General features: G+C 63.2%; 55 protein-coding genes (2 of these 55 cut by a window edge). 21 read left to right on the forward strand and 34 right to left on the reverse strand.

What is annotated here, in order from left to right; genetic code table 11:
- The 3 genes in view from AB0N82_RS08655 to AB0N82_RS08665 are tightly spaced (at most 22 nt apart) and all read right to left on the reverse strand, a layout consistent with a single transcriptional unit that may run on beyond the window.
- Positions 1–232, reverse strand: the 5' end (the start) of a protein-coding gene (locus AB0N82_RS08655; protein WP_363390449.1) for a family 1 glycosylhydrolase. It extends 1,004 nt beyond the left edge of the window; only the first 232 of its 1,236 coding nucleotides appear in the window; its start codon is at positions 230–232; its stop codon lies beyond the left edge, outside the window.
- Between the two features lie 22 nt (positions 233–254).
- Entirely contained in the window at positions 255–2,912 is a 2,658-nt protein-coding gene (locus tag AB0N82_RS08660; protein WP_363390452.1) for a family 78 glycoside hydrolase catalytic domain, read from the reverse strand.
- Entirely contained in the window at positions 2,909–4,267 is a 1,359-nt protein-coding gene (locus AB0N82_RS08665) for an MFS transporter (protein WP_307213474.1), read from the reverse strand. The genes AB0N82_RS08660 and AB0N82_RS08665 overlap by 4 nt, the downstream gene beginning before the upstream one ends.
- Before the next feature lie 154 nt (positions 4,268–4,421).
- Between AB0N82_RS08665 and AB0N82_RS08670 the strand changes: the two genes are divergently transcribed.
- Entirely contained in the window at positions 4,422–5,078 is a 657-nt protein-coding gene (locus tag AB0N82_RS08670; RefSeq protein ID WP_307213476.1) for a TetR/AcrR family transcriptional regulator, read from the forward strand.
- A 300-nt stretch (positions 5,079–5,378) separates the two neighbouring features.
- Here the strand turns inward: AB0N82_RS08670 and AB0N82_RS08675 are convergent, their stop codons facing one another.
- From AB0N82_RS08675 to AB0N82_RS08685, 3 genes are read right to left on the reverse strand one after another with little or no spacing between them, the layout of a single operon-like run.
- Positions 5,379–5,855, reverse strand: a complete 477-nt coding sequence (locus AB0N82_RS08675) for a hotdog domain-containing protein (RefSeq protein WP_363390457.1) — start codon at positions 5,853–5,855, stop codon at positions 5,379–5,381.
- The gene (locus AB0N82_RS08680; RefSeq protein ID WP_363390460.1) at positions 5,812–6,897 is read right to left on the reverse strand and encodes a transaldolase family protein; all 1,086 of its coding nucleotides are present in this window, start codon (positions 6,895–6,897) and stop codon (positions 5,812–5,814) included. Before AB0N82_RS08680 ends, AB0N82_RS08675 begins: the two co-directional genes overlap by 44 nt.
- Positions 6,897–7,307 carry a tautomerase family protein gene (locus AB0N82_RS08685; protein WP_307213481.1) on the reverse strand — a complete coding sequence of 137 codons (411 nt, stop codon included), beginning with the start codon at positions 7,305–7,307 and terminating at the stop codon, positions 6,897–6,899. Before AB0N82_RS08685 ends, AB0N82_RS08680 begins: the two co-directional genes overlap by 1 nt.
- Positions 7,308–7,466: 159 nt before the next feature.
- Between AB0N82_RS08685 and AB0N82_RS08690 the strand changes: the two genes are divergently transcribed.
- The gene (locus AB0N82_RS08690) at positions 7,467–8,912 is read left to right on the forward strand and encodes a sugar porter family MFS transporter (protein WP_363390463.1); all 1,446 of its coding nucleotides are present in this window, start codon (positions 7,467–7,469) and stop codon (positions 8,910–8,912) included.
- Positions 8,913–9,675: 763 nt separating this feature from the next.
- Here the strand turns inward: AB0N82_RS08690 and AB0N82_RS08695 are convergent.
- The 8 genes from AB0N82_RS08695 to iolC are packed head-to-tail and all read right to left on the reverse strand — an operon-like array spanning position 9,676 to position 18,788.
- Positions 9,676–10,545, reverse strand: coding sequence for a sugar phosphate isomerase/epimerase family protein (locus tag AB0N82_RS08695; protein WP_363390466.1), 870 nt, complete (start codon positions 10,543–10,545; stop codon positions 9,676–9,678).
- Between the two features lie 10 nt (positions 10,546–10,555).
- Positions 10,556–11,569, reverse strand: coding sequence for a Gfo/Idh/MocA family oxidoreductase (locus AB0N82_RS08700; protein ID WP_363390469.1), 1,014 nt, complete (start codon positions 11,567–11,569; stop codon positions 10,556–10,558).
- A gap of 17 nt (positions 11,570–11,586) precedes the next feature.
- On the reverse strand, positions 11,587–12,537 hold the full coding sequence (locus AB0N82_RS08705; RefSeq protein WP_363390472.1) for a sugar phosphate isomerase/epimerase: 951 nt from the start codon (positions 12,535–12,537) through the stop codon (positions 11,587–11,589).
- Between the two features lie 31 nt (positions 12,538–12,568).
- Positions 12,569–14,464 (reverse strand): 3D-(3,5/4)-trihydroxycyclohexane-1,2-dione acylhydrolase (decyclizing), encoded by a 1,896-nt coding sequence (iolD, locus tag AB0N82_RS08710; protein WP_363390475.1) that lies wholly within the window; start codon positions 14,462–14,464, stop codon positions 12,569–12,571.
- Positions 14,465–14,481: 17 nt separating this feature from the next.
- Positions 14,482–15,387, reverse strand: a complete 906-nt coding sequence (gene iolB, locus AB0N82_RS08715; RefSeq protein WP_363390478.1) for a 5-deoxy-glucuronate isomerase — start codon at positions 15,385–15,387, stop codon at positions 14,482–14,484.
- A 1-nt stretch (position 15,388) separates the two neighbouring features.
- On the reverse strand, positions 15,389–16,909 hold the full coding sequence (locus tag AB0N82_RS08720; protein ID WP_363390481.1) for a CoA-acylating methylmalonate-semialdehyde dehydrogenase: 1,521 nt from the start codon (positions 16,907–16,909) through the stop codon (positions 15,389–15,391).
- A gap of 14 nt (positions 16,910–16,923) precedes the next feature.
- Positions 16,924–17,838: a deoxyribose-phosphate aldolase gene (locus AB0N82_RS08725; protein ID WP_363390484.1), complete on the reverse strand. Its 915-nt coding sequence runs from the start codon at positions 17,836–17,838 to the stop codon at positions 16,924–16,926.
- Positions 17,835–18,788 carry a 5-dehydro-2-deoxygluconokinase gene (gene iolC, locus AB0N82_RS08730; RefSeq protein WP_363390487.1) on the reverse strand — a complete coding sequence of 318 codons (954 nt, stop codon included), beginning with the start codon at positions 18,786–18,788 and terminating at the stop codon, positions 17,835–17,837. Before iolC ends, AB0N82_RS08725 begins: the two co-directional genes overlap by 4 nt.
- Positions 18,789–18,928: 140 nt before the next feature.
- Between iolC and AB0N82_RS08735 the strand changes: the two genes are divergently transcribed.
- From AB0N82_RS08735 to AB0N82_RS08755, 5 genes are all read left to right on the forward strand, one after another.
- Positions 18,929–19,687: a GntR family transcriptional regulator gene (locus tag AB0N82_RS08735; RefSeq protein ID WP_363390490.1), complete on the forward strand. Its 759-nt coding sequence runs from the start codon at positions 18,929–18,931 to the stop codon at positions 19,685–19,687.
- A 114-nt stretch (positions 19,688–19,801) separates the two neighbouring features.
- Positions 19,802–20,827 carry a substrate-binding domain-containing protein gene (locus AB0N82_RS08740; protein WP_363390493.1) on the forward strand — a complete coding sequence of 342 codons (1,026 nt, stop codon included), beginning with the start codon at positions 19,802–19,804 and terminating at the stop codon, positions 20,825–20,827.
- A 66-nt stretch (positions 20,828–20,893) separates the two neighbouring features.
- A complete protein-coding gene (locus AB0N82_RS08745; RefSeq protein ID WP_363390496.1) occupies positions 20,894–22,003 on the forward strand; it encodes an ABC transporter permease in 1,110 nt (369 codons plus the stop codon).
- Positions 22,000–22,770: an ATP-binding cassette domain-containing protein gene (locus tag AB0N82_RS08750; RefSeq protein ID WP_363390499.1), complete on the forward strand. Its 771-nt coding sequence runs from the start codon at positions 22,000–22,002 to the stop codon at positions 22,768–22,770. Before AB0N82_RS08745 ends, AB0N82_RS08750 begins: the two co-directional genes overlap by 4 nt.
- A 64-nt stretch (positions 22,771–22,834) precedes the next feature.
- Complete coding sequence (locus AB0N82_RS08755; RefSeq protein WP_363390502.1) at positions 22,835–23,290, forward strand: hypothetical protein; 456 nt, start codon at positions 22,835–22,837, stop codon at positions 23,288–23,290.
- Positions 23,291–23,828: 538 nt separating this feature from the next.
- Here AB0N82_RS08755 and AB0N82_RS08760 read toward each other — a convergent pair.
- Positions 23,829–26,201 (reverse strand): hypothetical protein, encoded by a 2,373-nt coding sequence (locus AB0N82_RS08760; protein ID WP_363390505.1) that lies wholly within the window; start codon positions 26,199–26,201, stop codon positions 23,829–23,831.
- Positions 26,202–26,384: 183 nt separating this feature from the next.
- Entirely contained in the window at positions 26,385–27,644 is a 1,260-nt protein-coding gene (locus AB0N82_RS08765) for a hypothetical protein (protein ID WP_363390508.1), read from the reverse strand.
- Between the two features lie 208 nt (positions 27,645–27,852).
- Here AB0N82_RS08765 and AB0N82_RS08770 point away from each other — a divergent pair, with 208 nt between their 5' ends.
- Together AB0N82_RS08770 and AB0N82_RS08775 are read left to right on the forward strand one after the other, a co-directional pair.
- Complete coding sequence (locus tag AB0N82_RS08770; RefSeq protein ID WP_363390511.1) at positions 27,853–28,617, forward strand: hypothetical protein; 765 nt, start codon at positions 27,853–27,855, stop codon at positions 28,615–28,617.
- A 240-nt stretch (positions 28,618–28,857) separates the two neighbouring features.
- On the forward strand, positions 28,858–29,205 hold the full coding sequence (locus AB0N82_RS08775; protein ID WP_363390514.1) for a helix-turn-helix domain-containing protein: 348 nt from the start codon (positions 28,858–28,860) through the stop codon (positions 29,203–29,205).
- A gap of 79 nt (positions 29,206–29,284) precedes the next feature.
- Here AB0N82_RS08775 and AB0N82_RS08780 read toward each other — a convergent pair whose 3' ends face one another.
- From AB0N82_RS08780 to AB0N82_RS08825, 10 genes are all read right to left on the reverse strand, one after another.
- Positions 29,285–29,545, reverse strand: a complete 261-nt coding sequence (locus AB0N82_RS08780) for a DUF3892 domain-containing protein (protein ID WP_108250005.1) — start codon at positions 29,543–29,545, stop codon at positions 29,285–29,287.
- A 75-nt stretch (positions 29,546–29,620) separates the two neighbouring features.
- Positions 29,621–29,776, reverse strand: a complete 156-nt coding sequence (locus AB0N82_RS08785; RefSeq protein WP_022894611.1) for a hypothetical protein — start codon at positions 29,774–29,776, stop codon at positions 29,621–29,623.
- A 68-nt stretch (positions 29,777–29,844) separates the two neighbouring features.
- Positions 29,845–30,858 carry an ImmA/IrrE family metallo-endopeptidase gene (locus tag AB0N82_RS08790; protein ID WP_363390518.1) on the reverse strand — a complete coding sequence of 338 codons (1,014 nt, stop codon included), beginning with the start codon at positions 30,856–30,858 and terminating at the stop codon, positions 29,845–29,847.
- Positions 30,855–31,517, reverse strand: a complete 663-nt coding sequence (locus tag AB0N82_RS08795; protein WP_363390521.1) for a helix-turn-helix transcriptional regulator — start codon at positions 31,515–31,517, stop codon at positions 30,855–30,857. Before AB0N82_RS08795 ends, AB0N82_RS08790 begins: the two co-directional genes overlap by 4 nt.
- Before the next feature lie 2 nt (positions 31,518–31,519).
- Positions 31,520–32,032, reverse strand: coding sequence for a sigma-70 family RNA polymerase sigma factor (locus tag AB0N82_RS08800; protein WP_363390524.1), 513 nt, complete (start codon positions 32,030–32,032; stop codon positions 31,520–31,522).
- Positions 32,033–32,445: 413 nt separating this feature from the next.
- Entirely contained in the window at positions 32,446–33,333 is an 888-nt protein-coding gene (locus tag AB0N82_RS08805; RefSeq protein WP_363390527.1) for a hypothetical protein, read from the reverse strand.
- A gap of 24 nt (positions 33,334–33,357) precedes the next feature.
- Positions 33,358–34,176 (reverse strand): hypothetical protein, encoded by an 819-nt coding sequence (locus AB0N82_RS08810; protein WP_363390530.1) that lies wholly within the window; start codon positions 34,174–34,176, stop codon positions 33,358–33,360.
- 158 nt (positions 34,177–34,334) lie between these two features.
- Entirely contained in the window at positions 34,335–35,132 is a 798-nt protein-coding gene (locus AB0N82_RS08815) for an IS3 family transposase (protein WP_363391195.1), read from the reverse strand.
- A gap of 10 nt (positions 35,133–35,142) precedes the next feature.
- The gene (locus AB0N82_RS08820; RefSeq protein ID WP_363390533.1) at positions 35,143–36,798 is read right to left on the reverse strand and encodes an ATP-dependent helicase; all 1,656 of its coding nucleotides are present in this window, start codon (positions 36,796–36,798) and stop codon (positions 35,143–35,145) included.
- Positions 36,795–38,699 (reverse strand): AAA family ATPase, encoded by a 1,905-nt coding sequence (locus tag AB0N82_RS08825; RefSeq protein ID WP_363390536.1) that lies wholly within the window; start codon positions 38,697–38,699, stop codon positions 36,795–36,797. Before AB0N82_RS08825 ends, AB0N82_RS08820 begins: the two co-directional genes overlap by 4 nt.
- Positions 38,700–38,835: 136 nt before the next feature.
- Between AB0N82_RS08825 and AB0N82_RS08830 the strand changes: the two genes are divergently transcribed.
- Positions 38,836–40,839: a site-specific DNA-methyltransferase gene (locus AB0N82_RS08830; protein ID WP_363390539.1), complete on the forward strand. Its 2,004-nt coding sequence runs from the start codon at positions 38,836–38,838 to the stop codon at positions 40,837–40,839.
- Positions 40,836–43,286: a DEAD/DEAH box helicase family protein gene (locus tag AB0N82_RS08835; protein ID WP_363390542.1), complete on the forward strand. Its 2,451-nt coding sequence runs from the start codon at positions 40,836–40,838 to the stop codon at positions 43,284–43,286. The genes AB0N82_RS08830 and AB0N82_RS08835 overlap by 4 nt, the downstream gene beginning before the upstream one ends.
- A gap of 59 nt (positions 43,287–43,345) precedes the next feature.
- Here AB0N82_RS08835 and AB0N82_RS08840 read toward each other — a convergent pair whose 3' ends face one another.
- From AB0N82_RS08840 to AB0N82_RS08855, 4 genes are all read right to left on the reverse strand, one after another.
- A complete protein-coding gene (locus tag AB0N82_RS08840) occupies positions 43,346–43,843 on the reverse strand; it encodes a DUF3846 domain-containing protein (protein ID WP_363390545.1) in 498 nt (165 codons plus the stop codon).
- 412 nt (positions 43,844–44,255) lie between these two features.
- On the reverse strand, positions 44,256–44,603 hold the full coding sequence (locus AB0N82_RS08845) for a hypothetical protein (protein WP_363390549.1): 348 nt from the start codon (positions 44,601–44,603) through the stop codon (positions 44,256–44,258).
- A gap of 275 nt (positions 44,604–44,878) precedes the next feature.
- Positions 44,879–45,649 (reverse strand): hypothetical protein, encoded by a 771-nt coding sequence (locus AB0N82_RS08850; RefSeq protein ID WP_363390552.1) that lies wholly within the window; start codon positions 45,647–45,649, stop codon positions 44,879–44,881.
- A 133-nt stretch (positions 45,650–45,782) separates the two neighbouring features.
- Positions 45,783–46,784, reverse strand: coding sequence for a hypothetical protein (locus AB0N82_RS08855; protein WP_363390555.1), 1,002 nt, complete (start codon positions 46,782–46,784; stop codon positions 45,783–45,785).
- 137 nt (positions 46,785–46,921) lie between these two features.
- On the opposite strand from AB0N82_RS08855, the gene AB0N82_RS08860 reads away from it, so the two are divergent.
- From AB0N82_RS08860 to AB0N82_RS08870, 3 genes are all read left to right on the forward strand, one after another.
- On the forward strand, positions 46,922–47,155 hold the full coding sequence (locus AB0N82_RS08860) for a DUF2188 domain-containing protein (protein ID WP_063256884.1): 234 nt from the start codon (positions 46,922–46,924) through the stop codon (positions 47,153–47,155).
- A 222-nt stretch (positions 47,156–47,377) separates the two neighbouring features.
- A complete protein-coding gene (locus AB0N82_RS08865; protein ID WP_363390558.1) occupies positions 47,378–48,001 on the forward strand; it encodes a uracil-DNA glycosylase in 624 nt (207 codons plus the stop codon).
- 47 nt (positions 48,002–48,048) lie between these two features.
- Complete coding sequence (locus AB0N82_RS08870; RefSeq protein ID WP_363391198.1) at positions 48,049–48,477, forward strand: GIY-YIG nuclease family protein; 429 nt, start codon at positions 48,049–48,051, stop codon at positions 48,475–48,477.
- A gap of 140 nt (positions 48,478–48,617) precedes the next feature.
- On the opposite strand, the gene AB0N82_RS08875 is transcribed toward AB0N82_RS08870, so the two are convergent.
- A complete protein-coding gene (locus AB0N82_RS08875; protein WP_363390561.1) occupies positions 48,618–49,100 on the reverse strand; it encodes a DUF3846 domain-containing protein in 483 nt (160 codons plus the stop codon).
- 382 nt (positions 49,101–49,482) lie between these two features.
- Between AB0N82_RS08875 and AB0N82_RS08880 the strand changes: the two genes are divergently transcribed.
- Entirely contained in the window at positions 49,483–49,611 is a 129-nt protein-coding gene (locus AB0N82_RS08880; RefSeq protein ID WP_363391201.1) for a suppressor of fused domain protein, read from the forward strand.
- A gap of 131 nt (positions 49,612–49,742) precedes the next feature.
- Here AB0N82_RS08880 and AB0N82_RS08885 read toward each other — a convergent pair whose 3' ends face one another.
- Together AB0N82_RS08885 and AB0N82_RS08890 are read right to left on the reverse strand one after the other, a co-directional pair.
- Complete coding sequence (locus AB0N82_RS08885) at positions 49,743–50,090, reverse strand: Lsr2 family protein (RefSeq protein WP_363390564.1); 348 nt, start codon at positions 50,088–50,090, stop codon at positions 49,743–49,745.
- A 159-nt stretch (positions 50,091–50,249) separates the two neighbouring features.
- Positions 50,250–51,791: a hypothetical protein gene (locus AB0N82_RS08890; protein WP_363390567.1), complete on the reverse strand. Its 1,542-nt coding sequence runs from the start codon at positions 51,789–51,791 to the stop codon at positions 50,250–50,252.
- Positions 51,792–52,350: 559 nt separating this feature from the next.
- Here AB0N82_RS08890 and AB0N82_RS08895 point away from each other — a divergent pair.
- Complete coding sequence (locus tag AB0N82_RS08895; protein ID WP_363390570.1) at positions 52,351–52,560, forward strand: helix-turn-helix transcriptional regulator; 210 nt, start codon at positions 52,351–52,353, stop codon at positions 52,558–52,560.
- A gap of 529 nt (positions 52,561–53,089) precedes the next feature.
- Positions 53,090–54,682, forward strand: coding sequence for a dGTP triphosphohydrolase (gene dgt / locus AB0N82_RS08900; RefSeq protein ID WP_363390573.1), 1,593 nt, complete (start codon positions 53,090–53,092; stop codon positions 54,680–54,682).
- Here the strand turns inward: dgt and AB0N82_RS08905 are convergent.
- A complete protein-coding gene (locus tag AB0N82_RS08905; RefSeq protein WP_363390576.1) occupies positions 54,679–55,512 on the reverse strand; it encodes a hypothetical protein in 834 nt (277 codons plus the stop codon). The genes dgt and AB0N82_RS08905 overlap by 4 nt on opposite strands.
- Before the next feature lie 98 nt (positions 55,513–55,610).
- Between AB0N82_RS08905 and AB0N82_RS08910 the strand changes: the two genes are divergently transcribed.
- From AB0N82_RS08910 to AB0N82_RS08925, 4 genes are all read left to right on the forward strand, one after another.
- Positions 55,611–55,922, forward strand: coding sequence for a hypothetical protein (locus tag AB0N82_RS08910; protein ID WP_363390579.1), 312 nt, complete (start codon positions 55,611–55,613; stop codon positions 55,920–55,922).
- 1 nt (position 55,923) lies between these two features.
- Entirely contained in the window at positions 55,924–56,199 is a 276-nt protein-coding gene (locus tag AB0N82_RS08915; RefSeq protein ID WP_363390582.1) for a hypothetical protein, read from the forward strand.
- Between the two features lie 268 nt (positions 56,200–56,467).
- Positions 56,468–57,091 (forward strand): MT-A70 family methyltransferase, encoded by a 624-nt coding sequence (locus tag AB0N82_RS08920; protein ID WP_363390585.1) that lies wholly within the window; start codon positions 56,468–56,470, stop codon positions 57,089–57,091.
- Positions 57,092–57,129: 38 nt separating this feature from the next.
- Positions 57,130–57,264, forward strand: partial view of a hypothetical protein gene (locus AB0N82_RS08925; protein ID WP_363390588.1) — the 5' portion only. Its footprint extends 60 nt past the window's final position; only the first 135 of its 195 coding nucleotides appear in the window; it begins with the start codon at positions 57,130–57,132; its stop codon lies off the right edge, out of view.

The raw sequence follows: 57,264 nt of genomic DNA on the forward strand, positions 1-57,264 counted from the left end.
CGGGTTCGATCCGGGCCCATTCGAGGCTGAAGCGGTAGGAGTCGAGGCCGGAGCCGGCGAGAAGGCTGATGTCCTCGCGGTACCGGTGGTAGCTGTCCACCGCGTCTCCGGAGAGCTCCATTCCGGGCATCATCTGCTCGCGGGCCCACCAGTCGCTATTGACGTTGTTGCCCTCGATCTGGTGGCCTGCGGTCGCGGCTCCCCACAAGAAGCCGTCGGGGAATTCAGTCATGTCGTCTCTTTCGTCGGGGAGGTCAGCGCGCGCTGAGCTGGAGTTCGGAAGCGGGCACCGTGCTGGCGAAGTCATGCCGACCCGCCTGGCACACGTGGGTGCGGCCGTCGGGCAAGATCACCCGGGCGATCGTTGCGGGCGGGACTTGGACGTGCAGGTGAAAGTCGGACTCGTCGCGCCGCCACTCCACCTCAATGGGACCGCGCGGACCCAGATGGCTGCCCCGCGCCCACGTGACGGTCGGACCGGGCACCGGCTGGACGACCAGGCGTTCCCACGCAGTGCTGTCGTCGTCCTGACGCAAACCGAGGGTGTGCGTGTGCAGAAACCGCACCACCGCGCCCTTGCTGTAATGGTTGAGAGAGTCGTGCGCGTCGCCGTTCTCGTCGATCCCCTCCCAGTCCTCCCAGATCGTCGTGGCGCCCTTGTCGACCATGTACAGCCAGGACGGGGCGGTGCGCTGTGCGAGAAGGGCGTAGGCGACGTCGGCACGGCCCGCATCCGCAAGCACGGGAAGCAGATCGCCCGTCGAGAGGAACCCCGTCCCGAGGTGGGTGCCGGCTTCTTCGATGAGCTCCACGAGTCGCTCGACCGCGGCATCCCGCATCTCCTCGGGGATGAGACCGAACGCCAGCGCTCGCACGTACGCGGCCTGGGTGTCTGCCACCGTCGTCGAGTCGGGACGCAGGTACGCGCGGCGCCACGCGTCGCGCACGCTGTCCGCGATCGACGCGTATCTCATCGCCTCGTCGTGACGACCGAGAATGTCGGCGACGCGCGCAAGAGTGGCCGTCGAGCGGAAGAGGTAGGCCGTTCCCACCTCGCCCTTGTCTGCCATGAACCACGCCCGGGGGTCGTGGCCGAGCGGGTCGATGAGCCGCCCCTCGGCGTCGCGCTGCTTCGGCTCCGTCCATTCCCCCCAGTGGAATGAACCGTCCCACAGGAACTGATCGAAGGGTCTGGCCTCACCCTGGGCGCGCGAGTGGTGGCGAGCGGACCGGGCGGTCTCGAGCGCCCACTCGACCCAGCGGGTCATCGCCTCGAAGTTGTCTGCGAGGAGCTTGGTGTCGCCGTACGCCGCGTACATCTCCCATGGGACGGAGACGATGGCATCGCCCCATCCCGCAGAACCCGTCATCATCGCGAACTGGTCATCGAGATGGCGCTTAATCTGACGCCCGTCCGGAGAGAAGTTGGCGATGCGTCCGTCGTCGAGCTGGTCGTCTCGCACCGATCGGAGCCACTTGGCGGTGAAGCCGCGCACGTCGTACAGGCGTGTCGCCGTCGGCGCGAAGACACCGTAATCGCCGGTCCACGCGAGTCGCTCCCGGGTGGGGCAGTCCGTCGGGACGTCGACGGCGTTACCCAGGAAGCTCCAGCGGGCGATCTCGTGGAGTCGGTTGAGATCGGGGTCGCTGCAGGCGAAGTCGCCGACCCGCACAAGGTCGGTGTGCACCACCTGCATGGTGACGGTGGTCGGGTCGAAGGCGCCGCCTGCTCGCGTGACTCTGGCGAATTGGAACCCGTGGACGGTGTGCCGTGGCTCGAAGACCTCATCGCCCCCGCCCGCGATGACCTCGTCTCGCTGAAGGAAGGGGATCGGCGCTTCCCCGGGCCGAGCGGAGTCGAGGTGCGACGTCGACAGGTCGCCGTCCGCGCCGAGGTACTCGCCGTAGTCGATGACCGTGCGGGTCCCCGGGCTCCCGAGATCGCTCATCCTGAGCCACCCCGACGCGTTCTGGCCGAAGTCGAGCACCCACGTATGATCCGCGATACGTCGCGAAGCGACGACCTCGCGCTGCGCGACGACCCGCACCGGCGGGGCGGGCGACCACTCGATGGGCGGCGCCTCGACCCGTCCCACAGCCACCAGTCGGGAGGCTGACGGCTGCTGCGTCAGATCTTCCGACTGTCCCGCCATGAGGTCCGCTCGCGTGATGCGCGACCGGACCCAGGACCACGTCCCATCGGTCACGACCACCGTCGACGCGCCGTCGGAGGCCTCCACGTGCATTTCGGCGCGCACGCCGGTGACGGTCCCCCACTGCGCGGGAAGTCGGAACGCCCCGACCTGTCCACGGAACCAGCCGTCGGAGAGTTCGACCTCGATGCGGTTCGACCCCGGTCGCAACAGGGCCGAGATGTCGTGCGCCTGCGCGTAGAGCGTGCGGTCGTACGACGTCGAGCCGGGCGCGAGCTCGTCCGAGCCCACCCGTCGACCGTTCACGGTGACGGTGTAGACCCCGAGTGCCGTGGCATATAGGCGCGCGCGCGTCACCGACTGGTCCAGTTCGAAGACCCGGGAGAGGAGGAAGGCGGGACGCGTGCCGTACTCCTCGACGGCGTCCCCCTCGGGAGAGATCCAGGATGCCGTCCAGTCGGCATTCAAGAGCCCGACCTCGAACGACGACTGCTCGGACCACTGCGAAGCCCCCACCGACCGGACCCTCCACGCGACGCGCGCACGACTGGGAAGGGACGCGAAGGGCCAGGGCACGAACCGCTGCCCCGTGACCTCGGCGGACATGGAGTCGCCGTCGTCGACCCGCGCTTCCACCTCGTATCGCGCGCCGGCGGGGCCGTCGTGCATCCACGACAAGCGCGGTTCGCCGTCGGTGACGACGATGTCATCGCTGCCGGCATCGACGGACAGCGCGTGGGGAACGGAGTCGACGGTCATCGGACCGACTTCACTTTGAGCAGGATGATCAGCCCACCGATCAGGGCGAAGGCTGCTCCGACGAGGTAGAGCAGCGTGTAGTTCTTCTCCGCACCCACCGCGCCGATGGTGATGACGACGCCCGCGATCAACGGCGCCACGGCGCTGGGGATCTTCTGGGCGAACTGCGTCACCGCCATGTACCGCCCGGCCTGATCGCGCTCGGGGAGGATGGCGTAGATGATCGCCTGATCCACCGTGGCGAAGACGGCGATCGCGAGCTGCATGAGCACGGCACCGGCGATGATTTGCGGCAGCGACCATGCCGTCGCCTCGGCCACCGCGCCACCCACGAAGAGCAGCGCCGCGAGCATCACGAACAATCGACGGCGCTGCAACTTGTCGGAGAGGAATCCGCCGACGATCGCACCGGCTGCAGCCGCGACGACACCGATCATTCCGACGGTGGCGACGATACCGGCAACCTCCCTCACCGGCAGATCGAGACGCTGCGAGTAAAAGAACGTCCCGAACGTCGTGTTGAAGTACAAGCCGACGAAGAAGACGAAGCGGCCGACCCAGTTCCATCCGAAGTCGGGGTACTTACGCGCGTTGAAGCCGTAGCTGGAGACCACCGACTTCACCGTCATCTCCCCCGAGCGGGCGAGCGAAACCGAGCTGCCCTCCGGCTTGATGAGGGGGAAGATGGCCAGCAGCAACGCACCGATGACACCGGGCACGAGGAAGATCAGAAGCGTGCTCGACGACACCGCGTAGGCGATGCCGATACCGAGAACCGGGGCCACCTGCGTCATCAGACCAGTGAGAGCGGCGACCTTCCCGCGTTGCTTCTCGGGGAGCTTGTCGGCCTGCAGTGTCTGCAGTGCGGCGCCGGCGATCGACCACCCGCTCATTCCGAGCACCCATCCGGCACCGACGATGAGCAGGTTGGGGGCGAGCCCGATGACCACGGCTCCGACCACGCCGATGGCAAGTCCGAGATAGATGAAGGGCGAACGGCGCCCGAAGCGCGACCGCGTGCGGTCGCTCCAGATGCCGACCAGTGGGCTAATGACGAGATAGGCGGCTTGCGCCGTCCCCGTGATGTATCCGAGCACCTCTTCATGCCCCGGCGCCAGTTCGGTGATCCGCACAGCGATGCCGTAGGACAGCGGCACCATCATTGCGATGGATGCTCCGAAGCTCGCCAACATGAGCCAGAAGATGTATGACCGGCTCATCGGCGTCGTCGGCTCCCCAGGTGCCGTCGCGAGGGGCAGACCGTCTCCCTCGAGCGCTGTCTCGTTGCCGGGGAGCGGTTCGGCTGCCGCCAAGCCATCGGCCAGGGCGCGAGCCTTCGGATCGTTGTTCGGCACTATGACTCCTTCATCAAGGTGACGTCCCTCGCGGCTTCGCAAGGGCGAGCAGCGGATGAACCACCGCAAAAGTGACCACCGTGGTAACTCTTCGCAGAATGTAACCGATCTGGTTACACTTAGCAAGTACACCGATCGAGCCCGAGGAGCGACCATGAGCGCAACGCAGGAGCGGCCAGCGACAGCGCCCACTCGCGCCAAGCGGGGACCCTACGCGACGACGCCCGCACGGAGGATCGCCATCGTCGAGGCGGCCTCCGCAAGCTTCGCCGAGCACGGATATGAACGCTCCTCACTTCGCGACATCGCGGCCCGCGCCAACGTGACGCACGCAGCACTCCTGCGCCACTTCGCGAGCAAGGATGAACTTCTCCTGGCTGCGCTCGCGCGGCGCGACGAGCAGGACGAGGAACTTGCTCGACGGATCATGGAGTCGAAAGTCTCAGCCGAGCGCGTACTGACCTCGGTGCTGCGCGAGGAGTTCGAACATCCGGAGATGCAGCGCAACTGGCTGGCCATCACCGTGGCAGCAACCAATCCGGACCACCCGGCCCACGCATTCTTCCTGGCTCGACGCGACAAGATGCGCGCTAATTTCGCCTCAGGCCGACTCGAAACCGCTCTCGATCACGACGAGCTATCCGCGGACGACAAGGTCACCATGGTTCTGGCGATGATCGACGGCCTCCGCATCCAAGCGCTTCTCGACCCCGACCGGACCATCCTGCCCTTGCTCGAACGCTTCATGCGCTTGATCGCGACGACTCAGCCCGCTGAAGCGAATGCCACGCAAGCCGCGGGCGGCATCTGAGACCGCAGTCGTCGCGGCCCGATTGGCTCCAGGTGCCCGACTCTGTCCCGCCCCTCTTCAGCATTAATACGAACACGCACGAGCAAGATTCAGCCCAGCTCGCGCATCATCAGACGTCAGCTGACATGGTTCGCCCTTCTACAAGACAACGCCACTATTCGGCGGCGCTGTGAGGACTTACCCGGTCAAGAATTAGCCGCCATGGCGCGGATGACCCTGCAGATCCGGCCCCAAGGGCGAGGGAGGCAGCCGACGAGGGGGCGGAAGCGCTCTTCCGAAGCGAAGTCCGCGGTCGCGCGCCTACCTGCTCATGTCCGCTGACGACGCTGGCAAACGATCCCGACGGTACGTGATGTCCGTGTATCCGTGCGCCTCAGGCTTGCCCACCGTGTCCAGGCTGACGAACACGATCCGTTCTATTCGAAGGATTCGTGCCCGGGTAACCATATTGCGCACCTCCGCACGCATTGTGATAGAGGTTCGACCGAAGTGGATTGCACGGATACCGAGTTCAATAAGATCTCCCTGCACGGCAGAACTCACGAAATCAATCTCTGACATGAATTTCGTGACTGCCCGCGGGTTCCCTATCTGCAGTATCGCGTAGATCGCTGCTTCTTCATCGATCCAACGAAGAAGGCTCCCTCCAAACAGTGTGCCGTGAGCGTTGAGGTCCTCGGGACGTACCCAACGGCGCGACCGGAAGGTGACATCTTCCTCAGCGGCCGCCACGTCAACCTCGGGCGGGCGGAACGATGACGTCACGCACGAGCGCATCGAGCTGAGCGCTCGCTTCCAGAAACTGTCGGAGCGTGTTCCGGGCTGCGCCGAAATGACCGAAGTCCTCAGCTTTCAATCCGTCCGGCTCGTAGGCCCGGACGAACTCCGAGAAAGACAACAATTCCGATAGAACCCCGGCAGGCACGGGCTCGGAGATGCGCTCTCGCACAGCGAAGCCGTTTTCGTTGATCCGGGCCTGCCAATCGAAAGGCGGCGAAACGACCAGATCTCCGCCAATAAGCTCGGACCAGTGCAGGTGGTTTCGGAAGGCCGCAGACAGAATCCGACTGCGGAACCCCCGCTCGCGGAAAATCTCGTATGCGCGCTTCAGTGCGGCGACGCCAGCCCACTCGAGTGCGCCTGGTTCGACGAGAATTCGGTTCTCGGATGCCCACAGCTTGAGCCAGTCGTCGAGGCGGCCGCCCATGATTGTGACGACGTGACCAAATTCTTGGTCGGGAAGTCCTTGAGCGGCACGCCGGTCCATCGCGCGCTCTAGGGCTTCTCCCACCGCTACCGCCTGCGCGACAGTGAAAGAGAGAGTCGCGTTGATGCTCACACCTCGGTAGGCAGCCTCTTCTATCGCCTGGATTCCGACGGCCGTGGCCGGAATCTTGACGATGATGTTCGGAGCCAGCTCTGAGAACTCCACAGCCTGTCGGACGAGAGCCGCTGCGTCCCGATGTAGACGCGGATCTGTCTGGATTGAGAGCCGACCGTTTCGTCCACCTGACTCATGAAACTTCATGAGCAGTTGCTGCGAGGCCTGGACCGAAAGTTCGCGCACTGCGGCCCAGCCGAGTTCAGATTCAGACCAAGTCGGTTGTGCGGCGGCAAGTGCGCGCAGCCACGGCTCCCACTGGGCCGGATTTCTTTTGATCGCGGCGTAGGCAATGACCGGATTGCAGGTTGCGCCCACCGCTCCCAGCCGAATGGACTCCCGGAGCTCCTCCGGATCGGCGGAATCATTCCAGAGAGCCGTCGGGTATCTCCGAGTCATTTGCATGAAGGGCGCTGGCGCCTCGTCAGTAGTTGCCATCAGCGGGCGTCTTCCTTCGAACTGGGGACGGCGAGCTCACCTGTCACGTACTGTGCGCGCCCGAAGCCGAACGACCAATCCTGCGGACCGTTCTCGACATATCCAATGAAGACGTCTTCGCCCGCAACCCCCACCGACTCCAAGCGTCGAGCGATCTCCTTGAACAGGGCCTGCTTCGTCTCGTCCGAACGGCCCCGTTGGGTGAAAATCTGAATGATCACGGGGTCGGTTCGCTCGAAGCCGAGCCCAGCGTCCTCAGCCACGATGGTCTCCGCATCGCGACTGGTCACGACCTGGAAACGATCGCGCTCCGGTATGCCATACACGGCGACAATTGCGCGGTGGATGGCGTCCGAGATGGCGGCCGAGTTGGTTCGCGCACGGCTGTGGTCAATTCGCACAAGGGGCATCACGAGCTCCGATCTTTGTCCTGACATAATTACATGAACGTCTGGCGCGTGCAAACAGTTGCTCAGCGAGAGTCACTATGGCAGAATGTCCTTACATTTGACCGTAGCGCGCCCCACTTTGAGGATGGCGGGCTGCCCCCTACGCAAAGGAGCGTCCGAGTGTCGCACCCCCGCACACCCGTCACCAGCGACTCACGTCCCCCCGGTTTCAAGGGCTTCCTGACACGGCTGACCGTCATCTCGACCCTGGGCGGATTGCTGTTCGGCTACGACACGGGAGTGATTTCCGGCGCGCTTCTGTACATGCGTGATGATCTAGCGATGTCGACGTCGGAGGAGGCATGGGTCGTCAGCTCGCTGCTATTCCCCGGGGCCGCTTTCGGAGCACTCCTGGGTGGTCGCATCGCGGATGCTTTGGGACGCAAGCGGAGCTTGCTCGTGTGCGCAGCAATCTTTCTGATCGGCGCACTGGGTTGCGCGGTGGCCCCGAACGTCGCCCTGATGGTCGTAGCGCGCATCTTCCTTGGGTTTGGTGTTGGGGCAGCTGCGGTAGCGTGCCCCCTGTACCTAGCTGAGATGGCGCCGGCAGACCGCCGCGGTCGAATGGTCACGATCAACGAGCTCATGATTGTCACGGGCCAGCTCCTGGCCTTCGCCATCAACGCCCTTCTGGCGGTCGTCATCTCGGACACGCACGTGTGGCGCATCATGCTCGGCGTCGCCAGCATCCCAGCAGTCATTCTTTTCGTCGGCATGCTGGTCCTCCCGGAATCCCCTCGGTGGTTCGCCGCGCGCGGTCGTCTCGACGAAGCTCGGCGAGTACTGGCCCGCAGCCGCAGCAACGCCGAGCTGGAGTCAGAGATGTCTGAGATCGCTCAAACCGCCGCGATTGAAGGCAACGCACGTCGGCACGCGTGGAAGGCCCTACGCGACAACCGATGGATGCGCCGTCTGCTGTACATCGGCTTCGGCTTAGCCGCTATCCAACAGGCAACCGGTATCAACACAGTCAACTACTACGCTCCAACCATCCTGACCCAGACGGGGCTGGGCGACGAAGCTGCCCTCATCGCCACCATCGGTGTCGGTCTGACAAGTGTCACCATGACAATCGTCGGCATCTGGCTGCTCGGTTTTGTTGGACGTCGCACCATGCTGCTCATCGGCTTCAGCGGCGTAGTGGGCGCCCAGGTCATCTTGTCCCTTGTGTTCTTGCTTCCTCATTCGGACGCCGTGAGCTACATCATCCTCGGAGCGATGATGCTGTTCGTTGCCTTCGTGCAAGGGTTCATCGGAACGGTTGTATGGCTGCTGCTGAGCGAGATTTTTCCGTTGGCGATTCGCGGCTTGGCAATGGGTCTGGCCGTCTTCGTCCTGTGGACGGTGAATGCGACAATCTCGTTCGTCTTCCCGATCATCGTTGAGGGCATCGGCTCGACCTTGACGTTCGCACTCTTCGCTGCAGTGAACGTCGTATCGCTCATCTTCGTCCTCCGAGCCGTCCCTGAAACCAAGGGCCGAAGCCTCGAGACTCTTGAGAGCGATTTCCGCACTCAGTCCATTCGCACATTGACCCGACGCGAGAGACTGACCGGCGCACGCTAAGCGGTTCTTGCGGCCCGCTCCTCCGGGGCGGGCCGCAACTTTGCTCGAAGCCGAGGTGTCACCTACGGCATCGATGAAAACGCATTCGATCACCTCCGGGACCGCGGCTGCCGCGTTAGCAGCACTAGGGCGCCACTCGTCCCACGAACCCACTTCATTGCGAGAAACTTCCGAGCCGCGCGGTTTGGCGCGCGCCCATCGAGCTCGCTCTCCGTGCGGTTCAGTGTGGCAGCGCGCCATCAGTTGGGGAGCAAGACCACGAGTGGTGAACCGAGATGAACAGCCGCTCGAGTGCGCCGAGGACGGTGAACTTCCTTACTGCGCGGAGTTGTCCGGCTCGAGTGCTGCGTATCTAGTCGACAACGCCCAGCAGGGAGGAACGGTCACGACCGGCTTGGGGTCGAGCGCGAGGCCCGACGCCTGCGCTCCATCGTGTCTTCACCGTGAACGAGCTGACCGATGCTCGACGACCTGACCGGGTCCGCCATGCGATCGTCGCCCGCGCCGAAGGGTTCCTCGCTCGCGACGTTATAGCGAACCTGACGGCGGGCTTCACGACCGGGCGACCGCAACAGCAGGAGTAGCCCCATCAAGAGACGCGCCTGGAGACAATCTCAGGACGGCGCCATGCACTGCCAACGCGCGGCCACGGAGGTCAATGTTCGCGGCTCGTGGCAGCGCTGCACTGCGACGGCGAATGAGCACCGCCCCCGTCCTGGTTGGAGATGGGGGCGGTGCATCCAGTAGATGAGTCAGGCAAGTGCTAGCTATCCGCTAGCTCCTTGATGCGGGCGAGCTGGTGGCGCGCTGACGCGTCCGCATTCTCGTCTTCCCCGAACACATTGGACACGATAAGGGCGTCCTCGCGGTCTAGGTATCCGCTGGCGCGAAGCGCAGAAAAGAGCTCGTTCCAATCGACGTCCCCGCGGTCGATATTGAGATGTTGGTGAACGCGTACGGCGTTCCCCGGCGGGTTCGTGATGTACCGCAGCCCATGGGAGCGGTGGTGGTCGAAGGTGTCTGCTGCGTAGACCGCGCCCAGGCGATCCCCTAGTTCCGGGATCAGTGTTCGCGCTCGGTCGCCCATGTGGAACGTGTGCGAGGCGACATAGACGAAGCCGACTGAACGCGAGTTCAGTCCCCGAATAACTCGCCAGGCCTCAAGACCGTCTTCAACGAAGTCGTCGGGGTGCGGGTCGATGTTCACGCGAACGCCTTCCCGTTCGATGATGGGAAGTAGCTGTTCGAAGGACCGGTAGAACGCGTCCTCCGACTCCTCCGGCAGCTCGGGGCGCCCAGAGAACTCGGTGTTGATGACCGGTACTCCCATCTCAACCGCGAGTTGAATGACCCGCGTGAAGTTACGAACGGCCGCCACACGCAGATGCTCGTCGGGCGACGAGATTCGCTGCACCGGCAGCAGCGCGGGGATTGTCACTCCCGCGTCGGTCGCCCGCTTTTTCAGGGCGGCGACGAGGTCATCATCTGCCTTCGGGTACCGGAAAAATGGCGCGAAGTCCACGTGCGGGGTCAGCTGCATGTGTTCGAAGCCCAGTCGTGCGGCGACGTCCGGGAACTCTAGCAGCGCGTGGGTGTGGTGGTACGGGGTGGGGTCGAGTGCGATGCGAACCATGCGAGTCTCCTCAGGCGTAGAACGCAGGTCGCTTGGCGGACTCCACCTCGATGACGCCGCCGTCGAGAGCCTTCACTCCCGCCTCGCACGCCAACGCGACGAGGTAACCGTCCCAAGCGTTGGGGCCGTCGACGAGTCGGCCGTCGCGCACGGCGTTAACCCAGCGCTGGATCTGCTGGTCATAGGCGGCGGCAAAACGGGTGGTGAAGCTCGTGTGATCCTGAACCGAGAACCGACCGTCGCGCCACTGCTGCAGTCCGGAGGGCTGGCCGATGCGCGCGATGCCTTTCTCGAACACCGCCTCCGTGCCGACCTGGTAGCCGAATTGCACGCTAACGTTCATCTCGACGTCGACGAGGACGCCGTTCTCGAGCTCCATCAGCACGAGGATCGGCTCGCGCAGATGTTCGGGCGTGAGCGTGTTGCGGCGGGGGTACTTGACCTCGACGTTCTTGATCGGAGAGCCCGCCAGCCAAGGCACCACGTCAAACTCGTGCACCACCGAGTCGGTGATGAGCATCGTCTGCGTGTAGGAGTCCGGGACGGTGGCGTTGCGGTGCACGCCGCGCACCATCACGAGCTCCCCCGCGTCACCTGAGACAACCAGGTCGCGAAGCGCCGCATACTCGGGGTCGAAGCGGCGCATGAAGCCCACCTGAATGTGCGGGCGGTCAAGCTTCTGCTCGAGTTCGAGGATGCGCGCGGACGATGCGGAGTCGGGCGTGAGCGGCTTCTCGCAGAGGATGGGCAGGCCTGCCGCGAGCGCCGGCTCCAGCACCGGGGCGTGGAAAGGGCCGGGTACTGCGATGAGGACGGCATCCACAGCGCCGGCGTCGATGGCATCCTCGATCCGGGCGAACGTTGCCGCGCCCGGGGCTCTCTCGGCCGCCGATGCCGCGCGCTGGGCGTCGGGCTCAACAACCGAGGAGACGACGGCGCCGCTGATGCGGTGCGTGATGCGGGCGATGTGGTCGGCGCCCATGAGGCCGGCGCCGACGACGCCGACGCGGAGGTCCTGGCTCATGTGTTGATGCTCCTGTGTCAGTGGATGCGCGCGAGGTGCGTGCAGCCGAAGATGTGCTCGCGCGTGCGCTGGGCAATGGGGAACGGGTAGTCGACGTCGCAGCCGTACATGTCCTGCTCGACGATGGCGAAGATGTCGGGGTCGATTGCTGCGACCGCTTCGATGATTGGGGCGAGGTCCGGGACACCGTGGGGCGGCTCAATCATGATGCCCTGGGTGACAGCGTCCGCGAACGGCACATCGTTCTTGAGCACATCGAACAGGAGCGAGGTGTCGACCTGCTTGAGGTGCAGGTAGCCGATGCGATCAGGGCGATCTTGAATCAGTTTGACGTTGTCGCCGCCGTAGTAGGCGAAGTGGCCGGTGTCCAGGCACAGGTTGGTGTAGCGCGGGTCGGTCTCATCGAGAAATCGCAGCACCTCACGGGTGGTCCCCACGTGGCTGTCTGCGTGGGAGTGAAACTGCTGCTTGACCCCGAACTCCTCGAGCAGCGCCTTGCCGAGTCGGTCGTGGCCGGCCGCGAGCTTGCGCCACTGGTCGTCGTCAAGGGTGCGCGCTTCGAGTACCTCACTGGTGGCGTCGCTGCGCCACAGGTCAGGAATGACCACGAGGTGCTCGGCGCCGAGCTTGGACGCCAGCCCCGCCACCGCCAGGGCCTGGTCCCATGCGCGCTGCCACTGGTCGTCGCCCTTATGAAAGCCGGTGAAGACGGTACCCGCCGACAGCTTGAGGCCGCGCGCGCCCAACTCGTCCTCGAGCTGGTGCGCGTCGGTTGGGAGGTAGCCGTAGGGTCCTAGTTCGATCCAGGAGTAGCCCGAAGCAACGACCTCGTCGAGGAAACGGCGCCACGGTACCTGCTTGGGGTCGTCGGGGAACCACACTCCCCAGGAGTCGGGGGCGGTACCGATACGAAGGCCGGGGTTGTCACCGGCGACGGCGCGGGCGGGCGTGTTGGCGATGTCAGTCATATCTCTCTCCAGTGAGTGAAAAGGGGCGGGGTCAGCCCAGCAGCGGACGCTGGTGAGCTTGCTTCTGCTCGTATTCGTCGCGGGCGCGCTGTGTGCTGTCGAGGGTGGACACCTGCGGCACGGGCACGTCCCACCATCCGTCGCCATCGGGGGCGTAGATGAGCGGGTCGCTGTTGATGTGGATAAACGTCGAGGTCGTCGACGTTTTCGCCGCCACAAGCGCCGCGGACAGGTCTTCGATGGCGCTGGGTCCGGGCTCGATCTCGACGACGTCGAGACCATAGCTGCGGGCGTTTGCCGCCAAGTCCACGGGAAGCACCTCGTCCCCTTGGAAGTTGCGCGCGGCGTCGTCGTAGGTGCGGTACCAGGTACCGAAGCGTTCGGATCCGACAGTCTCAGACAAGTGCCCGATCGATGCGTATCCGTGGTTCTGGATCAGCACGACGATGAGCTTGATGCCCTCGGCGACTGCGGTCACCAATTCGGTGTTGAGCATCAGGTACGACCCGTCACCGACCATCACGATGACGTCGCGGTCGTCACCGTCCGCTAGCAGGCCGCGCTTGGCTCCAAGCCCGCCTGCAATTTCGTAACCCATGCAGCTGAAGGCGTACTCGACGTGGTATCCAAGCGGGTCGCGCACCCTCCACAGCTTGTGGAGATCACCGGGGAGGGAGCCGGCCGCCTGTACGACGACATCTTTCGGACCGCTGGCGCGTTGAACGGCGCCAATGATCTCCGGTTGGCCTGGCAGGGCGAGCTGAGACGGCTCGAATGCACGATCCACCGCGGCATCCCACGCGCTCTTCTCTCGCGCGACGCGGTTGGAGAACCCAGGAGGCACCTCGTAGCCGTCAAGGTCGATAAGTAGTTCTCGTAGCGTCTCGCGAGCGTCCGCAATGACGGGAACCTGGCTGCCGTGCTTATACGCGTCGAATGCCGCGACGTTGATATTGACGAAGCGGACCGACGGGTTTTGGAAGGCCGTGCGCGACGCCGTGGTGAAGTCGCTGTAGCGCGTACCTATACCAATGATCACGTCGGCCTCAGCAGCGGCGCGGTTCGCGGCGAGCGTTCCGGTAGCGCCGATGCCTCCGAGGTTCTGGGGGTGATCCCACGCGAGCACTCCGCCACCCGCCTGCGATGTGCCAACGGGGATGCCCGTCGCTTCCACCAACTCCCGCAGCAAGTCTTCCGCGCCCGAGTAGAGCACGCCACCGCCGGCGACAATGAGTGGCGCCTTGGCGGCGCGGATAGCAGAGACGGCACGGGCGAGCGGGCCGCGCTCCGGCAGCGGGCGGCGAATGTGCCATTCGCGTTCCTGTAGAAACTCGATGGGGACGTCGAGGGCTTCAGCCTGCACGTCCTCGGGGAGGGAGATGGTCACCGCACCTGTTTCGGCGGGATCGGTCAGCACGCGCATGGCCGCGAGAGCGATCGAGTAAAGCTGTTCCGGTCGCTGGACGCGGTCGAAGAAGCGCGACAAAGGACGGAAAGCGTCGTTGACGGTGAGCCCGATGTCCCACGGCTGCTCCAACTGTTGGAGCACCGGATCCGCCACACGCGTCGCAAAGGTGTCGCTGGGAAGAAGCAATGCAGGTAGCCGGTTCGTCGTTGCCAGGGCCGCTCCGGTCAGCATGTTCGCAGCTCCGGGGCCGACAGACGCCGCAGACGCAAAGGTCGCACGGCGCCGATGCATGCGTGCGTATCCCACCGACTGATGCACCATGGCCTGCTCGTTTCGGGCTTGGTAGTAGGGCATGAGCTCGGGTCGTTCGACGTTCGCCTGCTTGAGTGCCTGGCCGATGCCGGCGACATTGCCGTGCCCGAAGATGCCGAACATCCCGGGGATGGTTCGTTCGCGGATGTCACCGTCGACGGTCCACTGGTTGGCGAGGAATTCAATGAGCGCCTGGCTGACGGTCATTCGCCTGGTTGCTGACATCAGTGTCGTCCTTGCTGGTTCGTGTAGGGCAGGCGGTCGTCGAATGCCTGACCGGTCCAAGTGTCGCGGACCCATGCATGCGCGGGGTCGTCGCTGATGCGCCACTGCCGTTCCGGGTCGGGGCCGGCCATGACGTTGAGGTAGTAGAGGTCGTATCCGGGGGCGGCGACCGCCGGTCCGTGGTATCCGTAAGGAACCAGGGCGATGTCGCCCGTGCCGACGCGGGCGTTGATGTCGATCTCGCCGGCCGACGACGAGTAGGTGGTAAACATCCCAAACGCGTCCTCACCGCGGCCTCCCCGCACCGGGGCGGATTCGAAGTAGTAGATCTCCTCAAGGCGCGACTCGTGACCCGGAACGTGCTCGTCGTGCTTATGGGGAGGGTACGACGACCAATTCTCCGCGGGAGTAATCACCTCGCAGACGATTAGCCGCGACGCATCCAGGCTCTCGGGGGTCCCGAAGTTGTGCACCTGACGACTGGAGCGCCCCGCGCCGCGGAGTTCGACGGGGGTCTGCGCGGCAGCGACGTACTGCCACGGACGCGCCTCGTTCGTCGGAGCCTCAGCGACCGCGAACTTCCCCTCGCCCTCTACGGTGGCGGTAGTGCCGGTGGGCAGATACAGGACGTCGGTCGGCCCATCGAACACGGAACGGCGCCCGTGAAGCCGGGTATGCCATTCGCCAGGGTGATGACGGTGGGTGACCACGAACGAGCCAGCCAGGGGCACGATGATGCGCTCGACGCCCGTGTCCGATAGCTCGAGCGCATCGTGTTCGCGGAGGTCGCCGATACGGATGCCGGTGTATTTCCATCCCGGCACCGAATCGTTGATGACGCTCTCCCATCCCGGCTGGGCGAGGACTCCGCGCGGGTAGAACCAGCGCTGCGGGTCGTTGCTCACGTCAGTCGTTCTGGGGGAAGCCGAGGTTGATCCCGCCGTGGGTGGCGGGGTCGAGCCAGCGGCTGGTCACGGCCTTCTCGCGGGTGAAGAAGTCGAAGCCGTGCACGCCGTAGGCCTTCGCGTCGCCGAACAGACTCTTCTTCCACCCGCCGAACGAGTGGTAGGCGACGGGGACGGGGATGGGGACGTTGATACCGATCATGCCGACCTCAACTTCGTTCTGGAAGCGGCGCGCCGCTCCCCCGTCGTTGGTGAAGATGGCGGTGCCGTTACCGAACTCGCCGCTATTGATCAGTTCCACGCCCTCGTCGTACGAGGCGACCCGCACGATCGATAGCACGGGTCCGAAGATCTCCTCGGTGTAGGCGCGGGAGGTCGTGGGCACCTTGTCGAGCAGGGTGGGGCCGAAGAAGAACCCGTCCTCGTGACCGTCGACGGTGTACCCGCGGCCGTCGACGACAACGGTGGCCCCGTCGGCTTCGGCGATGTCGACATAGCTCGACACCTTGTGGCGGTGCACGTCGGTGATGAGCGGCCCCATGTCGGGTTCGACCCCGTCGACACCGGCACCGTTGCCGATACGCAGATCTGCGATGCGCGCGGTGATCTTTTCAATGAGTTCATCGGCGACGGACTCGACGGCGAGGACGACGGAGATCGCCATGCAGCGCTCGCCCGCGGCACCGAATCCGGCGTTGATGGCTTGGTCGGCGACAAGGTCGAGGTCGGCGTCCGGAAGGACCAACATGTGGTTCTTCGCTCCACCCAGGGCCTGCACGCGCTTGCCGTTCTTCGACGCAGTCTCGTAAATGTACTGCGCGATGGGGGTCGAGCCGACGAAGGAGATCGACTGCACATCGGGGCTGTTCAAAAGCCCATCCACGGCGAGCTTGTCTCCCTGAAGCACGGTGAAGACACCGTCGGGGAGTCCGGCCTCCTTCCACAGCTGGGCGAGCCAGAGCGCGGCGGATGGGTCCTTCTCGCTGGGCTTGAGGACGACCGCGTTGCCCGCGGCGATGGCGATGGGGAAGAACCACATGGGCACCATGGCGGGGAAGTTGAACGGGCTTATAATGCCCACGACACCGAGCGGCTGCTTGAGAGAGTACACGTCGATCCCGGTGGAGGCGTTCTCGCTGAACGCGCCCTTGATGAGGTGCGGGAAGCCGGTGGCAAGCTCGACGACCTCCTGGCCGCGGAGGATTTCGCCCATCGCGTCGGAGCGGACCTTGCCGTGCTCGGCGGTGATGATGTCGGCGAGCTCACCCTTTCTCGCGTTGAGGAGTTCTCGGAAGCTGAAAAGAACTGTCTGACGCTTGGCGATGGAGTACCGGCTCCACACCTTGAACCCGTGGGTGGCGGAGGCGATCGCCTCGTCGATTTCGTTCTGGTCGGCCAAGGCTACGTGCGCTTGCACTGCCCCGGTGGCGGGGTTGTAGATGGGGGCGGTGCGGCCGCTGCGCGAGGGCCGTTCGGCTCCATCGATCCAGTGGGAGACGGTGCGAATGTCGATGATGCTCATGATGGTCCTTGATGTCAGTGGGAGACGGCGTCGGGGATGGGGTGAACGAGTGCGGCTGCGGTGTCCACAGCGCGGGCGACGTCACCATCCGGTGGGTAGAGAAGTGTGCGTCCCACGGTGAGGCCACGCACACCCGGGAGGGATAATGCGTCCTCCCACGAGGCGAACGTTTCGTCTGGGTCGACGCCTGCATCTCCACCCAGCAGAAGTGTCGGAAGCGTTGTGGATGCCATGACTTGCTCCATGTCGTCCACGACCGGAAGCTTCATCCAGGTGTACGCCGATGACGCACCAAGACCCGCGGCGATGGCGACAGACAGAATCACGGCGTCCGTCGACAAGTCGTTGACGATGCGTCCTTCCGACCAGGTACTCATGAACGGTTCGAGCATGATCGGCAGCTCCGCAGCCGCGGCGCGCGTAACCGCATCGGCGGTCGCCTGAAGCGTAGAGGCGGTTCCAGGATCGGCAAGGTTGACCCGCACGAGCGTTTTGGCGAAGTCGATGCCCGCCTGGACCATCGCATCGACCGTGTAAGCGCCATATCGGTCGTCCATTTCGAATGACGCGCCGCGCAGACCACCCCGGTTCATGGAGCCGACCACGATCTTGCCTTCGAGCAGACCCAAGGCAGCGAGATCGTCGATAATGTCCGGCGTGCCGAGAACGCCATCGACCCCAGGGCGAGCCAGCGCGGTTGCCAGCCGGTCGAGCAGGTCGTATCGATTCGCCATCGCCGTCGGATTCGATCCGACCCCAAGCGCCCCACGGGCGGGATGGTCTGCAGCGATGATGAAGAGACGCCCGTCGCCTCCCAAGAGATCCCGATGCTTTCGACGAGAGAGAGCATGCGTGATGAAATCAGGCTGGGTTGCACGGATATCGCGGAGACGTTCGAAGTCGTCTGCGGTCAAGGTCAGGCCGGTCATGGGCGGACCCCCTCTAGGCGAGCGAGTACCTCAGCCTCGTGTGGCATTGCTGTCGAGCATTCGCGACGCGAGGCAACGATGGCACCGGCGACGTTCGCGAAGCGGAGGATGCGTTCGAGCCCCCACCCGGAGAGCAGTCCGTGGCACAGCGCCCCGCCGAATGCGTCGCCTGCTCCCAGACCGTTGACCACGTCGACGAAGTGGGGCGGTACCTCAACGACCTCGTCGGCCGTTTTGGCGAGGACACCGCGCGGCCCCTGCTTGACAATGGCGAGCTCAACGCCGCGTTCAAGCAGAGCATCCGCAGCGCGGTGCGGGTCGGTCTCAGCCACCGCGATCTCACATTCCTCACGGTTCCCGACGGCGACCGTCACATGCTGAAGGGCTTCGGCGACACGCTCAGACGCCTGCGTGGGAGACTCCCAGAACATCGGACGGTAATCGAGGTCGAGAATGGTGTGCTCCCGGCGGGCGCGGCGAGACCATGCTTCAAGATGCGTTCCATAACTCGGCTCCTGAGTGAGGCCGGTCACCGTGGCCCAGACGATGCGGGCCGATCCGAAGTCGATCTCGTCGAGCTGCTCTGAACCGATGTTGAGGTCCGGCGCCTTGGGCTCGCGGTAGAAGTAAAGCGGGAAGTCGTCCGGGGGAAAGATCTCGCAGAACGTCACGGGCGTCGGAAAACGGTCATCCACAGCAACCGCGCGGTCGTCAACTCCTAGCCGCTTCAGTTCCTCGCGTAGGTAACGCCCGAAAGGATCGTTCCCCGTCCTGGAGACGAGCGCGACGCTGTGGGAGTAGCGAGCCGCCGCGACGGCGACGTTCGCCGCACTGCCGCCCAGGTATTTTCCGAATGTCGTGACCTGTTCGAGGCCAACGCCATCTTGAAGAGGGTAGATGTCGACGCCCAGCCGCCCCATGACGATGACGTCGTGTGTTGATGTGGTCATACTCCGCTGTACAACTTCCTCGCTAGACCAGACTATGTCCTAACAATAACACATGGCGACGGCTCGGCCACAAGAGTCAAAATCGACTTCGAGGTGACAAAGTCGCGACGCTGTAACATTGTTGGAACATAGGAGGTCCCGTGACTACTGACGTGCACTGGCCGGCGCAGCTCTTCGACGACATCGATCGCACGGGACCAGTACCGTTGTACTTCCAGGTGTCCTCGCGGCTCGAGCAAGCCATCCGGTCAGGCGCAATCCCCCCTGGCGCTCGCCTCGAGAACGAGATTGCTATCGGGGAGAGACTCGGCCTCTCCAGACCGACAATTCGACGCGCCATCCAGGAGCTGGTGGACCGCGGCCTGCTGGTCAGACGACGCGGGATCGGCACCCAGGTCGTCCAAGGGCAAGTGACGCGACAGGTCGAGCTGACGAGCCTGTTCGAAGACCTGCAGTCCACTCAGCACGCACCAGGAACGACCGTTCTCGAGCATGAGGTCATTCCTGCCCCCGCCAACGTCGCCTCTCATCTGGGCATCGCCGAGGGCGACGAAGTTCTGCACATTCGACGCCTACGAACAGCAGACGGCACACCCGTCGCCATCCTCCAGAACTTCTTCCCCGCACAGACCACCGACCTGAGCCGTGACGAGCTCGAGGAGCGCGGGCTCTATCAGATCCTTCGATCACGAGGTGTTGCCATTCGCATCGCCAATCAGCGGATCGGGGCCCGCCGAGCTCACGACGACGAGGGCAGCCTTCTCGAGATCGACAGGGATGGCCCCGTCCTCCTCATGGAGCGAACGGCATTCGATAACGCGGGACAAGCCATTGAGTTCGGCCTACACATCTACCGGCCAGACCGCTACAGCTTCGAAACGACGTTGGTCGCAAAGTGATCCGCTGTTTGTCATGACATTAGGTTGACAGCATGACGTGACCGCCCTACGCTCTGGCTCACCAACGAAGGTAAGCCGGAGCTCGTGCTCCGCGCACGAAAGGATCACGACGTCGTGACACGTAACCACAGCACCCGATCGGTCGCCGCGCTCGCGGTCGCCGCAGCTGCCATCCTGGCCCTGTCCGCCTGCTCGGCGGGCGGAGGTTCCACGGACACCTCAAGCAGCGGACTTGAGAGCGGCTACGGCGCACGCGCCGAGAACCGCTCCGCCTACTTCTTCACGTACTACAACCCTGCGAGCGATTCGTTCTGGGCACAGATCCTCCAGGGCGGAGAAGATGCGGCTCAGCTCGGCGGATTGAACCTGACCCACCAGACGGCTGAAGGCGACCCCGACAAGATGGTCGACCTCGTGCAGACCGCTATCGCGACGAAGCCGTCACTCATCTTCATGCCCTTCAACGAGGGGGAGAAATGGGTCGGCGTGGCCTGCGACGCCCACGATGCGGGCATCACCGTCGTGGCGTACAACGTCCCAGCACCCGAGTCCGCTGCCGACTGCGTCTCGGGCTTCGTCGGACAGGACTTCTTCGAGGTCGGCCAGATCGTCGGGACTCGCCTCGTGAAGGACGCCGGACTGTCTTCGGGCGATAAGGTCCTCCTCCCCGCCGAGGAACCGGAGCAGAACTACGCCGTGCAGCGCGGCAGCGGAGTACAGAAGGCACTTGACTCCGTTGGCGCGAAGGGCGAGTACCTCCGCACGTCCGGCAACGATGAGGAGGCGCTGAACGCGCTCACATCGTGGCTGACCGCCAACCCCGATGTGAAGGCCGTCGCTCCCCTGGGCGGAACACCGCACCGCAACATCGTGGCGGCTATGGATGCCGCCGGCGTCAAGGTTCCCGTGGTCGGCTTCGACACCTCCCCGCAAGTTGTCGCTGGCATCAAGAGCGGCGACATCATCGCCACCGCGGACCAGCAGGGCTACGTGCAGGGCTTCCAGTCGGTCACCGAAGGCGTTCTCTACCTTGACTTCGGCCTCTCCCCCTCTGTCATCAATTCGGGCGGTCAAGGGCTGATCGACAGCACGAATGTCGGGCTCCTCGAGGACGACGCGCTCAAGGGCGTCCGGTTCTGACCTGGTGTGGGGCCGCTTCCCGTCGGCCCCACACCCCACATCACACCCACTTCGAAAGGCACTTCCATGCCCAACCCCGTCGACGAGCGGCCATCCACCGATCCGCCGTCCGAACACGTTCTTACCGCCCCCGCCCCGACCGAAGCTGTGATCACAGGCCGCCGCCTGCGCGATAATCAGCCGCACACTTTCGGCGAAAAATTCCGCGACAACCTCCGCTACAGCCGCGGGCGCGGCGCCTTTGAAATCGGCATCATCTTCGCGTTGGTCCTGATTGGGTTCATCGTCGCGGGAACAATCGCTCCCGCAGCATTCCCGTTCTTGTCCGCCAGCAACCTCTCTGGCGTCATCTCCCAGTCCATACCCGTTCTCGCCCTCCTTGGAATCGCCGCGGGCATCCTCATGGTCGCCGGCGAATTCGACCTGTCACTCGGCGCCAACATTGGCTTCACCGCCATCATCTTCATCAACGTGTCGGAAGCCACGAGCTGGCCAGTCGGCATCGCTGCAGGGCTCGCGGCCTCCACGTCCATCGCCCTCATCAACGGGCTGATCGTCGTACTCACCAGAATCCCTTCGTTCATCGCCACTCTCGGCATGGGATTCTTCTGGGTTGGCGCAAGCATCTTCGTCAACGGCACATCCCCGGCCATCCTCGTCGACGCAAAGGACGACACCCTCACCACTTTGTTCGCGGGGGACTTCGGATTCTTCCGCGCTCAACTGGTGTGGCTCGTTCTCATCGGGGCGCTCGCATGGCTCTTCCTCCACCGGCACAAGCTCGGCAACCACATCTACGCGGTGGGAGGCAACCCGTCGGCGGCAAAGGCCATCTCCATCAAGCCCACCAGCGTTCGGCTGCTGGCCTTCGCAGTCTTCGGCCTCCTTGTGGGATTCGCCACCATCCTCATCTCGGTTCGCACCGGGTCGATGCAGCCAGGAAGCACGGACGACTACACCCTCATGGCGATTGCAGCAGCTGTAGTGGGCGGCTGCTCGCTGAACGGCGGACGCGGATCCGTCATCGGCATGGTGATCGGTGCTGCACTCATTCGCCTCATCGAAAACGGCCTCATCCTGGCCAAGGCCCCCGGCTTCTACATCCAGCTGTTCGTCGGGTTGATCATCGTCGTCGCTGCAATCTTCAACAAGCTCATGGAAGGGAAAGCGTCATGACCGATGATTACCTGATCCGCCTCGAGGGAGTCACGAAACGATACGGCGCCAACACCGTCCTCAAAGATGTCTCGTTTGACATCGGCCGCGGCGAGGTCGTCGGACTTCTCGGCGACAACGGCGCCGGCAAATCCACCCTAGTGAAGATTATGTCTGGCGTGGTTCCAATGACGGAAGGGGCCTACTACTGGGGAGGGGAAGCAGTACCCCACGTGACGCGCCCGGTCACGGAGGGCCTCGGCGTCGAGACAATCTTCCAAGACTCCGCGCTCGTCCCCCAAATGTCGATCACCCGCAACATCTTCATGGGGCGAGAGATCACGAACGCCCTCGGCTTGATGAAACTCAAGCAAATGGATGAGATCGCGACGGAAATTCTTGACACCGTGGTCACCATCGAAGGCATAAAGAGCTCAAAGCAGCTCGTGTCCTCGCTATCCGGGGGTCAGGCACAAGCGGTAGCTATCGCACGCGCCGTTCATTTCAAGCGCAGCCTGCTGATCCTGGACGAGCCGACCTCCGCACTCGCCGTGAGGGCAACGGAGGCGCTGCTCGACTATCTACGGCACCTCAAGTCAGAGGGCGTCAGTTCCGCGCTTGTCACCCATAACCTGCATCATGCGTATCAGGTGTGCGATCGGCACATCGTCATGAACCACGGACAAAAGATCCTCGATGTCCGACGCGAGGACACTTCAGTGGAGGAACTGACTGCTGCGGTAGTCGGAGGCAAGCTTGGCTTGGAACGCCTGCGCGCACAGGCCTGATAAGACGTGAACAACCGGGGCGGTTGGCCGAGAGCTCAACCGCCCCACCAGTTGTCCAACGGGTTTGACCGCCCGTCAATGGGTCGACCTTGTTTACCTCTGTTCCAATAAATCGACGCCCTCTGTCACGGCGGCGGATGTTCGTCGGATTTCCGCCCTAGCCGGGGACTCAGAGCTCAAGCTCCAACCACGTGTCAAGCGTGGCTGGACCCGCCTGAGCGACGATCAGCGGGCCGAAGTAGCGCGTCGCTACGAATCGGGCGCCACCACAACCCAGCTCGCAAGAGACTACGGTGTCGCCAAGTCCACGATCATCGGTATCCTCCGTGACAAGGACGTCGTGGTGCGGCGCCAACCGCTCACGCCCGAGCAAGTGAGGGAAGCAGCCCACCTCTATCGGGATGGGCTATCGCTCTCACAAGTCGCTACGCAGCTCGGCGTGAACCAGGAGACAATGCGGGTCGCGATCATCAAGGCCGGCGTCGCTCTGCGCGAGCCCACGAAAGCCAACCAAGCGTGAGCCGAACTTGACGAACTCGGTGTCTGTGCCCGCGCAGTGCGCCACTTACTCCGCCTCATCGAGAAACGCGACCACTTGTTCCGCATAGTTCGCGTAGGTGTCGCTGTGCGCGCTGCCGGGCCATTCTCTCCAAGGGCCGTCGTATCTGGGCACGGTGAACCGCGAACGTGCGGGGGTGGATCCCTCTCCTACGAAGGGCGATTGCCACTCGGAGAATTGGTCGAGAGTGATGTCGATCGAGTACAGAACCCCCTCGTGTCCGTCGCAGAACTCAAGCCACGCGTGCCCGGACGGCGAGGATGCCTCGCCCGCGGTTACGAAACGCCATGATCCGAGGTCACGATGAGCTAGCACCTCGGCAACTGCGATCGAAGCGTGTTCGCACCACACTGCCGGAAAGATTGACTTCGCGTTGCGCCACGGTTCGGCTCGCATAGCCAGCATCGCCCTCCGCGCCTCCAGCGCTGTTGTCCGCACTCGGTCGAAATCCATACTCATTGCGGTGTTGCCACACGCTCGCGACGACAGTGGAGGTTCGTCATCGCTTCCGCTTCTTTTTGCCGGGGTTGAGTCGCTTCGTCGCTCGTCGCGCCGACGGCGGCACTGGACGCCCCATCACCTCGACAGGGATGAGTCCCATCTCAGTCGCCAGTTCATCGAGCTCAGCATCGACAGCGGGACGCCGGTTGTCATATCGCACGGAGCGAATCGCTCCTCGCTCGTCGACCAACACCATAAGCGCGCGGTCGGACTGTATCTGGTGCTTCTTCGTGATCCCATACGTCGCTAAGTGCTGGCTCGCGAACGCTTGCGGCAGCTTGGCTGGTTGCGATCCGACGAAGAGCGCGGGGTAACCCCAAGCTCCGGCGAACGACACGAACGACGTGTGCGGTTGCCCGTCCTTCTTGGTTGACTCGATGACGTTATCAATACCCCGCACAACATCTTCCTGCGCTTCGTCCGCGAGGTTCAGAAGGTCGGAAGCAAAGCGAAACCAGCCCGGCTTCCGGCCATCCTGTAGGAAGTCCACCAGCTCAAGCACTGCGGGATGAGAGCTGAACTCCGGCTTGGGCGCTTCCGCCTGGCTGGATCCCTCACGGAAGTAGACCCAGGCATCGAGTGGATCGGTATGCGTCATGACTCGTGTCGGGACGGCCTGACGACGGTGCCGACGACGATCTTTCGCAGTTGGACGGCGCACTCCGAGGAATTCCTCGCTCACGCGGTCCGGGTCAGGCTCGACATAGAGCTGCCCCGAGAGGAAGAGCATGAAGAGGTCGAGCTCGTCTATGGCTGCAAAGTTGAGCGAGACATCCGACTCCGTGCGTCGTCGGAGGTAGAGCAGGAACTCCGCCGGACGGTCAACGACCTCAGCGACGATCGCGAGGTCGTGGAGCGAGACGATCCAGGGAAAGCGGTCGCTCTTGAGGACGTCCGCTCGCACGAGCTCGTCCAGGGCTGTCGCAAGCGGGCCCATGTCATCGAGGCAGACAGCCACTGACCGTATTTCCCGGATCGAGGTGAGATCAAGCCATCGTTGGTTCTCGTCCCACAGGCCTCCGTTGGTCCGTATGAGGCGTTCGAGCCGAAGCGCCTGTTCGGTCGCGTCCCCGACCGTCGCACGCAGATCATTCGCGAGACGCTGCACGTGTCCCCCGCGTGCCTGACTAGAGACGCTCCTCCCCTTCACTTCGACGCAGATGGCAACGTCTTCCACGAGGAACAGTGCATCTGCCTCCGTCTGCTCTGCTATCGACGTGATCTTGACGGCGTTGGCACCCAGCTGCGTGACATCGATACCCGGATTGGGACGAAAGTACTTCAAGTTCACGTAGGCAGCACTCGTGCCGAACAGCGTCTCTAGGTGCTCGACTGCGAGTTGCTCGCTGACCGCAACACGGCGCTTCTCGTAGCGCTTCCATTTCGCCGCGTCAGTTTTGACGGTCGCTTCGACGACCTGTCGAAAGCAGTCCGTTCCGATCGGAACGTTCAATGAGATGTAATTGCCCTCGCCGTCAACGACGAGTGCCGCGTTACGGAAGGGGCTGTTGCCGGCGAGGTAGGACTCAACCGTTGCAACCGGATCCGATGGCGCTCCGAACGGAACGCTGAATCGTTGAAGCACCTGTTCCACTCGCCCAAGCTCCACGTTGGAGGCAGCTGCGATGTCGGAAGCAGTGAACGCGGCGCGCTTACCGGGGAAGAACATGAGATCGTGCACCGCAGCGCGGCCCTGCTCGATGCGATCTTCCGGCTGTTCTGCCCGTCCACTGTCCGACCACTCTTGTGCGATCTCGCCGAGAGTGTCTCGTGCGGCGAAGAAGCGGTCAAGGTACACCTCTCGTATCGCGGTGCGCACAGCGATGAAGTCCTCGTAACTGAAGCCAAGCGAGTCGAGCAGCAGATTGCCAATGTGTTCAGTTCCGAACAGTGCTTCGTTCATCGCGTCGTGCACATGCGCATACTGCTTGAACTTCACATTGATGTCATGGCCGACGTATGTGGCAGCAAGACTGGTGAGGGGCCCGTACTTTTCGTCCCGCCCCTCCGACAGCAACATGAACTGTCCGACGCTGAGCATCACATCGCAGCGATCGTGGAAGTCGGCGATCGCCGCCGCCGGATTCGCCTTCCTCGTGTCAGCGCCATCCGGCGCACGTTCACCGCGAGAAAGCAAGATGAGTGCGATCAACTCAACTGCTGCGGGTCTCTGGTCTGCAAGACTTTCGCGATACCCGTCAAGCACAACCGGAGTCTCTCGGAGCCGCATCAGCTCGATGACGTCGAAAGCATCGGCCCGCTCAACGACCTCGACTATCGCGGTGACGTTTTCGCGAATGACGTCCGGGCCCCGCGCGGCGTAGTCGAGCAGCGTCTCCCCCGGGCGTAAACCGGAGATCGCCGAAGCCATATTCTTCAAGGCTGCCTCGACGCCCTCGTCATCTGCCGATATCACCCTCGCCGACGGGATTCCCCTACTTGCCACCGATGCTCCGCTCTCTCTGCGCAACACGGTAGGGCATCAGTCAGACATCGTCGCTCGGGTGTGTCGGCCCGCGAACGGCGGCTCCGAGTTCGTCGGACTGCGCGCCGACTAATCGTCCCCTCGGAGGTACCGTTTACCCGCGACGATGTACGCGTGGATTTGCTGGGCAGAGGTCGTGATCGATCCTTCGCCGCGGCGCCGCACGATGCTGAAGAACGCACCCTCCACTTTGCCCTCCGCGATTGCGCCATGGACCAGGTAGGGCTGCATCTCGCTCGGCTGTTTCGGAACATAGATCGCGAGCACACTATCGGTCGCGGTCACCGCGAACTTCTCGATGAGAAGCCCATCGACCGGCGGCACGATGCGGGCATCGAGCAGCTCGTGAATCTGCGCGGTGTTTAGAACGGAGTCCGCGACCGGGGTGAGACTCCCGATCGTGTTGGCTCCGCCAGGTGCCTCCTTGTATCCAATGACGAGGACGGCATCGACATCTCCGTTGGCGAATCGAGCAACGTCCTGCGCAAGCTCGACCTTCGCCTTCTTGCCTGTGTCACCAGGCGCCGAGATGGGGTGCATCTGGGTCTTGACCTCGAGATAGTCGGACTCCTCTTCGCCGATGAGCAAGTTGAAGTGGCCACCCCGCAGCAGGTTGAGCACTCCGGCGGCGTCAAGAGGGCCTGTCCGCGTTGCGCTGAGATAGTCCGCCATGGCTGCGGCGCCGTCCATCAACGTCGCCATGGTGACGTGATCGTCGGTAGCGATAGAGACCTTGACGTCGTGCGCCATGCCTGCCAGAGATTCGATTGTCTCTGCGCGGAAGCGTTCGGACCACTCTTCGCCTTCGGGCCAATGGGACAGTAACTCCTCCGGAGTTCCGCCGCCAGGAAGGGTGAAGCTGACTCCGGCAACCCGGCACCCATATGCGGCGGCGATGCGTTCCAGCCTGGCCGCTATCTCCGCTTCCGTCTCGGCGGGTTGAGCTGGATACCGCTGCGTGACGATGGCTACCACCACGTCGTCGACGATGTCTACGTCGTAACGACCGTCGATGTCGTAGACGTCTTCGTCGATTGGAGGAGGCGTCCGGTCGACGATAAGTACGGTGCCGTAGTAGTTGCCTGCGACCGCTCGCCCGAGACTACCGACGTTCACAAGCCGGAGCTGCGACTCTGCGGCGATCAACGGCCCGTGCTTGATGCGGTCGATCGTCCAGGACCCCTTGTTGATACCGAGGTCCCTCGACCGTTCCACGACAGCGTCCGTCACATCCGATGGGAGGCGCCGCTCCTCGTGACCCTCCTCGTCGTAGGTGATGACGTAGACGTCGAGGCCATTCGGCTGGGGTGAGGGCGCAGAATCAGTCATGAGCACAATTCAAGCGCGGGCGGGTAGGCGGCGCGATGCATCTTCTACGTCGGCTTGCGTAGCTCTGTGCCGTTGGCGGGTACGCGGGGTGCGCGGGCTAGTTCGCGACTAGACGTCGAACACGTCTGTCCGACGTAACATGGGCGCTATTCGTGTCGGTTGGGCGCTGGGGCCTATCGATGTCGCAAGTCGCTGATATCTTCCGGCTGTGAGTGATCCATCTCAGGAATCGCGTGCCCACCAGAACGCGGCGCTATCGTTCGTCAACGACTGCCTCCGTTACTTCGGCGGACTGGATCAGAAGGTCCGCGTGCGGCAAACGAACCGCAGGCCCTGGTTCATTCTCTACGGACCGATCATGCAGACAGTACGGTTCGTCAAGGCTGCCGCCGTCCTCACCGGAGACCGCCACAGCCTGGAAGCACACGTGCTCGCGCGCTCCGCCTTGGAATACGCCGTAACCGTGCAGTACGCCTACTTGCGCGCGGACGGACTGGACCGCCTCGAGAAGTCCAGCGCCGCCCATCAACGGGAGCTTTTCGAGCGACTGGCCAAGTGGCAACATGATGCGACGTACAAGGATATGGCGAAGCGGGTGGCCACTCCTATCGGCGCCAAATCCATGCCTCCCATCATGCAGATCCTCGACGTCCTCGATCCGGAGCACATCGTGCTACAGAGCACGTATGCGGTTCTGTCTCAGATCTCCCACGTTCGCGCGGGGTCTCAGCACAGGTTCTTCGAGCTCGTTGATGGTCAGGTTGTCTTGGTGCCCGGGCGTGATGACGACCGGTTTGCGCACGTCTCTACCGGCGCCTTGGCTATAGCCACAATGGGAGTCACGTGGGTCTACGCGAGACTCACCGAAGACGCCGAAATGATTGCCATGCTCGAGGCGGCTTCCGGACGCCTCGGCATTCCTATCCGGTATGACGAGGACTGGAGCGCAGATGAGCGCGCGCACCCCGACTGACCTACCCGCCAGCGGCGCTCGTAGCACAGTAGCGACCGACAGTGCGTGCCTGCGCGCGCGGTCTATGGAACGGAACCGCGTGGCAAATCTCCGCCCCCAGAATCGAAGGAGGACAACGGGTTTGAATACCCCCGTTGCCCTCCCCCTCCAGTCGACATCGTCTATCTCTGTTCCAATAAATCAACGACCTCCGTTACAGCGGCTCAACTCCGTGAGATTTCCGCCTCTGTCAGGGATTCTTTGCGGGAGTTCCAACCTCGAGCCAAGCGTGGCTGGAACCGCCTGAACACCGACCAACAGGCTGCGGTCGTCACTCGGTACAGCAACGGCGAGACCTCAACCACGCTCGCTGAGGAGTACGGCGTCGCGAAGTCCACCATCCTGCGGATCCTGCGCGAAGCCCGGGTCGTCGTGCGCCGTCAGCCGATGACTCTCGACCAGGTGAGCGAAGCAGCTCAGCTTTATCAGGCGGGATTATCACTTTCGCAAGTCGCCAAACAGCTCGACGTGAACCAGGAGACGATGCGTGCAGCCATCCTGAGGGCTGGTGTCGTGCTGCGTGAACCGACGAAGGCAAAGACCGCGTAACGCTGCCGCTCGGCCGTCAAACAAGTGAAGGACCGCACCCGTACAGACGGGGCGGTCCTTCACTTGTTCGGCGCCGTCGTCACAGGTCCGGGAGGTCGTCCAGGTTATTGCGGGTCGTGTTGTCCCGATCCGTGCGGAGATACTTGCCAGTCGCGCCGTTGACGACACGGATCTCCGTGCGCTTCTCAGGCCACTGCACGTAGTACGTGTGGATGCGGAGCTCGATGTCGCTGATGGCGTCTGCCTTCGCACGCGGCGACCAGTACTGGCCGGGCGTGCCGATGGCGGTGATGTCACCGTCGCGGTTCTTGCGGGAATGGGTCACTCGTCGATCTGCCATGATTCCTTGCTCTCGTGATGAGGGTGAGATGAAGCGGTGACGAGCGGAGCCGACCGCGGGCCGGCTCCGCTTCGATCACTTCTCGTTGCGGACGCCCTTGTGCTGGTTGGGGCTGCCGTTCATGATGCGGCCCGTCGAGGTGTCTCGCTTGAACCAGGTCTTGCCGACCTGGAACTCGCTGCGCCCCTTGACCGCACCGACGCGGTGACCGCGTCCCGTGTTCTTCGCCATTTCCGGCTCCATCTCTGGGGGCTGACGGTCAGCCCCTCACTAAGTAGTCGGAGCAGGAGGCGATCGAGTTAGCGGCAGCCCTCGCAGAGACCGTCGACGAGAAGGTGGCGCTGGAAGAGCATGTAGCAGCCGGTGCAAGCCTCCTCGGTCTTAGCAGCCCGGTCACACTGACAGTTCTTGCAGACGGGGCAAAATCCCTGGCCGCACGTGGGGCAGGGATAGCCCCGGAATGATCGACTCTGGCCACAGCAGAAGACGGTCAGGAGGGGGCGCGTGTCGAAGTCGCGCGGCTGGATCATGTAGCCGGGGTCGACCTTCCAGATGTCATGTCCGGCCAGTACCGCGATCATCCGCCGGTCATCGGCGATGGCGTCGGCGTAGAAGTCGGCTGTCCTCCCCCACGAGTCACGCCACGTGATTCGGCGGGTGAACGCCGCTCCTGGAGCGCTCTGCCGGAGGGCATGGGCGTCCGGCAGGGTCTGTCCGCGCCATGGGTAAACGACGGGCCACCCGTCATCAGGCTCAGGCTGGACGCTTGCGTGCGCGACTTGACCGTCGAAGCGGTCGATAAGCACGACGGCGCCCAGCCCTCGGATGCGTCGTGAGATCGCGATCGCGCAGGCCTGATAGCTGGCCTGGCTGTTGTCGAAGAGGTCCTGCACGTGGTGGGCACGCACCAGATCCGCGCCAACGACTTCGGCAATAAGCGCGTCGGGCAGCAGTAGCCGCTGGGCGATCTGGTCGCACACCGTCTCGAGCAGCGCGGGCGGATCCGACTGATCAGCGATCCAGTCAAACAGTCTCTGGTCTCGCTCCACGATCCAATGGCCGAGCTCGTGCGCGAGGGTGAAGTTCTGGCGCCGGCTGTTCGGTGTAGGCGCGTACAGAACGACCCCGTCGTCGAGAAACGACATGCCATCGCAGAAGCCACCATCACCACGGCTCCTTGACAGCGAGTCCACCGCACGGACCGTCAGATGCAGACCTGCGGTGAGTGCTTCGCTTGGGTCGAGGACGAACTGCTCCTGTACCGCGGGGTCGAGGATCTTCACGGCGCGCTCGATCCACGGTCCGAGCTTCACGAACCCTCGGTACCTTCGACTGACTCGACCAGCGCCTCAAGCGTCTCGAGCAGAACATCGGCTTCGGGAGCACCACCCCGGTGCACCGCGACCAGCATCCGCGACTCCAACGCAGAAGCCGCCAGCGCGACGGTAGTTCCCTGGATCCGCGCCCACCGCTGCGCCAGTGCCTTGAATGCTTCTGACCCCACGACAGCGGCCAGACAAGCACGCTCAGGGTCGGCGCGTGCGCTCCGGCGCAGTCGATCCGCGTCGACCCCGGCCTCCTCCGCGAGCGCATTGATCAACGCGGGGGTGTGAGTCGAACTCCTGCCGCTCTCCCAAGCGAAGACTTCTTTACTCGTGACATCCCAGCCACGCGCGGCGAGGCGTTGCGCTAGCGCGCTGACCGTCAGTCCCGCGCGTTTGCGAGCGGTCGATAGTGCCTTGCCATTCAACTCAAGCTCAGCGTCGGGAACGAGCCCGAGCATGGCCGCGACCGGATCATCGGCAAGGGGCGGAGCGCTCTGCTGACTAGCCCAGGCGACATCGGCCGCCTCAAGCAGCCCTTGAAGCTCGGGGCGGTCCGACGCGTGGCCGGCTCCTGCGACAACGGCCGACCGGCCGACGCGAGCGTCAAGGATGTCCGCAATCTCCAGGTCTCGATCATCTGAGTGCATGGTCACCCTCCTTCCTCCGCTGCGGCTTTGATCTTGGACAACACTTTCGTACTGATCTGGCTGATGCGACCAGGGCTGACGCCGAGCTCCGCGGCAACTTCGTCACGCGCACGGTCCAGCACGATGTACTGGGCCAGCACCTGCTGCTCCTGAGGGTCGAGGAGCGAGACCGCAGGACGCACACGCGCCATCTTCTCGAGCCACTCCGCGGCATCGTCTTCATCTGGCGCCGCCGCTGCGGGCACGTACTCCTCGGAGTACTCCACACCCCGCACGACCGCGGCGGATCGCACGATGTCGAGCGCCCGTCGCTTCGACGTCGCCACTAGCAGAGCTTCCCAACTACGTGGAGGCTCCGCCGGAGGCGCCTTCATGAGCGACATCATCGCCTCCTGGACCGCATCAGCGGCCAGGTCGAAACGCCCACTCCCGCGCAGCACTTCGTAGGCGACCCCGTACATCGCATCGCGATGCTTCTGATACAGGGCCGCCCAGTCGTAGGAGGGATCAGGCATGCGGAGGGTCCTCGCCGGGTGCACTCATCTCGTATCCCTCCATCGGCGCCGACGGTCGTCGCCTTAAAGAGTAGTCGGGACAACCCACCGGATAGTTAGCGACGCATCAGCAGTTAGACGCATCATCACAGACAACTCAGCTCACTCCTTCCCCTTAGCGACGGTGGTCGGCGTCAACGCTAAGGGCAGCCAGAAGGTGGCACCGGCAGAGCCCTGTCTACAGGAACGATTGTTGACTCGCGTGGCCTCCGTCTTGCCCGCTGCAGCACGGGCGCTGGTCGAATCGGCCGAAAGTGCCCGTGGGAGTTTAGGTAGCCCATGGCCGGGGGAACGCGGTCGCGCTAACAGGTTGGAGGGTGGCCCACGGAAACTCGGTTAGCGGGCGGTCAGCCGGCGGGCCGACGTCGTGGCCGTTACGGGTTTAGCTTGCTGAGACGTTCACCGACGCGGGTGCCGTCGCGGCGGTCCGGCGGGCAGTGGGCGAGCCATCGGGTCAGCACCGTGATTTCCTCGCTTCGCTGCCCGAGCTTGCGGTGAATAATCGCGGCCTGCTCGGTGTACCACGGCGCTGGTTCGCGGCCCTCCCTATGAGCCTCCGCGCCTTCAATAGCGGCGTGGCAGAGGGTCAGCGCCTCGTCGAGGCGTCCCTCGCGTTTGAGCTGCTTGATTGGCTCGACCAGCTGCAGGTAGTGGACGCCGGCGACCATGCCTGGCTCGAAGGACTCGGCTCGCGTACCGCCGCCCGAGAGCGCATCCGCCACCAAGCGGTCGATACCTTGTTGGTGCGCCGCAACTTTCGCACCCGACGATAGCGGCGGGCGGTTGGCTACAGACCACTGCCACTGCGCCGGCCCCTCCGCCAGCCACGCCCAGGCCTCTGCCCGCAGCCCCTTGGGAACGAGCTCGGTGAAGATCTGCACCTGCGCTTCGCGGGCGCCATTCGTGGAGAGGTCGATCAGCTTCGCCAGGTAGCCAGGGAGATACCCGATCCTCTCCCCCTCGACGTGCACGGCCACCGCATGACGATCCGCCTGATTGTCCGGCTCACGTTGCAGCGTGCCGCCCGTCTCGATGTAGCCGCCCTCACCGGCGCCGCGCCGTTTGGCAAGACGCACAATCGCGTCTTTGGCGAAAGTCGTCGTGCCGGTGAGCTTCACAAGGTTTTGCTCGCCGCCGAGCGCGTACGTTGTGTCGGCCCGCACCTGCGGAAGGGTGGGATCGCGAGTTCCGGGTGGCTCAGTCGCCGTGACCGCAGGCTCTGTCGACTCAGTACGACCGAAAAGCTTGCTCAGGAATCGCATGATGTGAATTCTGGCAGGCGGCACTCAGACGGCGCCGTCGTGTTGTTGTGTGCGCGCCAACAGGATGTCGTAGATCTCGTCGCGGTACCTCGGCTTCACGCGGTGGCGAACGCCGCGCTGCATCTCGGTCACGAGCTTCGAGATGTCGGCGGCGCCCCGAAACGACCCACCCACGGCGAAGTACGCGCGCATCCAGAGCACCGGATCGACGGGGTATCCATGCGGCGCGAAGGCGCGCACCAGCTGCACGATGGCGTCCTTACCTCGGCCGGAGGAAAGTCCGTTGTAATCCTCGCTCTTGATGGACTCAGCCGCCTGCAGCAGCACCGGGCTCAGCGCATCTGCCACTGTGCCGCTGTGCAGATCGGTGGCTCCCATCGCATCCAGCCAAATGCGGATGGGGTAGTTCTCGTGATGAACGATCACAAACACCTTTTCCAGGTGATCTCCGCGGACGAGCTCAGCGAGCAGGTCACAGTCCCGTTCCTCGAATGGGCGGAGCACAGTGATCGCGTGAGAGATGGTCGCGTCGTCGCGGATCAGCTCGTCGAGTTCCCGAATCTCGACCACGGTCCGATCGGACGCCGTGAGAGCAATATGTTCCACCATCGTGCGGTCCAGGCTGGCTTGGTCTTCATAATGCTTCTTGCTCGCCGTGGCGAACAAGTATGGAGCGGGCCCAAGCCATTCTCGTATGCGGGCACTCTGCGGCTCCATGGTGGTGCCGCGCTGGCCCCAGTTCGACAACGTCATGTACGCGAGTTCTGTCACGCGCATCATGCTGGCATGGGCTTCCGACATGCAGCACATATAGGTCTCGACGTCGGATCCGGGGAGCACCATGGGACGAGTCTGTCTTCGCCGCCGACCGGGGAATCACGTGGGGAGCCTTGTCCGGCAGGCGCCGGATTGGCCGATTCGAGGTCAGCGTATTACGTCTGCTCGACCTCGATCGGGGTGCGCATGTCGGGCTCGCCGTGGAGGCGGGAGTTGTTCCACCACTACACCCACCCCAGGGTCGCGAGTTCGACGTGCTCGACTGTGCGCCACGAGCCGCGCTGGCGGATGAGTTCGGTCTCGTAGAGGTTGTTCATTGCCGCGGCCATCGCGTTGTCAAGCGAGTCACCCACCGTTCCTGTCGAGGGCATGGCGCCAAGTTCGACGATCCGGTCGGTGTAGACCATCGCTGTGTAGTTCGATCCGTGGTCGGCATGACGGATCAGCCCGTCGAGGCGTCCGTCTGCGGCCCAGGCGGCCATATCGAGCGCCCACATCGGAAGGATCTCCGACCGCAGCCTCGCCGCGACGTTCCACCCGACGATGCGCCGCGAGTACACGTCGGTGACGAACGCGACATACGCGAATCCGCACCAGGTCGCGACACATGTCACGTCGCAAACCCAGAGCCGCCGCGGCGCCGACGCCGTGAAGCGACGGTTCACCAGGTCGCTCGGCAGCACGGTCATTTTGTCGGGGCGGGTCGTGAACACCCGCTTCGACCTCCTCACGCCCCGCACCCCCGCGAGACGCATCAATCGCTCGGTCTGGTCGCGGCCAATGGCCCACCCTTGCCTGCGCGTCAGCGCATGCATCTTCTGTCGCCCGTAGATGCCATAGTTCTCCGCATGCAACCGCGCCACTTCCGGCACCAGCAGCTCGTCCCGCAACCGCCGCGCTGACCAGGTTCGGGCGATCGCGGCGCGGTAGCCGCGAGAGGTGAGGAATCCCTGGACTGCCGATCGCAGGACCCGCGAGAACCTTCCAGCTGCGACCGATTCCCGGACCGACGTGCATTGCAGCTATGCGGTTCTATTCATAGGCGTAGGCGAGCAGCTCTTCATGCGGAGGCGAGTCCTCGCGCCAGTACGGGTTCGCGCCAACAGGCTTCGCGCGATGCCGTGCCGTGGTGAGCACGAGTTCGTCCTTCGCTCGTGAGATCGCAACGAAGAATTCCGCCTTCACGTCCTTCGGCTTGCTACCCCAGAAGAACTGTGGCTCGACCCCAAAGACGATGACGTTCTCAAACTCCAGGCCCTTGCACTTATGAACCGTCAGGATTCGCACGGCGTCTTCCTCGGACAGCCTGTCGAGCGCCTCTACCGGATCGCCGTCAACGTTCAGCTCGCGCTTGAATGCGCCGGCGGCTTCCTTGATGACATCGTTAAGGCGGGAGCCCTGCTGGTACGAAGGCGAGAGCGCGTTCAGCGCCGGACGCGTCACGAACTTCAAGAAGGCGGAGATGAGCGGCTTCCACGACGCAAAGTCCGCCTGATCGAAGCTGGCAGCGCGCACGGCCAGTCGGTCCTGAAGGAGAATCGTTCGCAATTTGCTGTCCAGTACACCGTCGACCTCCTCAATACCCCCCCGCGTCACGACACGCACGAGCTCGCCGTAGGCGGTCGGGCGTCCTTCGTCCGCAACCACTCGCAGGTAGTTGAAGATCAGGGCCGCGACCGGCTCTGTCGTCAGGTCTTGGGACTGCTGCTCGTTGCGAAAGGGAATCCCCGCCGCTGTGAGGTGCCCAGCCAGCACGGCCGTGATCAGATGCGGCTGTTGCCGAGCGAGCACCGTGATGTCTCGCGGCGGCACGCCAGCGTCGAGCCACTCCTGGATCAACGTTGTCACGGCTGCCGCCTCATCCTCGTCGGTGTCGAAGCGGAGCACCTGAAGCACGCCTTCATCGCCGACGAGGTCAGCCTCGGGGCTCGCAGCAGTCGGATCCATCTCGAGAATCATGCGGTTCTGCATCCGTCGCAGGCGCGGGTTCGAACGAAAGTTTTGGTAGAGCTGCAGCTCCAACGCACTGAAGTCTGAAGCAAATGTCGCCATGACCCCTTCCAGCGCATCGGCGAAGCCCATGATGCGCTGCTTGGTGTCGCCGACGCCGATGAGCTGCACTCCGGTGCCCGCGAACGCTTCCTTCAAGAAGGCGTACTGTGCCGTCGTCGCGTCCTGGAACTCATCCATGAAGACGTGGCTGTAGGTCTGCCTAAGCGCCCCGCGAGCGTAGGAGTTGTTCTCCAGGATCTCCAGAGCGAGAGGGACGAGGTCGTCGAAGGTGATCTGCTCGTTCTGTATCCGGGTGCGCGCATCGATCCTGTAGTCCCGGACGAGGGCGTTCTGTCCGGTCAGCGCCGGACGAAAGTTGTCGATGAGTCGCTTGGCGAAGGCGTGGAACGTGAAGCTGTCGAACCGAGCGGCGTATTGTGCTCCCGAGCGCAGGCGAACGCGAGACTGCAGGTTACGCGCCGCATCGACTTTGAAAGAGATCGCCAGGATCCGCTTTGGATACGGGCTCGCACCAGTTCGGAAGAGGAAGTCCGCGCGTTGGGCCAGCAATTCAGTCTTGCCAGCGCCCGGCCCTGCGGTCACCACGACATTCGCCGCGGTCTCACGGACCGCCCTCAGCGCGTTCGGCTCTAGGTCGAGTCCACTGATCGGCCGCCAGTCATCGGGCTGGATCACTCGGGGAGCGCCTCAAGTTTCACGCGCACGTCCGCGACGAGACGCTCAAGAACCTCGGGAAGAGCTTCGAGAAGCTCTTCATCGGTGAGTGCCGCCATCGCCTTGAGGTGCGAGGCCGGCTTGCTCTTGAGGTCGAACATGCGGTGGTAATCCGCGAAGAGGGCGAGCACGTCGGCCGAGAGGCGATCCTCGTTCGCGCGAGATTTGCCTAGGACAGCAGCGACGACCTTCTCGTCGGGAGCACCCGCTGGTTTCGCGCCGTAGGCGTCCGGGAACGCCTCGAGCATCATGAGGTCAAGGTCGACTGGGTGCGAGAAGTAGACCCCCTTCTTCTCGAGGACGTGGATCGCACCTTTGCCCTCGGTGAACGTCGGGAAGTCCTTCGCATCGTCCCACTCGGGAAGCGCGTCGATCTTGTTCTGTGCGAACGTCTGCTTCAGCTTGTTGTACTGCTTCAGCGCGCCACGAACTCGGCCCCAGCCGCCCTGATGCCGCCCAGAATCGAGGTCGAGCAAGGTGACATGTGGAATCTCCAACTCGTTGAGCAGGCGCCAGAAGTGATTGACATGGCGTCCGCCGAGCGGCACGACCGACACGGAAGCGTCGTCTTCCGCGATGTCAGACGCGGCGAGGACTCGTGGCAGCACTACCTGCTCGCTGTCACCCTCCCCAAGCACGACCAACCGCGAGAAGTAGAGCTCGGGGAACGCCAGCACGGCTTCCCGCACGTACTTGGCAGCATCGTCCTTCGAGGATGTCGGGAGGACGATCCGTCGAACCCGAGATTGGCGATCACCATCGAGACGGAGGAAACAGATCGATTCCGGATCGACCCGGCGGAGCAGGGCAGCTGAGTGCGTCGCGATGAGCGACTGCGAGTCGCCATGCTCCGCAGCCTTCCGGAGCTGTCGGATGATTCGGCCGAGGTACTGCGGAGCGAGGCTGTTCTCAGGCTCCTCTAGCGCAATGACGGTGTGGACGGGAGGACGCAAGCGGTGCTGATCGAACGACATCTCCGTCCCATTCATTACTTCGCGCGCGAGGGACTGCCACGCGAGCACGAGCGAGATGTACAGCAGCGACTTCTGTCCGTCGCTGAGCCGATCGAACGGCAGCGACGAACCCGCCGGCGACGGTGCAAACGACACGGTGAGTTGTCGGAGCACGCTCTCCAGATCGCCGCTGCCAAAGGCTATCGAGGGGTCGGCGAAGAAGGCACCTGAGTGCAGACCCTTCCACTCCCCCGCGAGCTGGGCAACGATGCTTTTCACGGCGTCGTTGTCGGCCAGCGCGTCGGTGAGATCCTTCGAAAGCGCGTCAAGCGTTGTCCGCTCCGTCGTCCAGTCCGCGGCGCGAAGTGCTCGGCCGACGAGCGACGCCGTGGTATAAGCGATGTGCTCGGCGGGGTCGCGGCGAGCAGGCAGGTAGTGCACCTCGATGTTGGCGCGGTCGAAGCGCGACATGTCAGCCCGCAAGAGCGGCTCTCCGTCCGCATCCGCTTCGAGGACGTACTCGAGTTTCTCCTCGATCACGTCGTCCGGTGCGATGGTGGCAGTGAGCCGCACCCGGATGCGGGGAACGCCGTCCTCGGTCGCAATCCGCATGTGCGCGAAGTTCGCCGGCACCGCCGCGTGGTCTCCCGCTGCACCCGACTCCGGGATCTCGACGTCCACCTCGACCCACAGTTCTGGCCGGGCGGCATGCACTTCAGCCGCGGTTTGACCGTTCCGAATGTGGAAGTCGGAGTGACGGACCCTGCGCTGTGTGGACAATGGGCTGAAGAGCCGAGAGAGTGCTTCGAGCACCGCCGTCTTGCCTGCACCGTTCGGGCCGAGGACGTAGGTAACGTCACGGAGTGCAATCTCCGTCGCGTCGGGGCCGAAGGACTGGAAGCCGGACAACCGGACGTGAGTTATTCGCATTCGGACCTCCGGTCCGCGCGCAACAGGGCGGAATCGGAAGCAAGTTGATTCGGGTTCATATCGATCGATCTCGAGCAGCGGTTACGTGTGCCCATTGTCCTTTGTGCTTTTAGTTATGAGCCACGCGGCCCGCCGGGGCACTAGTCAAAATGTTGTCACTTCGGCAACGGCGGCCCGGGACGGCTCGTCCTGCACGTCCGAGGTCGATGCCAAAATGGACTGGGTATGCCCGCTCGGGGCTGCGGAGAGCGAGGTGCACGTGGTCGGTCGACTCTCGTTGACGTGGTCGAATAAGGATCAAGCGCTGGTCTCGGACGACAAGGGCGGGTATGAGTGGGTCGACCCCGCCGACGTTCGAGCAGCCGAAGTCCGCATCCTCGACGAGGTCGAGCGTGTGGGCGACGTCGCCGGCACCGCCGCGGACAACCTCCTCATCCACGGTGACTCCCGGGATGCCCTGCGCTCGCTTATCAAGACGCCCGAGTACGCCGAGCAGTACAAGGGCAAGGTCAAGCTCGTCTACATCGACCCGCCCTTCAACACGAAGCAGGCATTCGAGCATTACGACGACAACCTCGAGCACTCCGTGTGGCTCAGCATGATGCGCGAGCGACTCGACCTGATCGACCAACTGCTGGCGCCAGACGGCTCCGTCTGGGTGCACCTCGATGATGCGGAGATGGCCTACGCCAAGGTCCTGCTCGACGAGATCTTCGGGCGTCGAAGCTTCATCGCGACCATCGTGTGGCAGAAACGCTACTCGCGAGAGAACCGAGTCGCGATCGGGGCGGTGCAGGACTACATCCTGGTCTACGCACGCAAAGGGTCCGACTGGCGAGAAGTTCGCAATCGTATCCAGCGATCCGGCGCGAAGGAGTATCGCAATCCAAACAACGACCCACGCGGGCCATGGCGACCGATCCCGCTCGATGTGCAGGGCGGGCATGCCACTGCAAGCCAGTTTTACGACGTAATGACCCCGAGCGGTCGGGTCGTGCGACCCGCCAACGGGCGCGCCTGGAGCGTCAACGCGGGCGTCATGCAGCAGCTCCGTGACGATGGCCGCCTGTACTTCGGACTCAACGGCGACGGCATGCCAAACACCATCCGCTACTTGGACGAGGATCAGGGGCTTGTTCCGTGGACGTGGTGGCCTCACGAGGAGGTAGGCCACACTGACGAGTCAAAGAAGGAGATCGTCGGTCTCTTCGGCGACTCCTCGGTGTTTGACACGCCCAAGCCGGAACGCCTCATGAGCCGCATCATCGAGATCGCGACCAAGCCGGGTGAGATCGTCGTCGACGCCTTCGCCGGTTCTGGCACGACAGCTGCAGTCGCACACAAGCTCGGGAGGCGGTGGGTCACGATCGAGCGTGACGCCGACGTGTTGGCTAAGTTCACGCGCCCCCGCTTGCAGAAGGTTGTCAGCGGCGAGGACCAGGGGGGAATTCTGAGCACGGTCACGCTGGTTGCTGACAAGGCCCTACCGAAGGGTGTCACACCAGAGGAGGCCAAGCAGTTTTCTTCACTTCTCTCGAAGTTCGCGAAGCACTTGGACGATCCGTTGTCGGCACTCGATGAGGACGACACAGAGGACATTTCCGCAGAGCTGGATCTTGGCCTCGACGAAGAGCCGACCGACAAGTTCACCGATCCAGACATCACTAAGACGGTGAAGCGCCTCAAGTCGCTTTCGAAAACCTCAGTTGCAGCGGCAAGCGAATGGCGGGGTGGCGGCGGCTTCCGGGAACTGACAGTTCACCAGCAAGCATTCAAGTCCTTCCAGCTGGCGGACTTCGAGACAGTCGTCGTATCCGACGAGACGGATGACGCAACTCTTGGCAGAGCCATCGCCGCGCGCCTCGGCTACGTCCTTGAGGCGTCCGACGGCCCGTTCGTGGGTCGCAAGCATCGCTCGCGCCTGGCAGTCATCCGCGGGGCAGTAGATGAAGCGGACATCGAAGGTTTGCTCGCGGGCATCAACAGCAACGAGACACTGCTGGTCGCCGCTCTCGCCGTGATACCTGAGGCGCGCCAGTTGCTGCGCCGCCACAGTCCTGGGTCTCGTGTTCTGCAGGTACCACAGGGTCTCTTCCCGAGAAGTGGAGTGATCAAGTGACGGACTGGCTACCCTACGACGGCGATCTCACGGCCTCGATCGCGTCCACGATGGACCTGCGCCGCCCTAACGCTGAGGCTCTCGACGAACTCGCGAAGCATGTAGCCCACGGCGATGGCCGTGAGGTAATTGCCGACCTCGCGACCGGCGTCGGCAAGACCTATCTGGCGGCCGGTCTCGTGGATTATCTCGCCCGCCAGGGCGTCCGCAATGTCCTGATCGTGACACCGGGATCGACCATCCTGTCGAAGACGATCCGCAACTTCACCCCTGGCGACGCGAAATATGTGGCCGGCGCGGAGGTAGACCCCGTACTCGTCACTGCGGACAACTTCGCCCGCGGCGAGATCGGCGACGCGCTGCACAATCCGCGTCAATTCAAGCTCTACGTGTTCAATGTCCAGACCCTCATCTCGCCGACGCAGAAGGTGAGCCGCAAGGCACGCCAAGACAACGAGACGATCGGCACCGCGCTCTACACGCATCTGCAGAACGTCGATGATCTTATCGTGATTGTCGACGAGCACCACGTCATCCGCGAGAAGGCGGAACGCTTCAACGCGGCCGTGCGTGACTTGGGCGCTCGCGCCGTAGTCGGCCTGACGGCGACTCCGGACGCCGCCGACGTTCAAGCGGGCAAGGTCGTGTACCAGTACTCGCTGGCCGACGCCATCGCTGACCGCCTGGTGAAGATCCCCGTGATCGTGTACCGCGCGGACGGACGAAAGGATCTCGAGACGCAGCTCGCGGACGCCTGCTTGCTCCGCGCTCGCAAGGAGCCGGTCTGGCGTCAGTTCGCCGAGGCGGCTCAGCTTGTTCCGGTGCCTCCAGTGCTATTTGTGGTGTGTCAGAACATCGCGGATGCCAAGGAGATCGCGGAGCTTCTGACGCGCGAAGACCTATTGTCCGGCGAAGGTGAAGTGTTGCTCATCACAAGTGGATCGAGCGACGCTGCGCTCGAGGCGCTCGCAAAAGTTGAAGAGCCGGACAGCCCGGTTCGGGCCATTGTCAGTGTTGACAAGCTCAAAGAGGGATGGGACGTCAAGAACATCGGCGTCATTGTCGCCCGCCGTGCTCTCGCGTCGGAGAGCCTCACCGAGCAGGTTCTGGGTCGTGGACTGCGGCTTCCGTTCAGCCGCCGCACGGACATCGGTGCGATCGACCAGGTCGATCTCGTTGCCCACGAGTCGTACGCGGAGCTCCTCCGCGACAAGCAGGCGCTGCTTCAGCGCTTCGTGACGCAGGCGGCAGGTGAGACCAAGCCCACTCTGGATGACGGCACGCTCGATCTCACGAGCCTGATGGGCGGAGACGTCGAAGACCCGGCGACCGGGTTCGCCGTCACCGCGACGCAGATTACCCCTCCGGCCGGCGACACGTCACTCGACGGTCTCGGACCGGCGGAATTGCTTCTCGCCGAGGAGATGGGCGCCGTGCTTGCAGAGGCAAATGCGAGCGTTGACGCGCTTGGTCAGTTGATGCCCCGCAACCCGGACTTTGCGCCGATCCAATTCCCGAAGGAAGAACGCATCGTCACGCCGATGCGGTTTACCTTGGCGAACGTCACGGAGCTCGCTGTCGAGCAGCAGGGCACGATCTTCCGTCACGACTCCCCCGTGAAGCTCGTACGTCGCGCAATTAACGCCGAGCGCGATCTTGAAGGCAACGTGCGCGTCGTCGACCAGGCGGTTCAGGGCGAAGACGCAACGCGCCAGGTCGCCACCGGGAAGCAGGTGCGCAGTCAGCTTCTCGGGCGCCTCATGGGATCAGGCCTTGTCGAGGCCGAGATGACCGAGCAGGCGCGAGCCCTCGAGCTGGTCGACGCGTTCATCCGCGGGGCTGGGATCGACGGCGCTGATGACGAGTGGGAATGGAGCCTCGATCACGCGGCCCGCGCTGAGGAAGCCCTCTTCGGTCTAATTCGCGTGGCGTACAAAGCTCGACAGCTAGCCCCGTCGTATCGCTGGGACCCGGTGACGATTCCGGAACGTCGTCCGAAGCCGACCGCACCTCTCGGGGTCTGGGACGCCTATCGCAAGGACGCGTGGATGGGGCCGTGGGATCGATCCATCGAACAATTCGCGCGTTTCGACTCGGAGACTGCCGAGCTTCGCCTAGCTCGCAAACTAGACACCTGGGGCGACGTTTCGCACTGGCAGCGCATCTACACGAATGGCATCGCGTGGGTGCCGTGGTCAGGCGGTCGGTACTTCCCGGATTTCGTGGTAGTCGCGAGCGACGGCAGCACCTGGGTCATCGAGGCAAAGTCGGACTCCGCTGCTGAAGACAGCGTTTCAGTGACGGCGAAGGCGGAAGCTGCGGTCGCATGGATCGAGCGTGTCAATGCTGCAAAAACCTGGGGAACGTGGCATTACCTCCTTGCGACGGAGACCCAGATCGCTGCGGCCGTCGACCTCCGCTCGCTTGCTACGTCGGCCGGACAGTAGGTATGTGAAAAGCGGCGACCACGAGCAGCCAGTGGGCTGCTCAAGTGGTCGCCGCTGGATCAGTCGGACGAGATGGCATTGGTGTGGGAGGCGGTGATCGGAGCGAGCCGTACGTGCCTCACCCCAGCGGCACGCTCAAGGAGCATCACTCCCCAAAACATTGCTCCCCAAACGTCGTCGTGCTCAATGTCACCCTGACGCCAACAGGAGTCAGGCACGGTCAGGTACTCCACGCGCCAGCGCCGGCCGGGTGTCGTCAGTTCGAGAACCGCCTCGGGCACATCGGTGCTGTCGCCTCGTCGATCTGGTATCCCAACGATCACCGCGTCGCCGGCGAGCATCACCTTCTGGCGGGCGGCCGGTACGTGGAACCACCACAGAAACGTGGCGCGCGAATTGAGCGGCAGCTGCCGAATCAGGCCTTCCTCGTTGACGTAGATGGTCACACCGAGCGACGGAATGTCGACCGGCTCGATCCAGCCACCCACCGCCCTCTGGTAGTCGTCGAGCCCGGCAAACTCGCGGGGCTCAATCTGTGCTGTGTCGTCGAGCGGCACGAACAATCCTCTAACCATCTCTTCCTCCTTGATACGAGCGGCCGGGAACCGAGTGGTTCCGCTGGAAGCCGCTGGATACCAACGAGGGGTAGGTCGCGCGCCGGTTGCCCGAGCATCCGAAGTTGAGCGCGTCGAGCGCCCCGATCTATCCGCCTAGGGCAACCGATAGTGTTCGAGCTCGGCGAGCCGGCAGCCCACCTTTCGCCGGAGTCCGACGTGGGAATGATGATGCCCTGCACCATGGTGGTGTTCCTCCTTTGTGCGTGCGACCGGGAACCGGGATGGTTCTCGTGGAATCGCAGAGAACAAACGAGGGCCGTTTATCGCTCGGGGCGAGGGTGAGGCGGGGCGGCCGGCGAGCTAGGTCCTGGTGGGACATCGCTCGAGCCGGCCGCCCGTTGAGGTAAAGCCGTCAGCTGCCCTGGGGCTTCGCCGGCGTGCGCGGCGTCTTCGGTGCCGGGGCGGCGTCGAAGATGGCGGCGATCGCGTCGCGTTTGCCTGCTGCTTCGCGTTCGATCTCCTCGCGGACATCCTTCGCGCGGCGTTGGATGGCTGGGTCGGCTTTGGTCTTGTCGATCCAGGCTTCGATGGCGAGGCGGACTTCGTCGGTGACGGTCCGGTCGCTGAGTTGGGCGATGATGTCCAGCTGGGTGCGGGTGGACTCGTTGAGTCTGACCGCGAGAGGTTTGATCGGGCCGTAGCCGAGTCCGTTGGCGGACGCAGCCGAGGCGGGCGGGGTGTTGACGTTGAACTCGCTCATGGTGGGCGGGTCACCTCCTTGACGGGTGCGGCCGAGAACTTGATTGGTTCTCTGGGAGACCGCAAACCGGCAACGAGGAGGGCGTGGGGCGGCGCCAGGGCTGAACCGCAGCACCCGCTGCGTCTAGTGAACGACGAAACGAGTCGCGCGCCAACCGTCCGATCGGACGATCCCAGGTAGAAGTCTCCTGGCATACTCTTTGCTCGCGCCGCCGACGACGACTCGTCGGCGCGAGCCTCAACTTCAGCTGGACACCGTGGACGATCTGTCGCCCATCAGGGTTCTCCCTCTTCGTCAGTGGCATTTGTGAGCTTCGCGAGTTCCGCCTGGCGGCGGGTCTCACGTTCTTGCTGCGCAGCGAAACGACGGTGGAGATTGGACCTCTTACGCGCGCGACTGTCGATCACCCGCTCGGTCGCTTCGAGGTATTCGTGTAGCGAGTTAGCAGCCTTGGCGAGTTCCGCGTCGGCACCCTTCTGATTGGTGGCCGCATCGGCAAGCTTCTTCAAGCTGGCTGCAACTTTCTCCATAGGACCTTCTTGGACCATCGTCTCGGCCCACTGGTCGAGATCCAACAGAGACTCACTGGTCCACCTGCGAGCATCGCCACTGCCTTCACAGGTTGTGGTTACGATCAAGCGTCGCTGCATGGTCTCCTCGTAGTCGTCTCTGAAGACTCCGAACCAGAAGAACATCGAGCGACCCGGAGCCAAGAACGGGATTCCGTCTCGGACAAGAGTCCGATCGATCGCGGCCTGCGCAACCTCATCGTCCGCGAGAGGTAGAGGCGACCACTCGAACCGAATGTTCCGCGCAGCAGTGAGCCCCACATTCTTCACTTCCAAGAGGATGGCGGCACCGCCCTCGAACGAGAAGTCGACGATTACGTAGGGTCTGGCCTGCTCGAGTTGCGACCCGACGGAGGACCGGTACTGGCGAAGGGCGAGCCATGCCGCGACCGCGGCAACGACCAATGTTGCGAATGCCCAGAGCGCCTGCCATTCGTCTGCCGTCGGCCAGCCGTCGACGCGCCACCATTCCTTCACGGTGGTGACTGTAATCGGAACCTACGACAGCCAGCCCGCCGGTCAGCCCGCTCGACCCCACACGCTGACGATGTCCCGGCAAACGGCCTTTTCCGGACGCGACACCGGCACCTATGTCGCCGGTCCATCAAGATCACGTGGGGGCGGAACGCTGAAGGATCGGAGTCAGATCCGCCACGCTTCGAAGGATGGTGGTGCCGTAACGAGCCTCGATCTTCGCCTGGGTGAACCGGTGTGCCCACTGCTTCTCGGTGACGACGACGTCGCAGTATACTGCGGCTACGGAGAGCCCCAGGATGTCGTTGAGGTCGTGCAGTTCCCATTTTTGCTCGGTCTGACGGAGCTTTGCTCCTCGCATCACGTTGGTGACCTGCCGAGTCGGCAGATCGTCCATAAAATCGACCAATCCTGCGGGACCGAGGTCCTCCACGAAGCGGTCCCACGTGAGACCGATAGCGTCGACCGCCTCGGTGACCGCGGACTGGATATCGCCGAGGTCCGAGGCGCGCACGGCGAGATCGAGCATGTCGCCTGACAGCCCCCTCGCCCGAATTTCCGAGGCGATCTTGTTCTCGTGATCGATGTATTGCTGATCAGGATGAAGGGTGTCGGTAACCACTCCCGCCGAACGTGCGATCGCCGGACCGGCCCGCATCAGATCTGCTTCGAGGAGCTGTGAGTAGATCTCCTGGATCCTCGGATAGTCCGCAACGTCAATATCGTTTCCCGAGTTACGGAGCAGACTGATGTCGAGTTCGGGCAACACGACCTGGCCGTTCGTCAAATGACGGACCCCGGTTCCGAAAACTTCGCGATGGCGCGGCTCCTCGGGGCGACCGTAGCGAGCCTTAAGCGCGTGGTCCAGCTCGGCGGGCAGCACGTATCGCCCGGGCGCCATAGTGTGTCGATTTGAGAGTTCGATCATCACGTTGGCAACGTCGTTCCGGGACCGGTCATCAGAACGCTTGCCAGTCTCGGCGTAGCGAAACATGTCGAGCGGAAATGATGCCTTGCCCGCCCCGACGGCAGTGCGGGCGGCGTCCAGCGCCTCTGTGTAGCGGGCACCTGCTGGATGGCCGGTGGCCGCACGGGCGAGGTCGATCCACTTGTTTTGGTCGAGGTATACGCGCAGCATGAGGTCATCATTGCGCCGCTCGGCTCCTCTGAGGGCGACAAATGCTCTGTCGGTCCACGTCGGATCGGTCGAACCGCCCAAATGTCGGGAGTCTGCCCTACCATCGGCACTCCAGCGATTACCTGAAGGAGGCCACGATGGCTGATTACGACGTGCAGTACGACAAGGACAAGGGCGACTGGAGCGCCAAACGAGAGGGTGCCTCGCAAGCGGCCGGCCGCTACGGCACGCAGGCTGAAGCGCACGATGCTGCGGTCGGGTTCGCAACCCGTAGCGGCGGCGGCGAGGTCCGCGACCACAGAAAAGACAACAACCAGATCCGCAACACGGACACGGTTGGCAAAAAGGATCCGTACCCGCCGAAGGGTTGAGCCCCTGAGTCGAGCCCACCTCCATCATTGCGAGGCGGGCTCGACTCGTTCGGGAGTCGCTATACAACCTCGCCGGCGACGCCAAACCGCCCGCGCAACGGAGCGCCGCGCATGAGTGTGACTGCTTGGCTCCCGCGCTCCCGCTCGAGGCGAAGCCATGGCGGGAGGCAGTCGGCGACGCGCCCGACGATGCCTTCGACATCTCAGCGCTACGGTGATTGCATGCCGAGACGGATGGCGGACCCTGCCTTCAGAACCCAGCAGTGGGATGAACGCTATGCGCCCCACATCGCCCCGGTGAACAGGTATGTCGACGAGTTGCGCGGAGTTGGACGAGGGTTCGTGCCGTACGTCGCACCACTACACGGGGGCGTAAACGCGCAGCTCCTCAGCATCCTCCGCGACCCCGGACCAGCCACCCGCGACGGTATCGGCAGCGGATTCGTCTGCGTCGAGAACGACGATGGCTCTGCGGAGTTGCAAGCGCAACTCCTCGAAACAGTCAGCCTGTCCCCCACGGATCTACTGCCGTGGAACGCATATCCCTGGTACATCAACCGTGCGCCGAAGGCCTCCGAGCTTGATGCAGGCGTTCCGACGGTGCTCAAACTGATTGATCTAGCTCCGAACCTCAAGGTCGTGTTGCTTCAAGGCAGTCATGCCGCGCATGCCTGGGAGCGGCTTGTGCGACTCGACCCGACAATCGAGGCGGATAGGGGCCTGACGATCGTGCGCAGCTTCCACCCGTCACCGCAGGCACTTTTTGTGAAAGATCTCGAAGAGCGAGAAAGGCGGCGCGCCCGTCGAAAAGCAGCGTTTGAAGAGGTGGCTGAGCACCTCAGGTGATGCGGCGCGCACCTGAGAAGACAAACCCCGGCAGGCAGGGCAGTGAGATGGACAACCCAGCGACCACCACGCCCGAGTGGCGTGCCCTCCTCTCGCCACCGAGGCAGACGGTGGCTCGAATCGAGCGGGCTGGCATCCCCACACGTCCCGGCGTATACGCCTGGTTCCACAGCGGCGAATGCGTCTACCTCGGAAAGGCGTCCAATCTCCGCGCGCGCCTCGCGACGCATCTATCGACGTCGCTAGATCTCAGCCGCAGTACGCTTCGTTCCTGGGTCGCGGTGCGAGAGCTTGGCTTGACTCGCGAATACACGCGCCGACGTCCAACTGTCATGGACGCCGCGCAGGTCGGGGTGGTGAGTTCGTGGCTCCGCGAGTGCGACCTGACCTGGAACGTTACTCCGACGAACGAGGATGCGGTTGCGCTCGAGTCCGCACTGCTCGCCGCGTGGCGCCCGCCCATCAACGCCGCGTAGTGAGCGCGGCACCCGACAATGGGGCTTGCCCAGCGGTCTGCCCTTCCCTTTGAGCAGAGTGGGGTGGACATCGACGTCGCGACCCGCGAGATCAAAAGGCGGCGGACCGCTCCTGGGTAGGAGTAGCCCGCCGCCTGTGGTCACGGCAGTGGGACGACGCGCAGCAGCCGGTCCGTGGCGTACTCCATCATCAGAGTCGCACCGACAACGGCCTCGATATACGTCTGCGGTTCGCTCGGTGTCGCTCGCCACTCTTCCGAGTCCAGTCGTTGCAGCTCGACCTGGCACAGCATCGCGCCGCGAAGAAGGGCCTGTTCCGTGACGGGCACGTCGGTGTTCCAGCCATCCTGGCCGGGCAGACCGACGAGAACCGCGTCGCCTGCTAGCCGCGCCTGACCGCGCGCGTGTGGCACGTGGTACCACCACAAATATGTTGCGCGTCGGTTGTACGGCAGCCCGCGGATGAGCCCCTCTTCGCTCAGGTACATTGTGCAGCCGAAGCTGAGGATGTCGATCGCCTCGATCCATCCCCCGACGGCTCTCTGGTAGTCCTTGACTTCCCTGAATTCGAGAGCGCGCATGTCATCGGCGTCGGACACCGGGATGATGATGCCTTGCACCATGGTGCTTCTCCTTTGTGCGTGCGACCGAGAACCGGGATGGTTCTCGTGAAATCGCTGAGCACAAACGAGGGGCAGTGCGTGGAATCAGTTGGCGACGGCGGCCGGCGAGCACCGTCCTAAACGGACGGGCTCGAGCCGGCCGCCTCTTGTGAGGTGCGCTAACTCAGGCGGGCGCCGCTTTTGGGAACGTTTCGGCAGTGGTCTCGCATTCTGCGCGTTCTACGTCGCAGACGGCGGCCCATCCCGGTACGGGACGGTCATTCGCGGCGCGTTCCAACAAGCTGGCGCTGAGGTGACAACCCAGCATGGTTTCATTGTCCCCCCGTTCTGCTGGGAGAACGAATTCCCCGCATAAGAGGACGAGGACGTCTACACGACGTGGCTGCAGGTGGTGCCGATTACCGACGAGGAGGCTGCGTTTGCGGAAGCTCGTGACGGGGATGCCCTCGAGGATCTGTTCGAACAGCGCCAACCCGACCTCTTCGATCTCGGCCGCGCCAGCCTGATCTGACCGGACAGCTACAAGGCCAGCGGGTGGGTTGCCGGGAATTATCGCGAGAGCCCTCCGAACCGAGTTGGTGCGAGCAAAATAGGACACCCCCGGCCTTCACGGAGCCGGGGGTGTCCTACTGTCAGAACCAGTTACGCCGTAGCCGTCTTGTAAGCCTCGATGACGGTTCCCGGGACGCGCCCACGATCGCTAACCGTGTGGCCGTTGGCCCGAGCCCACTCGCGGATCGCGCCGAGGTCAAGGTCGCTCTTGGAGCGAGCACCACCGCGGGTGGCTCGACCGGCGCCGGCGGACCCGACCGAGCGGGCGGCGTCAACGAACGGCGTCAGGGCTTTGTAGAACTTGTCGGCGTTGCTGTCAGAGAGGTCAATCTCGTACGCGCGACCTTCAACCGAGAAGGTGATCTGCTTTCCTTCGCCCTGCTCGAGAACGGTGCCGTCGAGGTCGTCGGTGATCTGCGCGATGTGTTTGGTAGCCATGATGAGCAAATCCTTACACCCGAGGATAACGATTTACGATCAAGTAACACCTTGGCTATTACTGTGTCGCTTCACAACCAGCCACTTGAGATGGTCAACCGCAGTCCCCAATGCACCGCTTCCCCGTTACGCAGAGCTGACCGACGCGGCGAGGCCTCGTCAGCGCCAATCGAGAAGCTGGACGCGGTTGCTTGATCCAAGCCAGCCTTTCTCGGTGCGAGCGAAGGATTTTTCTGTCGCGAGCTTCGTCGGGTCTCCGCCTCCTCGCCCGATGGTGAACAATTCGGGAGCCTCAGAGCCCGATGCAGGAGAGGAGATAAACGCAACCGTCTGGGCATCCGGTGAGCCGATCGGGCTCCAGTTCTTTCTTTCCGTTTTGGGGAGCAAACTGACGTCAGTGTTCTCTGCTCCGCAGGCCCAGCGGCCCTTGTACATAGGGTCGGAGCCGGCCGGGTACGGGGCATAGAGGTCAATCTCGGTGAGCGTATTCGTGGTGCAGATGAGGGTGTTCGGGTCAAGCCAGTCGTTGACGGTCGCACCTTGCCCGAACGGTCCGGGCTGGATGTTTTCACTGTGAGGTGCGCAGGTGCCACCGCAGGGGGTGATGGTGCCGCTGGGCCAGACGAGGAAGCTCTGGTCGACTTTTGACTGAACGGTTTCAGGCGTACTGGCCGCGACGGCGTCTGCGGTGGTGGCGCTGGCGGGGATTCGCTTGACTTCGCTGGTGCTGCCGTCGAGGTAGTAGAACGCTCCGTCTGCACCGAATACGGGTGAGACGTGCTGGATCGTGTTGGAGAAGTCTGACTGGGACCCTGCAACTGCGTCGGACACGTCGACGAATTGCCCGCTTTTGGTGATCCAGCCGACGTGGTTCGAGTTGTCGGCAGTGACCGTCATAGTGGCGGCGACACGAGTGAGGTCGGGCGAAAAGCCCTGCTGCGCGATGTAGGACGACGCCATGTTGACGCGAGGGAGAACAGCCTCCGGCCCTTCGAAGGTGCGCGTTGCTATGGACTTGCCGGTAGACGGGTCGATGGCGGTCAAGGTGACAGCGGTGGCTGAAGCGTCGATGGCAATGATGCCCGACATCGCATCGGCAACGCTCCCACCTGAGCCGGAGGCGGCCTCGATGGCACTGGCGCGTTCTGCCTTGAGGTAGAACTCGATCTCGCCGCTCGCACCCTGGGTGAAGGCGGGAATAGGGGTGTCGGCGTATCTGGTGGTGGTGACGCCGTCCAGCCAACTCACGCGCGCACTGTCGAAGTACGTGAAGTCCGTGGGAAGCCCCAGACTGCGCTCTGACTTCTTGCCGGTGGGATTGCCGTCGATGGACGTCTCGTCCTCCGGAACACCTCCGGCCTCAACGCCCCACGTGCGCAGATCCTCCTGTGTCAGCCGTCCGGGGGTGTCCAGGTTGAAATAGGCAACGATGACGCGTTGGTACCTGTCGACGCCGTTCTTCGCGGTACCGACGTCGCCGACGAAGTAGGCGCAACCTCCTGGCGGCAACGGCGAGCGGAGATCCCCGCTCAGAAGATCGGCGGTGACAGCGCGAGCCCAGGCTGGGTCACTGATGAAAGCCTGTCCGAACTCGCCGCCGCTGGGGCACCCGTCGGGTACGGGGTAGCTGATTGGCGTGGCATCAGCATCGTCGTCGCCTAGCTCGGGCCCGGAGACCGAGCAACCGGCGAGAAGCACCACAGCACCGGCGATCGTTGCGAGCAGAGCGACTCTTACTCGAATTCGCCGTCGCGGGAGAAAACGGATGTTCGCGGGCTTCGCCGCGGCGGATTCGGGCGGGCTCGGGGAGCTACCACGGCTTTCGATTTGAAGCATCGGGTTCCAATCGGGTTGGTAACGACGTGGCCCAGCCACTGTGCTACTTATAAGTAGCACACAAAGGAGGGCTTGATCCACGCCGAAGACAACCTCTTCATTGCTAGTTCGGCCTTGTCGGTCGACTCAGGCAACACGCAGTAGTCGCCTAGGGTGACTCCGCTTCGCTGTTACGGAGGCGGTTTCCCCTGAGGGGCCTACGCCGCACGGCTCGCTCGAGGCGGACCTGATCCGCATTCGACCAAGCGTCTGCCCAGGGTCGCGGGGTGCCCGAGGTGCATATGGCGTGGTGCGCTAGAGCAGTCGGGCGGTGGGTCGCCAGAAGCCCGGAAGCCGTTGCGGCGAAGTGGGCACGCCCACTCGCGCCGCGAGTGCTACTCATAAGTATGTAGATCGATAAGTAGCATGTTGTTGTGCTGAGGAGGTGGAAGGCGAACTACAGCGCACGCTCGGGCGCAATGTCCGCGCCCATCGGCAGCAACTTGGACTCAGCCAAGAGCAGCTCGCAGAGAAGCTTGGCTACCACCGCACGTACATCGGTGGGATTGAACAGGGGCTGAGGAACCTCAGCCTGCGGTCGGTTGAGCGACTAGCGGACGACCTCGGTCTTCAACCTATCGATCTCCTCAGTTAGCTCCTTGTCGCCATTCGTCGCGCCCTCCAGCACTAGTGACGAATGAGTCGACGGATTGCCTCTACATCCCCCGGGGTCGGAGGCCGTACGGTGCGACGTTTGATGATTTCGGCGTGTCAAGGTGCGCTGCCCCGAGCGTACCGATAGTCTCGCGCGCAAGACGCGACACGGAAGTGTGAGCGCGTGTAATCATTGTCAATATTGACTAAGTGTGTTTTATTTAGTTTATGGAAAAGAATGAATTACACAATCTCCCACCCCCGTGGATAATTTCACCGAGAGGATCGTTGATCAATATGTCCACGCAAGAAGAAGTTCAGGCAATGGTGCGATCGGAGCGTGTCGCTCACGAAATATTGGAATCCACGGATGCCGGTGGCTCAGTTCCAGAAGATTTAAGTTACAACGAGTACATCCAACGCATGAGAATGCGCGGCATCGCCAATAGTTTCGCGAATGTTGCACTGAGGGACCTCGGGTATCGGCCCGGTCCTGACGCCCGCTTGATTGCTATTTAACATCGCAGAAAATGACAAACGTCGCTGGCTCCGAATGGGAGCGCCGTGGGGGCTCTTCCTCCGATAGTCGCCCGGACGCCCGGCGTGATCACGATCGGGTGTTTTATTCCGCCGAGTTTGAACGACTCGAAGACGTGACGCAGATAGCCACGCTGACGTCGTCATCAGTCCGGAATCGCCTGACACACTCATATCGAGTAGAGCAAATTGCTCAGTCAATCGCACAAACGAACTGCAACGTCGAACTCATCGACGAGGAGGTTGTCAAGACGGCAGCACTGGTGCACGACATGGGTCACGCGCCGTTTGGGCACACCGGCGAAGAGGCTTTACAGCGCGCAGTCACCTGCGTTTTGCACCGCGATGTCTATCCAACGCGATATACGGCCCGCATCGAAGATGTCCCCAACATTCTGAAAGATGGCGTGCGACGGAAGAATGCATGCGAGGGCCCCCGACCGTGCCTTCTTCCTGACGGCTTCGAGGGCAATGCACAGACTTTCCGCATCTTGACACTCCTGGCCTCAAACCACCCGAGCTCGAAGGACTACGGACTGAACCTCACTCGGAGAACACTTCTGGCGTCCCTCAAGTATCCCTGGCTGCATGGCGAAAACGAGAAGAAGCCGTCAAAGTGGGGAGTGTACGACGCGGACGCAGATGCCTTCGCTTGGGTTCTAGGACTGAACTCCGATGACGGAGATACCGAAAGTGCACTCCAGGGGCCTCGAGATCGTTCGCTCGAGGCATCGATCATGGACATTGCAGACGATATTGCGTACGCCGTTCACGACCTCGAAGACGCCCACAAAGCTGGACTGATTCCATTTGCCGAAATATCTATGGCTCCAGTAACGAATACGTTTCTGCGAATCATTTCATACATTCGGGCCGAAGTTCGTGAGACCAACTCACCTCTCGGCGGAAGTCCGGTAATGAGAATCGTCGACGAGTGGGATCGCTTTACAGAAGCGGGAATCCAAGAGCTCCCAAGTAGGGGTGATTTGGCCTCGCTCGGCTATCCCTACCTCAATCAAGTAGCGCAAGTACTTTCGATGATTGATCCGTCTCGATATTCGGGAGGGGTCTCGTCTCGTGCTGCTCTTTCGCAATGGAGAGGTGGTCTCATATCTCTCTTCGTCAACGACGTCGACATATCAACTGGTCAGGCGAAATTTCGAAGCGACCGACTCGAGTCGGCGATTGAATTTCTGAAGCAGCTCACATGGTACTTCGTCATCGATGACCCTGACTTGAGTGCTATTCGCGAGGGCCAGGAGGCCCTCATATCAGCCTGCTTCGATCGACTCTTCGATCAAGCTTCGTCCGCGTGGCTGGAAACACCCGGCGCCGAGTCCAGCGACTGGGCGTCAACTCCGTCGCACCGCGCGACGAAACGCCTACCCGAGCGTCTAGTGGACTATCTAGCCTTGGGCCGGGTGCAAGAAAGCCTTGCGAGCGTACGGCGATGCACTCCGCAGCAGATTGTCGCTCGTGCCGTCGTCGACTACATATGCAGTTTGACGGACTCAGAAGTCTATTCTTACTCGCTCCAGGTGGACGGCGCTCCTTCGCACTCCGCGCCGCGAGCATTTGCGAGCTAGAACTGATTATGTCCACCCCTCCCGTTCGTGAGTAGGTGCGCAAATGCCGCCCTGTTGCCAACTATTGGGCCCGCGGGCAACCCGTCGATGGCATATAGCCGTATTGAGACCTCGATGGACTTGTTCGCGAAGGTGCGGGTGTGCGGCACCATCCGCGGATCATCGAGCCAAGAGAAAACGCTCCAGACGGGCCACACCTTGGCCCTCCATGTAACCCGAACGTTGCCCATTGAGTCGAACGACCCTACGGATGTGTCAAGTGGAACAAAAGGCAGCACGAACTGGCGTCCAAATTTTCCCTTCCCATCCAGCTCTTTGTTCACGTGCAGGTTCAGGTCGTACGCTTCGCCGTTGACGTAGACCTGAGGTTCAATCCAATCGACTGCGGCTGAGTCGAAGCCCAGCGCGATTTGGAAGCTCCGATCACCGGGGATCACGCCGATAAAAGCAGTCGGCCGGTGGGATTCGTCTCGGTTGCGGATGAGAGCTACGAGTTCTGCGATACCCTTCTCCGCTCGACGCCAGGGCGTGGACACATCACCTGCGTAGTAGCGTCGCACGTAAAGGTGGCGACGTTCGTCTACACTTCCGAGCCCTACACCCCATCCAGACAAGAAAAAGAACGCGCCGATCGCGGTCATGGGATCTCGTCCGAACTGCTCTCGCAGTCGACCCAGCTCCTCGAAGGCGCGCTCCGGTTCTCCCTCACCCAGTGCCTCCGTGAGGTAGAACAGCGATGCCAATCGATCTGCGCCTGGTTCGCCGAGCCCCTTACGAAATGCCCGGAGTTCGCGTGCGATGTCCTGTCGATACGGATCTGTCGGCTCCATGTTGCCAATTCTGTGCCAATGACACCCGGAACCTCTCGGATCGATCCTTGATGTGTGGCCGAACGGTCGCAGTAGAACGGATCTAGAGGAGGTTCTAAGTGTTTGAATCGAACAAGGAGCTGGCATCACTGGGGGGCACGTTCGCCTCCTCAGGGCTGGGCCAGAGAGACGCGCGTTTGCAGCGTCAGACCAGTCGTGAGGTAGATCAGCTGCGTTCGCGCGTCGTGGTCGCGGCCACCGTCGAGCAGGGCCGGGGGTTCATCACGGATGTGGCGTTGCATGAGGCGGGCAGCCTGTCGGCGCTAGAGACTCACCTCATCCAGGTCGCTCCGCTTGGGGAGGCGCGCTACAAGCACATCGTCGACGCCTACGCCATGGGAGCCGCTCGCACGATCGCGCGATTCTCGTGACATGGTCCTCGGACTAATCGTGCTGGCGGGATTGCCGCTGCTGCTGATGTTCGAACTCCTCGACCGGGTGCCCGAGGTGATCTCCTGGATCGGAGACAGGATCGAGCAGCGACGCGATGCGAAGCGCGTTCGTATCGAAGCTGAACTCGACCGGACACAGGCAGAGCTGCGTGCGACGATCCTGCAGCTTGCAGCCGACCTCGGTGGAGATGCGCACGAGGCGCGAAAAGCCATGATCCGTGAGTCCTATCTGCACCGCGGAGAGGTCTCGCAGTAGCCCAGCGGGAGGGAAGCCCGGGGCGACGGTGGCACCGTCACCGTCGCCCTGGAGTTCTCTTCACGAGAGAGACGACCAACCTGGACGCAGGCGAATTCTTGGATCCGTCTTTACGGATCGCATCTTGTACCGACCGGACGCTTTACGAACCGCGCCCGTTCCGTCATAAGTATGGGCAGCAGCCCCGCGGTCGGCCCGAACCCTCGCTCATAGTGACGTTCGGCGTGCCCGCAACGTTTCACTTCGGCTGCAGGAAAGGAGGGTTTCCATGAACATCACCAAAACCAATTCGGCTAGCTCGGAGAACGCGCCGCCTGGCACAACCTACTCCGGGGAGAAATTCTCGTGCATCATCGCGGACCCCCCGTGGCAGGCGGGGCAACTCGGCAAGCACGGAGCACAGAGCCACTACGAGCTTATGAGCCTCGAACGCATCAAAGCACTCCCTGTGAATGATCTCGCTGCAGACAATGCGCACCTCTACCTGTGGTGTTACCCGGCGACCCGGTACATCGCCGAGGACGTCATGCGCGCCTGGGGGTTTGAGTACAAGGACGAGTTCGTCTGGGGCAAAGACCAGATGGGCCTGGGCCAGTACTTTCGCCACGCCCACGAGACGCTGCTCATCGGCGTCAAGGGCAAGCTCCCCGTGAGGTTCCGCGGTCAGCGCTCCTTCACCATGCTGGCCCGTCAATCTCACAGTCATAAGCCCGAGGAAGTGCATCAGATGGTGATGCGCATGAGTCCCGGCCCGTATCTGGAGCTCTTCGCACGCCGCCCGTTTCCTGGATGGGAGGTCTGGGGCAACCAGATTTCACGGTCCAGCATCGTCGTCCCGGGCTATCCCGTGCCCTCTGACACCCGTCGCCCGTTGGAGGCGTTTGATGACTGACCCCGCCATCCCCATTACCCACCAGGAAGGAACTCGCCATGTCGCCATCCGACCGCGGCCCGTTGCAAGCTGCCCTCGCAATGGCCTGGACGCTGCTGCTCATCACCGTGCTGCTGTGGGCGGCCGTCTGGCTCATCTCGCAGATCTGGGTGTGGCTCGTCGTCGTCGCCCTG

The sequence above is a fragment of the Microbacterium sp. NPDC089186 genome (assembly GCF_040685115.1).
Lineage (GTDB): Bacteria > Actinomycetota > Actinomycetes > Actinomycetales > Microbacteriaceae > Microbacterium > Microbacterium galbum.

What these genes read in the sequence shown, in the direction of transcription:
- AB0N82_RS08660 (WP_363390452.1), bottom strand. Translation starts at nt 2,912, where the DNA reads ATGACCGTCGACTCCGTTCCCCACGCGCTGTCCGTCGATGCCGGCAGC.
- AB0N82_RS08670 (WP_307213476.1), top strand. Translation starts at nt 4,422, where the DNA reads ATGAGCGCAACGCAGGAGCGGCCAGCGACAGCGCCCACTCGCGCCAAG.
- AB0N82_RS08675 (WP_363390457.1), bottom strand. Translation starts at nt 5,855, where the DNA reads ATGCGCTCGTGCGTGACGTCATCGTTCCGCCCGCCCGAGGTTGACGTG.
- AB0N82_RS08680 (WP_363390460.1), bottom strand. Translation starts at nt 6,897, where the DNA reads ATGGCAACTACTGACGAGGCGCCAGCGCCCTTCATGCAAATGACTCGG.
- AB0N82_RS08685 (WP_307213481.1), bottom strand. Translation starts at nt 7,307, where the DNA reads ATGCCCCTTGTGCGAATTGACCACAGCCGTGCGCGAACCAACTCGGCC.
- AB0N82_RS08695 (WP_363390466.1), bottom strand. Translation starts at nt 10,545, where the DNA reads ATGGTTCGCATCGCACTCGACCCCACCCCGTACCACCACACCCACGCG.
- AB0N82_RS08700 (WP_363390469.1), bottom strand. Translation starts at nt 11,569, where the DNA reads ATGAGCCAGGACCTCCGCGTCGGCGTCGTCGGCGCCGGCCTCATGGGC.
- AB0N82_RS08705 (WP_363390472.1), bottom strand. Translation starts at nt 12,537, where the DNA reads ATGACTGACATCGCCAACACGCCCGCCCGCGCCGTCGCCGGTGACAAC.
- iolD (WP_363390475.1), bottom strand. Translation starts at nt 14,464, where the DNA reads ATGACCGTCAGCCAGGCGCTCATTGAATTCCTCGCCAACCAGTGGACC.
- AB0N82_RS08720 (WP_363390481.1), bottom strand. Translation starts at nt 16,909, where the DNA reads ATGAGCATCATCGACATTCGCACCGTCTCCCACTGGATCGATGGAGCC.
- AB0N82_RS08725 (WP_363390484.1), bottom strand. Translation starts at nt 17,838, where the DNA reads ATGACCGGCCTGACCTTGACCGCAGACGACTTCGAACGTCTCCGCGAT.
- iolC (WP_363390487.1), bottom strand. Translation starts at nt 18,788, where the DNA reads ATGACCACATCAACACACGACGTCATCGTCATGGGGCGGCTGGGCGTC.
- AB0N82_RS08745 (WP_363390496.1), top strand. Translation starts at nt 20,894, where the DNA reads ATGCCCAACCCCGTCGACGAGCGGCCATCCACCGATCCGCCGTCCGAA.
- AB0N82_RS08750 (WP_363390499.1), top strand. Translation starts at nt 22,000, where the DNA reads ATGACCGATGATTACCTGATCCGCCTCGAGGGAGTCACGAAACGATAC.
- AB0N82_RS08760 (WP_363390505.1), bottom strand. Translation starts at nt 26,201, where the DNA reads ATGGCTTCGGCGATCTCCGGTTTACGCCCGGGGGAGACGCTGCTCGAC.
- AB0N82_RS08765 (WP_363390508.1), bottom strand. Translation starts at nt 27,644, where the DNA reads ATGACTGATTCTGCGCCCTCACCCCAGCCGAATGGCCTCGACGTCTAC.
- AB0N82_RS08780 (WP_108250005.1), bottom strand. Translation starts at nt 29,545, where the DNA reads ATGGCAGATCGACGAGTGACCCATTCCCGCAAGAACCGCGACGGTGAC.
- AB0N82_RS08785 (WP_022894611.1), bottom strand. Translation starts at nt 29,776, where the DNA reads ATGGCGAAGAACACGGGACGCGGTCACCGCGTCGGTGCGGTCAAGGGG.
- AB0N82_RS08795 (WP_363390521.1), bottom strand. Translation starts at nt 31,517, where the DNA reads ATGCACTCAGATGATCGAGACCTGGAGATTGCGGACATCCTTGACGCT.
- AB0N82_RS08800 (WP_363390524.1), bottom strand. Translation starts at nt 32,032, where the DNA reads ATGCCTGATCCCTCCTACGACTGGGCGGCCCTGTATCAGAAGCATCGC.
- AB0N82_RS08805 (WP_363390527.1), bottom strand. Translation starts at nt 33,333, where the DNA reads ATGCGATTCCTGAGCAAGCTTTTCGGTCGTACTGAGTCGACAGAGCCT.
- AB0N82_RS08810 (WP_363390530.1), bottom strand. Translation starts at nt 34,176, where the DNA reads ATGGTGCTCCCCGGATCCGACGTCGAGACCTATATGTGCTGCATGTCG.
- AB0N82_RS08830 (WP_363390539.1), top strand. Translation starts at nt 38,836, where the DNA reads ATGAGCCACGCGGCCCGCCGGGGCACTAGTCAAAATGTTGTCACTTCG.
- AB0N82_RS08845 (WP_363390549.1), bottom strand. Translation starts at nt 44,603, where the DNA reads ATGAGCGAGTTCAACGTCAACACCCCGCCCGCCTCGGCTGCGTCCGCC.
- AB0N82_RS08855 (WP_363390555.1), bottom strand. Translation starts at nt 46,784, where the DNA reads ATGCTGCGCGTATACCTCGACCAAAACAAGTGGATCGACCTCGCCCGT.
- AB0N82_RS08860 (WP_063256884.1), top strand. Translation starts at nt 46,922, where the DNA reads ATGGCTGATTACGACGTGCAGTACGACAAGGACAAGGGCGACTGGAGC.
- AB0N82_RS08865 (WP_363390558.1), top strand. Translation starts at nt 47,378, where the DNA reads ATGCCGAGACGGATGGCGGACCCTGCCTTCAGAACCCAGCAGTGGGAT.
- AB0N82_RS08870 (WP_363391198.1), top strand. Translation starts at nt 48,049, where the DNA reads ATGGACAACCCAGCGACCACCACGCCCGAGTGGCGTGCCCTCCTCTCG.
- AB0N82_RS08875 (WP_363390561.1), bottom strand. Translation starts at nt 49,100, where the DNA reads ATGGTGCAAGGCATCATCATCCCGGTGTCCGACGCCGATGACATGCGC.
- AB0N82_RS08885 (WP_363390564.1), bottom strand. Translation starts at nt 50,090, where the DNA reads ATGGCTACCAAACACATCGCGCAGATCACCGACGACCTCGACGGCACC.
- dgt (WP_363390573.1), top strand. Translation starts at nt 53,090, where the DNA reads ATGACAAACGTCGCTGGCTCCGAATGGGAGCGCCGTGGGGGCTCTTCC.
- AB0N82_RS08905 (WP_363390576.1), bottom strand. Translation starts at nt 55,512, where the DNA reads ATGGAGCCGACAGATCCGTATCGACAGGACATCGCACGCGAACTCCGG.
- AB0N82_RS08915 (WP_363390582.1), top strand. Translation starts at nt 55,924, where the DNA reads ATGGTCCTCGGACTAATCGTGCTGGCGGGATTGCCGCTGCTGCTGATG.
- AB0N82_RS08920 (WP_363390585.1), top strand. Translation starts at nt 56,468, where the DNA reads ATGAACATCACCAAAACCAATTCGGCTAGCTCGGAGAACGCGCCGCCT.